General features: G+C 36.0%; 68 protein-coding genes and 1 other annotated feature (2 of these 69 cut by a window edge). Of the genes, 18 read left to right on the top strand and 50 right to left on the bottom strand.

Going from position 1 to position 57,671, the window contains the following annotated elements:
* The 21 genes from DN410_RS01215 to DN410_RS28700 all read right to left on the bottom strand — a co-directional run.
* Positions 1–640: the 5' portion of an NAD(P)-dependent oxidoreductase gene (locus DN410_RS01215; RefSeq protein ID WP_149174982.1), read on the bottom strand. The gene continues 332 nt to the left of window position 1, outside the view; the window shows 640 of its 972 coding nt (coding positions 1–640); its start codon is at positions 638–640; its stop codon lies off the left edge, out of view.
* 150 nt (positions 641–790) lie between these two features.
* Positions 791–955, bottom strand: a complete 165-nt coding sequence (locus DN410_RS01220; RefSeq protein ID WP_149174983.1) for a YozQ family protein — start codon at positions 953–955, stop codon at positions 791–793.
* A gap of 70 nt (positions 956–1,025) precedes the next feature.
* On the bottom strand, positions 1,026–2,045 hold the full coding sequence (locus DN410_RS01225; RefSeq protein ID WP_149174984.1) for a histidinol phosphate phosphatase domain-containing protein: 1,020 nt from the start codon (positions 2,043–2,045) through the stop codon (positions 1,026–1,028).
* Between the two features lie 12 nt (positions 2,046–2,057).
* Positions 2,058–2,381 (bottom strand): phosphoribosyl-ATP diphosphatase, encoded by a 324-nt coding sequence (gene hisE / locus DN410_RS01230; protein WP_149174985.1) that lies wholly within the window; start codon positions 2,379–2,381, stop codon positions 2,058–2,060.
* A gap of 10 nt (positions 2,382–2,391) precedes the next feature.
* Positions 2,392–2,697, bottom strand: a complete 306-nt coding sequence (gene hisI / locus DN410_RS01235) for a phosphoribosyl-AMP cyclohydrolase (protein ID WP_149174986.1) — start codon at positions 2,695–2,697, stop codon at positions 2,392–2,394.
* Positions 2,694–3,452 (bottom strand): imidazole glycerol phosphate synthase subunit HisF, encoded by a 759-nt coding sequence (gene hisF, locus DN410_RS01240; RefSeq protein WP_149174987.1) that lies wholly within the window; start codon positions 3,450–3,452, stop codon positions 2,694–2,696. Before hisF ends, hisI begins: the two co-directional genes overlap by 4 nt.
* A complete protein-coding gene (gene hisA / locus DN410_RS01245; protein WP_149174988.1) occupies positions 3,446–4,165 on the bottom strand; it encodes a 1-(5-phosphoribosyl)-5-[(5-phosphoribosylamino)methylideneamino]imidazole-4-carboxamide isomerase in 720 nt (239 codons plus the stop codon). The genes hisF and hisA overlap by 7 nt, the downstream gene beginning before the upstream one ends.
* On the bottom strand, positions 4,138–4,767 hold the full coding sequence (gene hisH, locus DN410_RS01250) for an imidazole glycerol phosphate synthase subunit HisH (protein WP_149174989.1): 630 nt from the start codon (positions 4,765–4,767) through the stop codon (positions 4,138–4,140). The genes hisA and hisH overlap by 28 nt, the downstream gene beginning before the upstream one ends.
* Entirely contained in the window at positions 4,768–5,352 is a 585-nt protein-coding gene (hisB, locus tag DN410_RS01255) for an imidazoleglycerol-phosphate dehydratase HisB (RefSeq protein WP_149174990.1), read from the bottom strand.
* Positions 5,352–6,641, bottom strand: coding sequence for a histidinol dehydrogenase (gene hisD, locus DN410_RS01260; protein WP_149174991.1), 1,290 nt, complete (start codon positions 6,639–6,641; stop codon positions 5,352–5,354). The genes hisB and hisD overlap by 1 nt, the downstream gene beginning before the upstream one ends.
* Positions 6,642–6,651: 10 nt before the next feature.
* The gene (gene hisG / locus DN410_RS01265; RefSeq protein ID WP_149174992.1) at positions 6,652–7,287 is read right to left on the bottom strand and encodes an ATP phosphoribosyltransferase; all 636 of its coding nucleotides are present in this window, start codon (positions 7,285–7,287) and stop codon (positions 6,652–6,654) included.
* Positions 7,263–8,525, bottom strand: coding sequence for an ATP phosphoribosyltransferase regulatory subunit (locus tag DN410_RS01270; protein ID WP_149174993.1), 1,263 nt, complete (start codon positions 8,523–8,525; stop codon positions 7,263–7,265). The genes hisG and DN410_RS01270 overlap by 25 nt, the downstream gene beginning before the upstream one ends.
* 308 nt (positions 8,526–8,833) lie before the next feature.
* Complete coding sequence (leuD, locus tag DN410_RS01275; RefSeq protein WP_149174994.1) at positions 8,834–9,415, bottom strand: 3-isopropylmalate dehydratase small subunit; 582 nt, start codon at positions 9,413–9,415, stop codon at positions 8,834–8,836.
* Positions 9,393–10,787 carry a 3-isopropylmalate dehydratase large subunit gene (gene leuC / locus DN410_RS01280; RefSeq protein ID WP_149174995.1) on the bottom strand — a complete coding sequence of 465 codons (1,395 nt, stop codon included), beginning with the start codon at positions 10,785–10,787 and terminating at the stop codon, positions 9,393–9,395. The genes leuD and leuC overlap by 23 nt, the downstream gene beginning before the upstream one ends.
* Entirely contained in the window at positions 10,787–11,851 is a 1,065-nt protein-coding gene (leuB, locus tag DN410_RS01285) for a 3-isopropylmalate dehydrogenase (protein ID WP_071709854.1), read from the bottom strand. Before leuB ends, leuC begins: the two co-directional genes overlap by 1 nt.
* Before the next feature lie 77 nt (positions 11,852–11,928).
* Positions 11,929–13,449, bottom strand: coding sequence for a 2-isopropylmalate synthase (leuA, locus tag DN410_RS01290; RefSeq protein ID WP_149174996.1), 1,521 nt, complete (start codon positions 13,447–13,449; stop codon positions 11,929–11,931).
* A 1-nt stretch (position 13,450) separates the two neighbouring features.
* Positions 13,451–14,461, bottom strand: coding sequence for a ketol-acid reductoisomerase (gene ilvC, locus DN410_RS01295; protein ID WP_149174997.1), 1,011 nt, complete (start codon positions 14,459–14,461; stop codon positions 13,451–13,453).
* A 26-nt stretch (positions 14,462–14,487) separates the two neighbouring features.
* On the bottom strand, positions 14,488–14,997 hold the full coding sequence (gene ilvN, locus DN410_RS01300; RefSeq protein ID WP_000822946.1) for an acetolactate synthase small subunit: 510 nt from the start codon (positions 14,995–14,997) through the stop codon (positions 14,488–14,490).
* Entirely contained in the window at positions 14,994–16,694 is a 1,701-nt protein-coding gene (gene ilvB / locus DN410_RS01305) for an acetolactate synthase large subunit (RefSeq protein ID WP_149174998.1), read from the bottom strand. The genes ilvN and ilvB overlap by 4 nt, the downstream gene beginning before the upstream one ends.
* Before the next feature lie 72 nt (positions 16,695–16,766).
* Positions 16,767–16,993, bottom strand: a binding site (T-box leader).
* Positions 16,994–17,009: 16 nt separating this feature from the next.
* Positions 17,010–17,906, bottom strand: a complete 897-nt coding sequence (ilvE, locus tag DN410_RS01310; RefSeq protein ID WP_001005502.1) for a branched-chain-amino-acid transaminase — start codon at positions 17,904–17,906, stop codon at positions 17,010–17,012.
* A 140-nt stretch (positions 17,907–18,046) separates the two neighbouring features.
* Positions 18,047–18,262 (bottom strand): hypothetical protein, encoded by a 216-nt coding sequence (locus tag DN410_RS28700; protein WP_149174999.1) that lies wholly within the window; start codon positions 18,260–18,262, stop codon positions 18,047–18,049.
* 59 nt (positions 18,263–18,321) lie between these two features.
* On the opposite strand from DN410_RS28700, the gene DN410_RS01320 reads away from it, so the two are divergent.
* The gene (locus DN410_RS01320) at positions 18,322–18,561 is read left to right on the top strand and encodes a DUF3911 family protein (protein ID WP_149175000.1); all 240 of its coding nucleotides are present in this window, start codon (positions 18,322–18,324) and stop codon (positions 18,559–18,561) included.
* Between the two features lie 86 nt (positions 18,562–18,647).
* Positions 18,648–18,887, top strand: a complete 240-nt coding sequence (locus tag DN410_RS01325; protein WP_149175001.1) for a YkuS family protein — start codon at positions 18,648–18,650, stop codon at positions 18,885–18,887.
* Between the two features lie 354 nt (positions 18,888–19,241).
* On the opposite strand, the gene DN410_RS01330 is transcribed toward DN410_RS01325, so the two are convergent.
* A complete protein-coding gene (locus DN410_RS01330) occupies positions 19,242–19,331 on the bottom strand; it encodes a hypothetical protein (protein WP_000608227.1) in 90 nt (29 codons plus the stop codon).
* 108 nt (positions 19,332–19,439) lie between these two features.
* The gene (gene ytfJ / locus DN410_RS01335) at positions 19,440–19,907 is read right to left on the bottom strand and encodes a GerW family sporulation protein (RefSeq protein ID WP_149175002.1); all 468 of its coding nucleotides are present in this window, start codon (positions 19,905–19,907) and stop codon (positions 19,440–19,442) included.
* Positions 19,908–20,037: 130 nt separating this feature from the next.
* Here ytfJ and DN410_RS01340 point away from each other — a divergent pair, with 130 nt between their 5' ends.
* The gene (locus DN410_RS01340; protein ID WP_149175003.1) at positions 20,038–20,406 is read left to right on the top strand and encodes an imidazole glycerol phosphate synthase; all 369 of its coding nucleotides are present in this window, start codon (positions 20,038–20,040) and stop codon (positions 20,404–20,406) included.
* Between the two features lie 34 nt (positions 20,407–20,440).
* Here DN410_RS01340 and DN410_RS01345 read toward each other — a convergent pair whose 3' ends face one another.
* Positions 20,441–21,784: a TrkH family potassium uptake protein gene (locus tag DN410_RS01345; RefSeq protein ID WP_149175004.1), complete on the bottom strand. Its 1,344-nt coding sequence runs from the start codon at positions 21,782–21,784 to the stop codon at positions 20,441–20,443.
* A 1,201-nt stretch (positions 21,785–22,985) separates the two neighbouring features.
* On the opposite strand from DN410_RS01345, the gene DN410_RS01350 reads away from it, so the two are divergent.
* On the top strand, positions 22,986–24,221 hold the full coding sequence (locus DN410_RS01350) for a dicarboxylate/amino acid:cation symporter (RefSeq protein WP_149175005.1): 1,236 nt from the start codon (positions 22,986–22,988) through the stop codon (positions 24,219–24,221).
* A 22-nt stretch (positions 24,222–24,243) separates the two neighbouring features.
* On the opposite strand, the gene DN410_RS01355 is transcribed toward DN410_RS01350, so the two are convergent.
* A complete protein-coding gene (locus DN410_RS01355) occupies positions 24,244–24,399 on the bottom strand; it encodes a hypothetical protein (RefSeq protein ID WP_000184928.1) in 156 nt (51 codons plus the stop codon).
* A gap of 136 nt (positions 24,400–24,535) precedes the next feature.
* The gene (locus tag DN410_RS01360) at positions 24,536–24,955 is read right to left on the bottom strand and encodes a MarR family winged helix-turn-helix transcriptional regulator (protein ID WP_000081430.1); all 420 of its coding nucleotides are present in this window, start codon (positions 24,953–24,955) and stop codon (positions 24,536–24,538) included.
* 162 nt (positions 24,956–25,117) lie between these two features.
* Between DN410_RS01360 and DN410_RS01365 the strand changes: the two genes are divergently transcribed.
* Positions 25,118–25,549: a YrvL family regulatory protein gene (locus tag DN410_RS01365; RefSeq protein WP_149175006.1), complete on the top strand. Its 432-nt coding sequence runs from the start codon at positions 25,118–25,120 to the stop codon at positions 25,547–25,549.
* A gap of 33 nt (positions 25,550–25,582) precedes the next feature.
* Positions 25,583–26,170, top strand: a complete 588-nt coding sequence (locus DN410_RS01370; RefSeq protein ID WP_149175007.1) for a thioredoxin family protein — start codon at positions 25,583–25,585, stop codon at positions 26,168–26,170.
* A gap of 29 nt (positions 26,171–26,199) precedes the next feature.
* On the opposite strand, the gene uppP is transcribed toward DN410_RS01370, so the two are convergent.
* Positions 26,200–26,991: a bacitracin resistance undecaprenyl-diphosphatase gene (gene uppP, locus DN410_RS01375; protein ID WP_149175008.1), complete on the bottom strand. Its 792-nt coding sequence runs from the start codon at positions 26,989–26,991 to the stop codon at positions 26,200–26,202.
* Between the two features lie 182 nt (positions 26,992–27,173).
* Here uppP and DN410_RS01380 point away from each other — a divergent pair, with 182 nt between their 5' ends.
* The 3 genes from DN410_RS01380 (at position 27,174) to DN410_RS27765 (ending at position 28,953) form a co-directional block, all read left to right on the top strand.
* Positions 27,174–28,532: an MATE family efflux transporter gene (locus DN410_RS01380; RefSeq protein WP_149175009.1), complete on the top strand. Its 1,359-nt coding sequence runs from the start codon at positions 27,174–27,176 to the stop codon at positions 28,530–28,532.
* A 76-nt stretch (positions 28,533–28,608) separates the two neighbouring features.
* Complete coding sequence (locus DN410_RS01385; RefSeq protein WP_000343545.1) at positions 28,609–28,782, top strand: hypothetical protein; 174 nt, start codon at positions 28,609–28,611, stop codon at positions 28,780–28,782.
* 21 nt (positions 28,783–28,803) lie between these two features.
* Positions 28,804–28,953 (top strand): hypothetical protein, encoded by a 150-nt coding sequence (locus DN410_RS27765; RefSeq protein ID WP_000743743.1) that lies wholly within the window; start codon positions 28,804–28,806, stop codon positions 28,951–28,953.
* Positions 28,954–28,980: 27 nt separating this feature from the next.
* Here the strand turns inward: DN410_RS27765 and DN410_RS01390 are convergent, their stop codons facing one another.
* Positions 28,981–29,490: a biotin transporter BioY gene (locus DN410_RS01390; protein ID WP_149175010.1), complete on the bottom strand. Its 510-nt coding sequence runs from the start codon at positions 29,488–29,490 to the stop codon at positions 28,981–28,983.
* 99 nt (positions 29,491–29,589) lie between these two features.
* Between DN410_RS01390 and DN410_RS01395 the strand changes: the two genes are divergently transcribed.
* On the top strand, positions 29,590–30,498 hold the full coding sequence (locus DN410_RS01395; protein WP_149175011.1) for an aminoglycoside phosphotransferase family protein: 909 nt from the start codon (positions 29,590–29,592) through the stop codon (positions 30,496–30,498).
* On the opposite strand, the gene DN410_RS27770 is transcribed toward DN410_RS01395, so the two are convergent.
* The 4 genes from DN410_RS27770 to DN410_RS01410 form a co-directional block, all read right to left on the bottom strand.
* On the bottom strand, positions 30,495–30,656 hold the full coding sequence (locus DN410_RS27770; protein WP_071709869.1) for a hypothetical protein: 162 nt from the start codon (positions 30,654–30,656) through the stop codon (positions 30,495–30,497). The two genes, DN410_RS01395 and DN410_RS27770, sit on opposite strands and share 4 nt — an antisense overlap.
* A 98-nt stretch (positions 30,657–30,754) precedes the next feature.
* Positions 30,755–31,528, bottom strand: coding sequence for a hypothetical protein (locus DN410_RS01400; protein WP_149175012.1), 774 nt, complete (start codon positions 31,526–31,528; stop codon positions 30,755–30,757).
* A gap of 24 nt (positions 31,529–31,552) precedes the next feature.
* A complete protein-coding gene (locus DN410_RS01405; RefSeq protein ID WP_149175013.1) occupies positions 31,553–31,999 on the bottom strand; it encodes a flavodoxin in 447 nt (148 codons plus the stop codon).
* 395 nt (positions 32,000–32,394) lie between these two features.
* Positions 32,395–33,564 carry an amidohydrolase gene (locus DN410_RS01410; RefSeq protein WP_149175014.1) on the bottom strand — a complete coding sequence of 390 codons (1,170 nt, stop codon included), beginning with the start codon at positions 33,562–33,564 and terminating at the stop codon, positions 32,395–32,397.
* Between the two features lie 336 nt (positions 33,565–33,900).
* On the opposite strand from DN410_RS01410, the gene DN410_RS01415 reads away from it, so the two are divergent.
* From DN410_RS01415 to dltD, 5 genes are all read left to right on the top strand, one after another.
* A complete protein-coding gene (locus DN410_RS01415) occupies positions 33,901–34,047 on the top strand; it encodes a teichoic acid D-Ala incorporation-associated protein DltX (protein ID WP_000440293.1) in 147 nt (48 codons plus the stop codon).
* A gap of 12 nt (positions 34,048–34,059) precedes the next feature.
* The gene (gene dltA, locus DN410_RS01420; RefSeq protein ID WP_149175015.1) at positions 34,060–35,574 is read left to right on the top strand and encodes a D-alanine--poly(phosphoribitol) ligase subunit DltA; all 1,515 of its coding nucleotides are present in this window, start codon (positions 34,060–34,062) and stop codon (positions 35,572–35,574) included.
* Positions 35,571–36,737 (top strand): D-alanyl-lipoteichoic acid biosynthesis protein DltB, encoded by a 1,167-nt coding sequence (gene dltB / locus DN410_RS01425; protein ID WP_149175016.1) that lies wholly within the window; start codon positions 35,571–35,573, stop codon positions 36,735–36,737. Before dltA ends, dltB begins: the two co-directional genes overlap by 4 nt.
* A 68-nt stretch (positions 36,738–36,805) precedes the next feature.
* A complete protein-coding gene (dltC, locus tag DN410_RS01430) occupies positions 36,806–37,045 on the top strand; it encodes a D-alanine--poly(phosphoribitol) ligase subunit DltC (protein ID WP_000807310.1) in 240 nt (79 codons plus the stop codon).
* Positions 37,042–38,217 (top strand): D-alanyl-lipoteichoic acid biosynthesis protein DltD, encoded by a 1,176-nt coding sequence (gene dltD / locus DN410_RS01435; protein ID WP_149175017.1) that lies wholly within the window; start codon positions 37,042–37,044, stop codon positions 38,215–38,217. Before dltC ends, dltD begins: the two co-directional genes overlap by 4 nt.
* A 17-nt stretch (positions 38,218–38,234) precedes the next feature.
* Here the strand turns inward: dltD and DN410_RS01440 are convergent, their stop codons facing one another.
* Positions 38,235–39,329: an NAD(P)H-dependent flavin oxidoreductase gene (locus DN410_RS01440; RefSeq protein WP_149175018.1), complete on the bottom strand. Its 1,095-nt coding sequence runs from the start codon at positions 39,327–39,329 to the stop codon at positions 38,235–38,237.
* Positions 39,330–39,444: 115 nt separating this feature from the next.
* Here DN410_RS01440 and DN410_RS01445 point away from each other — a divergent pair, with 115 nt between their 5' ends.
* A complete protein-coding gene (locus DN410_RS01445; RefSeq protein ID WP_149175019.1) occupies positions 39,445–40,365 on the top strand; it encodes a S66 peptidase family protein in 921 nt (306 codons plus the stop codon).
* Between the two features lie 28 nt (positions 40,366–40,393).
* Here DN410_RS01445 and DN410_RS01450 read toward each other — a convergent pair whose 3' ends face one another.
* The 3 genes from DN410_RS01450 to DN410_RS01460 form a co-directional block, all read right to left on the bottom strand.
* A complete protein-coding gene (locus tag DN410_RS01450; RefSeq protein ID WP_000809713.1) occupies positions 40,394–40,792 on the bottom strand; it encodes an SseB family protein in 399 nt (132 codons plus the stop codon).
* Positions 40,793–40,879: 87 nt separating this feature from the next.
* A complete protein-coding gene (locus DN410_RS01455; protein WP_149175020.1) occupies positions 40,880–41,434 on the bottom strand; it encodes a cysteine hydrolase family protein in 555 nt (184 codons plus the stop codon).
* 10 nt (positions 41,435–41,444) lie between these two features.
* The gene (locus DN410_RS01460; protein ID WP_255446631.1) at positions 41,445–41,855 is read right to left on the bottom strand and encodes a carboxymuconolactone decarboxylase family protein; all 411 of its coding nucleotides are present in this window, start codon (positions 41,853–41,855) and stop codon (positions 41,445–41,447) included.
* A 126-nt stretch (positions 41,856–41,981) separates the two neighbouring features.
* Between DN410_RS01460 and DN410_RS01465 the strand changes: the two genes are divergently transcribed.
* Both DN410_RS01465 and DN410_RS01470 read left to right on the top strand, forming a co-directional pair.
* The gene (locus DN410_RS01465) at positions 41,982–42,434 is read left to right on the top strand and encodes an Lrp/AsnC family transcriptional regulator (protein ID WP_001175488.1); all 453 of its coding nucleotides are present in this window, start codon (positions 41,982–41,984) and stop codon (positions 42,432–42,434) included.
* A 100-nt stretch (positions 42,435–42,534) separates the two neighbouring features.
* Positions 42,535–42,717 (top strand): DUF3913 family protein, encoded by a 183-nt coding sequence (locus tag DN410_RS01470; protein ID WP_000707110.1) that lies wholly within the window; start codon positions 42,535–42,537, stop codon positions 42,715–42,717.
* Positions 42,718–42,755: 38 nt separating this feature from the next.
* On the opposite strand, the gene DN410_RS01475 is transcribed toward DN410_RS01470, so the two are convergent.
* From DN410_RS01475 to nrdF, 14 genes are all read right to left on the bottom strand, one after another.
* A complete protein-coding gene (locus DN410_RS01475) occupies positions 42,756–43,769 on the bottom strand; it encodes a CPBP family intramembrane glutamic endopeptidase (RefSeq protein ID WP_149175022.1) in 1,014 nt (337 codons plus the stop codon).
* A gap of 256 nt (positions 43,770–44,025) precedes the next feature.
* A complete protein-coding gene (locus DN410_RS01480) occupies positions 44,026–44,802 on the bottom strand; it encodes an ABC transporter permease (protein WP_149175023.1) in 777 nt (258 codons plus the stop codon).
* Entirely contained in the window at positions 44,802–45,704 is a 903-nt protein-coding gene (locus DN410_RS01485) for an ABC transporter ATP-binding protein (RefSeq protein WP_149175024.1), read from the bottom strand. The genes DN410_RS01480 and DN410_RS01485 overlap by 1 nt, the downstream gene beginning before the upstream one ends.
* A 14-nt stretch (positions 45,705–45,718) precedes the next feature.
* Positions 45,719–46,501 (bottom strand): ABC transporter permease, encoded by a 783-nt coding sequence (locus DN410_RS01490; protein ID WP_149175025.1) that lies wholly within the window; start codon positions 46,499–46,501, stop codon positions 45,719–45,721.
* On the bottom strand, positions 46,498–47,196 hold the full coding sequence (locus tag DN410_RS01495; RefSeq protein WP_149175026.1) for an ABC transporter ATP-binding protein: 699 nt from the start codon (positions 47,194–47,196) through the stop codon (positions 46,498–46,500). The genes DN410_RS01490 and DN410_RS01495 overlap by 4 nt, the downstream gene beginning before the upstream one ends.
* Positions 47,193–47,573: a GntR family transcriptional regulator gene (locus tag DN410_RS01500; RefSeq protein ID WP_149175027.1), complete on the bottom strand. Its 381-nt coding sequence runs from the start codon at positions 47,571–47,573 to the stop codon at positions 47,193–47,195. The genes DN410_RS01495 and DN410_RS01500 overlap by 4 nt, the downstream gene beginning before the upstream one ends.
* Before the next feature lie 203 nt (positions 47,574–47,776).
* Positions 47,777–49,153, bottom strand: a complete 1,377-nt coding sequence (locus DN410_RS01505; protein WP_149175028.1) for a putrescine aminotransferase — start codon at positions 49,151–49,153, stop codon at positions 47,777–47,779.
* Positions 49,154–50,647 (bottom strand): aldehyde dehydrogenase family protein, encoded by a 1,494-nt coding sequence (locus DN410_RS01510; protein WP_149175029.1) that lies wholly within the window; start codon positions 50,645–50,647, stop codon positions 49,154–49,156.
* A 442-nt stretch (positions 50,648–51,089) separates the two neighbouring features.
* Positions 51,090–53,219: a sigma 54-interacting transcriptional regulator gene (locus DN410_RS01515; protein ID WP_149175030.1), complete on the bottom strand. Its 2,130-nt coding sequence runs from the start codon at positions 53,217–53,219 to the stop codon at positions 51,090–51,092.
* Between the two features lie 210 nt (positions 53,220–53,429).
* On the bottom strand, positions 53,430–53,678 hold the full coding sequence (locus tag DN410_RS01520) for a biotin/lipoyl attachment domain-containing protein (RefSeq protein ID WP_149175031.1): 249 nt from the start codon (positions 53,676–53,678) through the stop codon (positions 53,430–53,432).
* Between the two features lie 27 nt (positions 53,679–53,705).
* Positions 53,706–53,996 (bottom strand): SAV0927 family protein, encoded by a 291-nt coding sequence (locus DN410_RS01525; protein ID WP_149175032.1) that lies wholly within the window; start codon positions 53,994–53,996, stop codon positions 53,706–53,708.
* 25 nt (positions 53,997–54,021) lie between these two features.
* On the bottom strand, positions 54,022–55,302 hold the full coding sequence (locus DN410_RS01530; protein ID WP_149175033.1) for a Glu/Leu/Phe/Val family dehydrogenase: 1,281 nt from the start codon (positions 55,300–55,302) through the stop codon (positions 54,022–54,024).
* Between the two features lie 170 nt (positions 55,303–55,472).
* Positions 55,473–56,822, bottom strand: coding sequence for an APC family permease (locus tag DN410_RS01535; protein ID WP_149175034.1), 1,350 nt, complete (start codon positions 56,820–56,822; stop codon positions 55,473–55,475).
* 418 nt (positions 56,823–57,240) lie between these two features.
* Positions 57,241–57,671, bottom strand: partial view of a class 1b ribonucleoside-diphosphate reductase subunit beta gene (gene nrdF / locus DN410_RS01540; RefSeq protein WP_149175035.1) — the 3' end only. It continues 538 nt past the right edge of the window; the window shows 431 of its 969 coding nt (coding positions 539–969); the start codon falls outside the window, past its right edge — the gene reads right to left on this strand; it ends in the stop codon at positions 57,241–57,243.

Genomic DNA, 57,671 nt, shown 5'->3' on the forward strand with positions numbered 1-57,671 from the left:
GATGTAATTTCGGATTATAAGCACAATTAATTGTAATAAAGTCTGCTGTTTGTAATAATTCTTCCAACGTTACATACGTTGCTCCTAGTTCGTTCTCAGCTTCAGGCTTACGATTAGGTCCTGTATATAAAACATCCATCCCAAATGCTTTCGCTCGCTTTGCAACTGCCTTCCCGATTTCTCCAAGGCCGATAATTCCAATTGTTTTACCATGTACTTCTCGGCCTAAGAAAAATAACGGTGCCCATCCGTTAAATCCGATTGTACGACATAACGTATCCCCTTCAGGAATTCTGCGTGCCGCTGCTAAAAGAAGTGCGAATGTTAATTCTGCTGTCGCTTCCGTTGATACTTTCGGTGTATTCGATACTACAATTCCTTTTTCGCCCGCATACGTATAATCAATATTGTCATAACCAGCACCATAGTTTGCAACAATCTTTAAATGAGGTGCTGCATCAATAACTTCTTTCGGCACCTTTGTAGAAAGTAAACTTAACAACGCATCTTTATCTTGTACACGCTCTGTTAATTCATCTAAAGAAATTAACTCCTCTTTATCATACATTTCTACATCGTGATCTTTTAATAGTTCTAATCCGATTTCTGGAATTTTCCCTGCTACTAATATTTTTGCCACTATACTAACACCTCTTCTATACAAAATAGGATATCTCTTATCTTTCATTGTAAGAAATCCACATATAAAAACCAAGGAATTTGATTATAGTTTTGAAAATCGACACTTTTTTATCCATAAGAAAAGAGGAGATGTGACTCTCCCCTCTTTTTACGCTTTTTCTTGCGATTCTTTTCCAAGCTTTACATCAATTGTTCCTTCTGCAACTGTATCGCTAATTTGCTCCTCAATAACCGATTGAGATGTAGCATTCGTTTCAGAAGTATAAGCTTGCTGTGCACCCTGTACATTTTGTTTATTTTGTTGTTTCGCCATTTTTCTTACCCTCCTTTTTATTCTTTCTTATTTTGAACAAAAAGCAGGGTTTTCATCAAAATATTGCGTTTCATTTTGAAATCATTACTTCTTCTTCAATTAATCTCATTGCTCTGACTCGTTTCGTAAATGTTGCGATATGAGAGATACCATGTGTTCGTAATGTTTGCACATTTTCTTTTACATACTTCCCTAAATCATTCGGATAATGTGCATCCGAAGAAACCGTAATGGGAACTCCATATTTAGCTAACACTTGTAGATAGAGCGGACTTGGACACATTTCACGGACAGGATAGCGATAGTACAATCCTGCATTTATTTCTGTTGCAGTATTCGTGTCTACTAACGCACGAGCAATTTCCTTATAGTAAGAAAGCTGCTCATTCTCATCCAACCTGTAATTAAATACTTTTATATTATCTAGATGAGCTATAATATCAAATAGCTCAGAGCGAACCGCACACTCAACAGTTTTGAAAAACGTATCATATAATGCATGTAAATCGTGTTCCTCAAAATACTCCTTCGTATCTGGATTATCGAAACCCCACCCGTTTAGAAAATGAACAGAACCAATTACATAATCAAAGTCTCCTAGCGCTAATAAGTTTTTCAGCTCTTCTTCACAACCAATAAAATAATCCGCCTCAATTCCAAGTTTAAGTGTGACGCCTTTTTTACTCCAACGTTCTTTCGCTTCTTCAATCGCCTTTGTAAAATCGTATAGTGAAACGACTCTTACTTGGTCTAACCATTCCTTTTGTAAACGACCAAGCTTTGAATCACTAATATCTACATATTTTTCATAATATCCTTTCGCCTCATGAAAACGATATAAATGATCAACAATCCCAACTTCTTTTATACCTTTTCGCAACGCTTCTTCTAAATATAAATCAATCCATTTTGCTGTAAATGGTCCTTCCTTCACACGTCTTTGCAAACGCTCTTGTGTTTTCATAAGCCAATCGATAGAATGCCTTTTTTCTTGAAGCGGTTCATAATATTCCATTGCTTCATTTATTTTAGCAAGCCACCCTATTGAATAAGGTCCTTCTTCTAAATGAAGGTGGTAATCCACTTTCATATGTATTCCCCCTTATAATGTATCTATTTCTTTTCGATCCCCTACTCTCGAAAGCTTTCCATTTCGTTCTTTTATTTCTCGCATGACATCTTCCAATGCGATATTTTTTTCAGCTAATAGAACAAAACAGTGATACAACACATCAACCATTTCTTTTACGAGTTCATCTTTATCATTATTTTTAGATGCGATGATTACTTCCGCACACTCCTCTCCAATCTTCTTTAAAATTTTATCTTCTCCTTTTGAAAATAAATAATTTGTATATGATTCAGGTAATGGATTTCTCTTTCGCCCTTCAATTGTTTCAAATAATACTTTCAGATTATCTTCCATATGTATCCCCCTATATAATTTTATAGTGAAAACATGTTTTCTCTCCCGTGTGGCAGGCAGGTCCTACTTGCTTTACGACGATAACAATTGAATCTTGATCACAATCTAAATAAAGCGATTGTACATATTGGACATTTCCTGACGTTTCTCCTTTATTCCATAACGATTGTCTCGAGCGAGAATAAAACCACGTTTTTTTCGTTTTCAGCGTTTTTTCATATGCTTCTTCATTCATATAAGCTAGCATTAAAACTTCTTTTGTATGTTCCTCAATCACAACCGCTGGCAGTAATCCTTTTGAAAAGTTAGGTTTCATAGCCGCACCTCAACGTTAGCTTCTCTTAACTTTCTCTTTACACTCTGCATAGTTTCCTCACCGTAGTGAAAGATGGATGCCGCTAATGCTGCATCGACTGTTGTCTTTTGAAAGACTTCTATAATGTGATCAGCATGACCACATCCACCTGACGCAATGACTGGAACAGAAACACTTTTTGAAATTTCTTCTGTTAACTGAAGATCATATCCATTTTTCGTTCCATCCGCATCCATACTCGTTAACAAAATTTCACCTGTCCCTAGCTCGACAACGCGCTTCGCCCATTCTATCGCATCTATCCCTGTATCAACTCTGCCTCCGTTCACGTATACATTCCACCTATCTTCCGCTACTTTTCTAGCATCAATTGCTGTGACAATACATTGTGAGCCAAAATGTTCTGCTCCTTCCTGAATTATCCTTGGATTCCGTATAGCTGCTGAATTAATCGAAATTTTATCCGCACCAGATCTTAGTAAATTATATATATCTTGAACATTAGAAATCCCTCCGCCTACTGTAAGAGGAATAAATATTTTTGAGGCCGTTTTTTCTACAACATCCAGAATCGTTTTTCTTCCTTCGTGCGTCGCAGTAATATCCAAAAATACAATTTCATCGGCTCCCGCATCATTATATAAAGCAGCTATTTCGACAGGATCACCAACGTCTCGTAATCCTATAAAATTCACCCCTTTTACGACTCTTCCTTCTTTCACATCTAGACATGGAATAATTCGTTTCGCTAACATAACTTTGTTACCTGTAACACTTCTTCTAAATCAATCGTTTTCTCATAAAATGCCTTTCCAATTATGACGCCGTATATGTTCATAGCTTTTAATTTTCTTACATCTTGAATAGTTGCCACTCCTCCAGAAGCGATAAGACGAATATCAACACTATTTTGTAATGACGTTAATTGCTCAAAATTCGGTCCTGCAAGCGTCCCGTCTTTCGAAATATCCGTAAACACAAGTGTTTGAACACCCAATTTTTCCATCTGTTTCGCTAAATCAATATAAGAAATTTCAGACACATCAAGCCAACCCCTCGTTGCTACAAAACCATTTTTCGCATCAATTCCAACGATAATTTTCTCTTTATATAAACGAATCGCTTCTTCTAAAAATGACTTATCATAAAGGGCAGCTGTTCCTAAAATCACCTTATCTACACCGACTAATAATAACTTCTCCACTGCTGCAAGTGATCGAACCCCTCCTCCAACTTGCACGGGAATACGTATCGCTCTGCATACCCTTTCAATGACGGACAAATTTAATGACTCTCCAGCAATTGCACCATCTAAATCGACAATGTGTAGCCTTCTCGCTCCAAGTTTTTCAAATATAATTGCTTGTGCCACCGGATCTTCATTCATGACAGTTTCTTTACTAAACTCTCCTTGATAAAGTCTAACGCATCGCCCTTCCTTTAAATCGATAGCTGGGAAAATTTCCATTCTTCTACCACTCCTTTAAAATTCTTTAAAATACGTATTCCAATCTCTCCACTTTTTTCAGGATGAAACTGCGCACCAAATACATTTCCTTTCGCTACAAAACCAGGTACGCGCACTCCATATTCACTTGCCCCACATACAATTTCATCCGGACAATCCGCATAATAAGAATGAACATAGTATACGAAGGCACTGTCTTCTATCCCATTCCAAAGCGGAAACTCCCTTTCTTTCGTTAATTCATTCCACCCCATATGCGGGATTTTATAAGGAACTTTTAACTTTCGAATAACACCAGGCAATAAGTGTAATCCACTACATTCTTTTAATTCCTCACTTTTTTCAAATAAAAGCTGCATTCCTAAACATATACCAAGGAGCGGTTTCCCTATATCCCCAATTTCTTTAAGTACACACACTAAATCTTTTTCTTCTAATACGTCCATCGCTTTCGGAAATGCGCCTACTCCCGGTAAAATAACTCCATCACTTCCCAATATTTCTTCCTTATCACTCGTTACGACATACTCTGCTCCAACGTATTGTAATGCTTGTTCTACACTGCGAATATTCCCCATGCCATAATCTATAATGGAAATCAATTACAACATCCCCTTCGTTGAATTTACACCAGTAATATTGGCATTTTTATCGACTGCCTCTCTAAGCGCTCGACCAAATGCTTTAAATAAAGCTTCAATTTTGTGATGTGTATTACTTCCGTATAGAATGCGAGCATGTAATGTAATATTGGCAGCATGAGCAACTGCTCTAAAAAATTCTTCTGTTAGTTCTGTATCAAAATCCCCAAGCTTCGGATTAGTTAATTCCCCTTGAAATACAATATACGAGCGCCCACTTATATCAATAGCGACAAATCCTAAAGACTCATCCATCGGTACATAAGCCGATCCGTACCTATTAATCCCTTCTTTATTTTGCAATGCTTCTTTCAAACAATTTCCGAGTACAATTCCTACATCTTCAACTGTATGATGAGCGTCGACAAATACATCCCCTTCCGCTTCAACTTGCAAACCAAATCTTCCATGTCTTGCAAACAAAGTTAGCATATGATCGAAGAAACCCACTCCCGTCTGCACAGAAACATTCGTACTTTCATCGAGCTGCAAACTTAGTTTAATTTTTGTTTCTGTCGTTTCACGTACTTGACTGAACTCACGCATTATTTTTCCTCCTTGAATCTAATTTGGATTGCTCTCGCATGTGCATGCAAACCTTCTTTATTTGCTAGTTCAACAATATGATGTTGTACACTCTTTAGCGCTTCTTCTGTATAAGAAACGAAGCTTGACTTTTTTACAAAATCATCGACTGATAACGGAGAGAAGAATCTTGCCGTTCCACTCGTCGGTAACACGTGATTCGGTCCTGCCAAATAATCACCGAGCGGCTCAGGTGTATATGGTCCAAGGAAAATAGATCCTGCATGCTTCACATAAGCTAGAGCATTCATCGGTTCTTTTATATGTAACTCTAAATGTTCCGGAGCGATTTCATTTGATAATTGGAATGCCTTTTCTAATGAAGGAACAACACAAATTGCTCCATTTCTTTTTATAGCTTCACGAGCAATCTCACTTCTTGGTAATGTCCCTAACTGTCTTTCAATCTCTCTTTCTACTCCTTTTGCTAGCTCTATATTCGTTGTAATACAAATCGCTGTTGCTCTTTCGTCATGCTCTGCCTGTGACAATAAATCAGCAGCAATATAATTGGCATTCCCTGTTTCATCAGCAATAACTACAATTTCTGATGGACCAGCAATCATATCGATATTTACTATTCCATATACTTCTCGCTTCGCTAGAGCAACATACAAATTTCCCGGTCCAACTATTTTATCCACTTTCGGAATCGATTCCGTCCCATACGCTAAAGCAGCAATTGCTTGCGCACCACCGGCCATATAAATTTCATCTACCCCCGCAAGATTTGCGGCCGCTAATATATGTGGGTCAATTCCTTCTTCTCTCGGCGGTGTTGCCATTATAATTTTTTTCACACCTGCGATTTTGGCTGGTAATACATTCATTAATACGGATGAAGGGTAAGCAGCCGTACCGCCCGGCACATATACACCTACATTTTCTAACGGCTGAATGAGTTGCCCTCTAATTACCCCCTCACTCACGCAGTCAAACATCGATTGCCTCTTTTGCTTTTCGTGATAGGAGACAATGTTTCTCTTCGCTTCTTGCAACGCTTCTAAAAAAGAATGTTCCACTAACATACTCGCTTTTTTTATCTCTTCCTCACTTACACGAAAATTTGCAACCTCCACACCATCAAACTTTTTTGTGTACAAAGATAAAGCCTCATCTTTACTCTCTCTTACGTTTTGAACAATTTCTCTTACACTTCTTTGAACAGTTTCTTCTATTATATTAGCTTTTTCTCTTAGCACTTTTATTTTCGTTAATGCCTCTTTGAAATCTTCATAAATGATTTCCATTTTAATCCTCCTATTTCCCTGACAAAATTTCTTGCTCCATCATATTTATAATACTGAATATTTCGTCTTTTTTGGTTTTTAAAGCTGCCTTATTTACAATTACTCGAGCTGATATAGAATACATTTCCTCAAATACAATGAGTCCATTCTCTTGTAATGTTTTTCCCGTTTCAACAATATCAACAATTGCATCTGCTAATCCTAAAAGAGGAGCAATTTCTACAGAACCTTCTATTTTTATTATTTCTACATCTTCCCCCTTTTCGTGAAAATAATTGGAAGTGATATGCGGATATTTCGTAGCAATTCGTTTCTTCCGGTAACTCTTCGGATTATACGTAGGAATAGAAGCGACACAAAACTTGCACATCCCCACGCCTAAATCTACCATTTCATATACATCTTTCTCGTTTTCCATTAAAATATCTTTTCCAACAACACCGATGTCAGCCACGCCATGTTCTACATAAGTAGCAACATCTACCGCTTTCACTAAAATAAATGAAATATTTGTGTTCTTACTTTGAAAGACAAGCTTTCTCCCTTTATCTTTAAGCTCTGAACAATCAATTCCAATTTGCTCAAACAATGGAATCACATGCTTTTCTAGCCTTCCTTTCGTTAACGCAATTTGAATGTTACGCATGAAGTCTCCCCTTCTTTCTGAACGACCCATTTCTCTTTCCAAACATATTCCACTAATGATTCATTCTTTGCCTCAACGACCGTTACGATTTTATTTTTTCTCGCAAATTGAAAGGTGTCGTTTAAATTAGAGAATAGAGATAACCTAGCATTCTTTCCATCCTTTCGAAGTAAGGTTCGTAATCTTTCTGCTTCCGCTACTCTATTTAACTCATAATGAATCAGCATATCTATTGACTCTCGTTCATACGATACTTGCTGCTCTTGCAATGCCTTAACGATTTGATTTACTTGTACCGCGAGTCCAACCGCCGACACCATATCGCCAAAATTGCCAATTAACTCATCGTATCTTCCGCCACTAACAATCTCTTCTCCAATTTCATATATATAACCTTTGAAAATAACACCCGTATAATAATCCAAATGTTGAATCATCCCTAAATCAATAGATATGTAAGATCCATATCCGAGTTTTTCAATTGCTTCATATATTTCTTTCACTCTTGCAATGGCCATTTTCATTTCATTACTTGAAGCAAGTTTTTCCGCTTCCTCAATCACTTCTAAATTTCCAAATAACCTTGGCAATTTCTCAAGTAAGCTTACTGTTTCATTAGAGCGGTCTAATCTCCTTTCTTCGATAAAATTTGAGAGGGCAGCGTAATTCTTACTTTCTATATAAGTTCTAAGTACTTTCTCTTCTTCATCATGGATGGAGAGTTTTTTTACAATACATTTATATAACTGTACTTGCCCAATCTCAATTGTAAAAGATTTCACCTTCAACTTTTGAAGTGCTTGAATGACACTTATTACACATTCAATTTCAGCTCTTACATTATCGATCCCGATAATTTCAATACCACTTTGCACGATTTCATTATACTTTCCAGAATGGGACTCATTCGCTCGAAATACATTCCCGCTATACGTCACTTTAAGTGGCGTATCCCATCTCTGCGTTCCAATCACTCTCGCTAAAGGAATCGTCATATCAGGACGCAGTACAATAATCCGTCCCTTTTCATCAAAAAATTTATACATCTTCTCTTCATCTATCGGCCGATTTTGAAAAGCAAACACATCATAAAACTCAATTGTAGGTGTCCTTATTTCCTCATAGCCTCTCTCTAAAAATGTACGCCTTAAATTTTGTTCCACTTCCTCGATTAACGTACACTCTTCAAATAAATAATCTCTCGTTCCATTCGGATTTGCCCTTTTCCACTTTGTCATCTAAATTCTCACACCTTTCCCTTTCTAATGTATGCCCATTTCATTCACCTAAACCGAAAATAAAAAGAGCCTTGTAGACAAAATACCTACAAGGCTCTTTAGTAGAGTGTAGGTACAACGGGAATAACCCTTGTACCTACACGTTTTCACGCTAGGTTCAAGGGTTTCATGTATGATGATGTAGTTGTGTAAGCACTGTAATAGATTGTATTGTATTCATAATACTTACTCCCTTTCTCCTCTGATTTTCACATATTATATAACAGTTAATTCTGAATGTAAATACATTTTTAATATTCTGTTATCAATTAATATAAAACTACTTTTCTTTCATACTCTTTTATTTCTTGTTCATATTGCATTGTAATGCTAATTTCGTCTAAGCCATTTACTAATTTTTCTTTCCACATTTTTTCGATTGTGAAATGGAACCTGTGCGTATTCGTTGTAATTACTTCATTTTCTAAATCAACTTCAATTTGTTCTCGCGCATCCGTTTTAGCAAGTTGTTCACGCGTCTCTTTATCCATCACAATCGGTAACATACCATTCTTCATACAATTCATATAAAAAATATCTGCAAAACCACCCGCGATAATAACACGGAAACCATAATCAGCAAGTGCCCACGGAGCATGTTCTCTTGAAGAACCGCACCCAAAATTATCCCCAGTAATTAATATACTAGCTCCTTTTCTTTCTCGTGCATTCAGAGGAAAGTTAGGATTTTCATGACGGCCATTATCATATCGCCACTCATCAAATAAAAACTTTCCAAAACCGGTTCTTTCAATTCTCTTTAAATATTGCTTCGGAATAATTTGATCTGTATCAATGTTATCATTCATCAGTACTGCGGCAGTACCTTTATGAATACGAAATGGCTCCATCATAACTCTCCTTTCTAATATCAACAAAATGACCATATAACGCAGCCGCTGCCGCCATTGCCGGGCTAACTAAATGCGTTCGCGCCCCTTTTCCTTGTCTTCCTTCAAAATTTCGATTTGAAGTAGATGCACAATGTTCTCCTTCAGGTACTTGATCTGGATTCATTCCGAGACACATTGAACATCCGGGCTCTCTCCATTCAAATCCCGCTTCTTCAAATATGCGATGTAATCCTTTATGCATCGCAGCTTCTCTTACCCTTTGAGATCCAGGTACAACAAGTGCCCGCACACCTTCTTTTACCTTTTTACCTTTCACGACAGATGCGGCAATTTCTAAATCAGAAAGCCTGGAATTTGTACAAGATCCAATGAAAACATGTTGAACTGGAATGTCATACGTACTTTGACCAGGACTCAATCCCATATATGAAAATGCTCTTTCATCATTTGCATCATACTTTTCTGGCAATTTTTCATCAATGCGAACACCCATACTCGGATTTGTTCCCCACGTAACGTATGGTGCTAAACCTGAAACATCTATCGAAATATGTAAATCATAAATGGCATCTGAATCTGTATAAAGTTCTGACCATTTCTTCTTAATAGATTCATAGTCTTTCGGTGCATATTCACGCCCCTTTACGTAAGAAAATGTTTTTTCATCTGGCGCAATAATGCCAGCCTTTGCCCCCCCTTCAATTGCCATATTGCAAAGCGTCATCCTCTCTTCCATATCCATAGCATGAATTGTCTCTCCGTAAAACTCCATTACGTAACCTGTTCCAACTGCTACGCCGTACTTTGAAAGGAGATGCAAAATAATATCTTTAGCATAAACACCTTGCGGTAACTTTCCTTTTAACTCAATGCCCATTGCTTTCGGCTTTCGTTGCCACAGCGTTTGCGTTGCTAATACATGCTCCACTTCACTCGTACCAATACCAAATGCTAGCGCACCGAAAGCACCATGCGTTGCTGTATGACTATCACCACAGACAATCGTTTTCCCTGGTTGTGTAAGTCCAAGTTCTGGCCCAATAACATGAACGATCCCTTGTTCTTCATCACCAATATCCGCTAATGGCACCTGAAATTGTTTGCAATTTTCACGAAGTGTATCCAATTGCTGCTTCGCAATGCGATCAGTAATATTCCAAACATCTTTCGTTGGAATATTATGATCCATCGTTGCAAATGTTAAATCCGGTCTGCGGACTGTTCGATTTGCCAGCCGCAAGCCCTCAAAGGCTTGCGGTGACGTTACTTCATGAACGAGATGAAGATCAATATATAATAAGTCCAACCCATTTTCATTTGTCGCAACTACGTGTTTTTCCCAAAGCTTATCTAGCAACCTTTTCCCCATTATCTTCCTCTCCCTACTAGCGCTTGCTCTTCCATCTCTTGCATAACTGCCTTCGTAAATGAAGTTGTTGTCTCATCCCCTCCGATATCCGCTGTACATTTCCCTAATTTAAGCACTGCAGAAATTGCAGATTCAATTGCACATCCTTCTCTCGTTAATCCGAATGACTGCCCAAGCATCATTGCAACAGAACGCATCATTGCAATTGGATTCGCCTTATTTCTCCCCGCAATATCCGGTGCTGATCCGTGAATAGGCTCGTATAATGAAGGACCATTTTCAGCATGACTTGCTGATGGAAGCATCCCTAATGATCCAGCTAATACAGAAGCCTCATCACTTAAAATATCACCAAATAAATTTTCTGTTACAATAACATCGAAGCGTCCTGGATTCCGAATTAATTCCATAGCTGCCGCATCTACTAAAATGTGCTCTAATTCCACATTTGGATAGCGAAGTGCTACTTCCTCTGTTACAGTTCTCCATAGTTTACTAGACTCTAAAACATTTGCCTTATCAATTGATGTTACTTTTTTCTTCCTCTTACTCGCTAATTGAAAAGCATACGAAACGATACGTTCAATTTCATGGCGATGATACGTAAGTGTATCTGTCGCTACTTCTTCCGTTCGTTCTTTCGGATAAGAAAAATAGATTCCCCCTGTTAATTCCCGAACAACAACGAAATCAATTTCTTCAGCGTTTTTCAATGGGGATAAATGTGCAGTTTCACTTTCTACTGTTACAGGGCGAACATTCGCAAATACACCGAGTCCTTTTCTTAATGCTAATAATCCTTTCTCCGGCCTTTCTTTCGCACTATCCCAACGAGGTCCACCGACTGCTCCAAGTAAAACCGCATCGCTCGCTAAACAAGCGGCAAGTGTTCGCTGTGGTAATGGTTGCCCCGTTAAATCGATAGCAACACCACCAAAATGCTCATCTTGCAAATGAAAATGATGTCCATATAGCCTCTCTACCATATGCAATACTTCCTTCGCACTTTCCATAACTTCCGGGCCAACACCATCACCAGCTAAACAAACGATACGTTTTTCCAATTTCAACACTCCTTTTAACTGAATTTTCAGAACTTTAATGTGATAGATGAGGAAAGTTTCCCTCACCTATCAAACACTTACTTTACAAGTGATATATAAGATTTTAATTTCCCTGCTGCATGGACATAAGCTCTCGCCGATGCTTCCAATACGTCTTGCGCAACACCAAAACCTGATACTTGATGAGTTCCTTCTTTTAATTCAACATGAACATGAGCCAGTGCGTCTTGACCTTGTGTAATAGATTGTATGCGATAATCCGCCAATTCACATTCTAATCCTAAAATTCTTTGGATTGCATTATAAATTGCCTCAATACTTCCAGAACCAGTTGCTGCATCTTCGTATACATTTCCTTCCTCATCTTTCAGGACGACTGTCGCACATTGTGTGCTATTTGATACGAAATGTACTTGCAATTGTTTAATGTTATATTGCTGCGCCGCAAATGCTGCTTCACCAAGCATAAGCGCACGTAAATCTTCTTCGGTAATTTCCTTTTTACGATCTGCTAATTTTTTAAATGCTTCAAATACCGTATCACGCTCTTCATTGGTAAACTCATAACCAAGCTCTTTCATTTTTTCCGTAAACGCATGACGCCCAGAATGTTTACCAAGTACAAATAGGTTTTGAGATTCTCCTATAAGTGACGGTTCAATAATTTCATATGTCGTTACTTCCTTTAAAACACCATCTTGATGAATACCTGATTCGTGAGCAAAAGCATTTGCTCCAACGATTGCTTTATTTTTCGGTACAACCATACCTGTTAAACGACTTACTAACGTACTTGTCGATTTAATCTCTTTTAGCGTCATAGAAGACTCCACTTTATAGAAATCTTTTCTAATATGAAGCGCAACCGCAACTTCTTCTAAGGCCGCATTCCCTGCTCTTTCTCCAATTCCATTAATTGTTCCTTCCACTTGCAGCGCTCCACCTTCAACCGCAGCTAATGAATTTGCTACTGCCATCCCAAGATCATCGTGACAATGACAAGAAAATATTGCTTTTTCATAGGATGGAACGGATTCTTGTAAATATTTAAAAAGAGAATAATATTCTTCTGGATTCGTATATCCAACTGTATCTGGAATATTAATTACATTCGCTCCTGCACGAATCGCAACTTCTACTGCTTCAGCTAAAAAATCTCTCGATGTTCTTGTCGCATCTTCTGCAGAAAATTGTACTGTCGGAAATAACGATTTCCCGAGTGTAACCGAGCGATAAATGCTATCTAGCACATCTTCTTTCGACATACAAAGCTTATATTTCATATGAATGTCACTCGTAGCTAAAAATACATGTAAACGAGGAGATACAGCACCCTTCACAGCTTCATAGGCTCTTCGAATATCACTTTCTTTCGCCCTAGCTAGACTCATAACCGTAGCATTTTGAATTGTATTTGCAATACGTTTTACCGATTGGAAGTCACCTTCGGAAGCTGCTGCGAATCCAGCCTCCATGACATTAATGCCAAGTCGCTCAAGTTGTTTTGCAATTTGCAATTTCTCTTGTTCATTTAAATTAACTCCTGGTGATTGTTCGCCATCACGAAGCGTCGTATCCATGAACAAAACCTGCTTCATATTATTTAATCCCTACCTTTACTCGCGGCTGTACGAAAGGCATCATTTCACGTAATTTACGTCCAACTACTTCGATTTCATGTTCATTTTCTTTCTCATTTGTCGCATTGAATTGAGGTCTTCCTGCTTTATGCTCCGCAATCCAGCCCCTTGCAAATGTGCCATCTTGAATTTCCGCTAGTACTTCCCCCATCGCTTTCTTCGTATCTTCAGTCACAACACGTGGCCCGGATACGAAGTCTCCCCACTGTGCTGTATCTGAAACTGAATATCTCATATTTTCAAGCCCACCTTCATACATAAGGTCAACAATGAGTTTCAGTTCATGTAAACATTCAAAATATGCAAGTTCAGGTTGATAGCCCGCATCAACTAATGTTTCAAACCCTGCTTTTACAAGCGCAGTCACGCCTCCACAAAGTACTGCTTGCTCTCCAAATAAGTCTGTTTCTGTTTCTTCTTTAAACGTCGTTTCTAATACACCAGCTCTCGTCGCTCCAATTCCATCAGCATAAGAAAGTGCCTTTTCAGTCGCAACTCCTGTTGCATCTTGATATACTGCAAATAATGCTGGAACAGCCCCGCCCTCACTAAACGTACGGCGTACTAGATGTCCTGGACCTTTCGGCGCCACTAGAAATACATCTACATTCGCTGGTGGTTTCACTTGATCAAAGTGAACATTAAATCCATGTGCGAACACGAGAGAATTTCCTGCCTGTAAATTTGGTGCAATTTCTGCCTCATATACTTCCGGCTGCAGTTCATCTGGTAGTAAAATCATTACTACATCTGCCTGTTTTGCCGCTTCCCCTACTGTATATACAGAAAACCCATCTTCTTTGGCTTTATCCCAAGACTTACCTTTCCTTAATCCCACTACTACATCAAATCCGTTATCGCGTAAGTTTTGTGCATGAGCATGACCTTGTGAGCCATATCCGATAATCGCTACTTTCTTTTCCTTTAATACATTTACCGTTACATCTTTTTCATAATAAACTTTTGCCATTTTCTTTTCCCCCTATATTTAAATGATTATTGAATTAACATAACTTGCTTATCTTGCTTTTTCATACTACGTGTAAAGGCTGTTACACCCGTTCTAGCGATTTCTTTCAAACCGTATGGTCGAAGCAATTCAATTAACGCCTCTACTTTATCCTGTGTACCTGTTACTTGCACAACTATGGAATCCTTCCCAACATCTATTACAGCGGCTCGAAACGGTTCAATCAAACTATATAATTCCGCCCTCGCTACAGAAGTTGCTACTTTAATAAGAGCAAGCTCTCTAGCAATCATCGCTTCTTCTGTAATATCTGATACTTTCAGAACATCAATTTGCTTATGAAGCTGTTTAATTAACTGCTCCACTTGCTGTTCATTTTCAACATGCACAACTATCGTCATCCGCGAAATGTCCGATGATTCCGTATGACCTACTGAAATACTTTCAATATTAAAGTGCCTTCGTGTCATAACGCCTGTAATTCGGTTTAACACACCACTTTGATTACGAACTGTCGCTGTAACAATTCTCTTCACCTTTTTTCCACTCCCTCCATTTGGTGAACACCTTTCCCTGGTGCAACCATCGGCATAACCTTCTCAGATTGAAGTACACGGCAATCAATTACGACTGGTTCTTGTAATTCAATCGCTTGCTGTAATTGCTTCTTTGCAAGAAGTGGATCATCAATACGAACACCTTTTATGCCATACGCATTCGCAAGAGCGACGAAATCTGGTTGACATGGCAATAAAGAATGTGAATACCTTTGATTATAAAATTCATCTTGCCATTGCCTTACCATTCCTAAAGCTTCATTATTTAAAATAAACACTTTAACCGGCAAAGAATGTTCTTTTAATACACTTAATTCTTGCAATGTCATTTGAAACCCAGCATCACCTACAATTGCAATGACTAGTTCATCAGGCTTCGCGATTTGTGCACCAATTGCTGCTGGAAATCCAAATCCCATCGTTCCTAATCCTCCAGAAGTTACCCATTTATCTGGATCTTTCAACTGATAATATTGCGCTGCCCACATTTGATGTTGTCCAACGTCTGTTGTTACAATCGCTTCTCCTTTCGTAATTTCATATAACATATCAATCGCATATTGAGGTTTAATACTTTCAGAATTCCGTTTATAAGATAATGGATACTTTTCTTTTCTATCCTTTAATAAAGAAAGCCATTCATGATGATTTTCTTTCTCTCTTTCTGATTGAAGTATTACTTCCAGCGCCCGCTTAGCACTTGCAACAATAGGAATTTCAGTCGGAACATTTTTCCCTATTTCTGCTGGATCAATATCAATATGTGCGATAGTCGCCTCTTTAGCAAAATAAGCTAAATTTCCAGTAAGACGATCATCAAATCTTGCACCTATATTAATCAATAAGTCACATTCATATAACGCCATATTCGCTGTGTAAGAACCATGCATTCCTCCCATTCCTAAAAATAGTTCATCATCTGGTGGAAAACCACCAAGACCAAGTAATGTATGCACAACAGGAATTTCATATTTTCGAGCAAAACTTGTTAATTCTTTTGAGGCTTTCGCATGCAATACACCTGCTCCAGCTAAAATTAACGGCTTTTTCGCAACCCTAATTGCTTGTAATAATTTGTTTATTTGAAGTAAGTTCGGTTCATAATTTGGATTGTAACCTGGCAAATCCATTTGTACGTCATTACATCGTTCCCCTTGCTCTACTACCATATCTTTCGGAAGATCAATAACGACTGGGCCTGGTCGTCCTGTTCTAGCAATATGAAATGCTTCTTTAATAATTCGAGGTACGTCGGATGCTTTTCGTACTTGGTAATTATGTTTTGTCACCGGCATCGTAAGCCCCATAATATCCGCTTCTTGGAAAGCATCACTTCCAATTAACGTTGTTGCTACTTGACCTGTAAATACTACAAGTGGCAAGGAATCAATCATTGCGTCAGCTAAACCGGTAATAACATTTGTAGCGCCTGGCCCACTCGTCGCAATTACAACTCCTGGATTTCCAGTAATTCTGGCATATCCTTCAGCAGCGTGAATCGCACCTTGCTCATGCCTCGTTAAAATATGCGGAATTTCACAGTCATAAATTGCATCATATAAAGGTAAAACAGCACCTCCTGGATAACCGAAAATCACTTCTACTCCTTCCTTTTCAAGCGCTTCTAACAATAGCTGTGCACCAGTTGCTAGTTTCTCTTCCGTTTTTGAAGACATTTTTCTTATAAGCCCCCTTTTTCACACTTTTATACAATAAAAAAATCCTACGTCCACACTCCAGCTATGTGCTGAAGGGACGAAAGATTTCGCGGTACCACCCTTCTTTGCAAGAATACTCTTGCCTCAGTGACTCGGGATGAGTCTAGCTAATAACGGAGCTACCGTCTAAGCCTAGACAAACGCTTCAGCTTAGCACTCAAGGGCGATGTTCGTCGACGTGAACCATCGGTTTTCAGCAACCACCGACTCTCTGTGAGGCTTCACAATCAACTACTCCTCCCTATCAACGCTTTCTTATGTTATAAAGAGTTATTATCCAACTTTATTTTCTTCGTAAATCTTCTCTCCATCCGCTACGACTAGCTTTCGGAATTCTTCTAATAGACGATTCGTATGTGGACCCGTTTGCCCTAAACCAATCGTTCTACCATCTACTGTCGTAACAGCAATTACTTCAGCAGCCGTTCCTGTTAAAAAGACTTCATCAGCTACATATACATCGTGCCTTGTAAATAACTCTTCTCTAACGTCATATCCAAGTTTTTCACCTATTTCTAAAATCGCATTTCGAGTAATACCTTCTAACGCTCCAGCAGAACTTGGTGGTGTAATTAATTTATTTCCTTTTACAATAAATACGTTATCTCCTGATCCTTCCGCTACGTACCCTTGATCATTTAACATAAGTGCTTCTTGCACTCCAGCTAATTTCGCTTCGATGCGAACTAAAATATTATTTAAGTAATTTAAAGATTTGACTTGAGGTGATAAAACATCTGGACGATTTCGGCGTGTTGCAACTGTTACGACCGGAATCCCTTTTTCGTAATATTCTTGCGGAAATAAAGATAACTGTTCTGCGATTACTACTACATTCGGTTTCTTACAGGAATCAGGATCTAATCCAAGATTCCCAGATCCTCTTGATACAACGAGGCGGATATATCCATTAGATAGTTTATTTTGTCGAATCGTTTCAACAACGATTTTCGTTGTTTCTTCTAACGTGTACGGGATTTCTAACATGATGGATTTCGCTGATTCATATAACCGGACAAGATGTTCTCTCAAACGGAAAACATTACCGCTATATACCCTAATTCCTTCGAACACTCCATCGCCATATAAATAGCCATGATCATATACTGAAACTTTTGCTTCGTCTTTTGGAACAAATTCTCCATTTAAGAAAATCCATTGCTCGTTCACTGGAAAGCGCCCCCTATGTTCTATGAATTTTTTATTGTTTCCTAGTTTACTCTCCTTTCCAAATAAATCAAGAGAATTTTTAGAAAATTTTTAATTTTATTCGTACGTACATCTTTGTTTATATTGATTTAACAACATTGTTAACGTTTACAAAAAGTCAAAAAATTTTTTTCGCCAATTTCCACTAAAAAAAATATTTGTTTAAAAGAAGGATTTTCATCAATTGATACGAATCTATTGTATTCAATAAACGGACGTCCGTTTTTATAAATTCGGGAATATACAGCGCCTTTTGCTGAAAAAGGGGGAAAATAATAAAAACAAAGATGTCTAAAAATAACATTCATATTTTTCATTTCGGAATCATAATCCTATTTTTAAAAAACAATTTGTCAAAATGAAGGAGGAAATAAATATGGCGTGTGTACAAATTAAAGGAACGAGACAAGAGGTAGTAGAGATGCTACAACTATTTGATCTAATGGATACAAAAGGTTTTTGTAAATTCGATAATTATGTAGAGGTAGAACCAAATACGAAAGAACAAAATAACTTTATTGCTTCAATCGACATTCATTCAAATACTCCTTCTGCCCAAGATACATTAAACGATCAATTCGTTAGTCAAATGCTTACTGGCGTGTATAACGATTAAATAAACATATACTTCCTACCATCTTTCCATAAATATATGCGATGGACTTGCGCATACTAGCAACTAGATGGTAGGAGGTGAGAATTATGGCTAGAATTGGCGTTGAAAACTCATTAACAGATGTTCAACAAGCTCTTCAGCAACAGGGACATGAAGTCGTTACACTTAACTCAGAACATGATGCACAAGGATGCGATTGTTGTGTTGTAACTGGGCAAGATTCTAATATGATGGGTATTGCAGATGCATCAATAAAAGGATCAGTAATTACAGCCCATGGTTTAACAACTGATGAAATTTGTCAACAAGTTGAAAGTCGCACTTAAAAAAATGAAAGAGGACTCCTTTTAAAAAGGAGTCCTCTTTTTTATATTCACCTAACGGGAAAGTAACATATACTGGATGAAAGCCCTACCTCTCTCTCATCATTACGGTTCCACTGACCGCTCCTTGATTCACTAGTATACATATAAAGCTTACAAATACAATTTATAGGGTTTGTTCACAAAAGTTGTTGATAAAATTACCCGATCTTTCGCAAACTTTTCGTATTGTATTCATAAGAGATATTCACTTTACACTAGCTGTAACCGAGACACGAAATAAAATTTTAACACCAATACAATAATATGTCAACATTTTTTTGTAAATTAAAAACAGACATTAACGGTTTGTCTGTTTTAGAATGGAGCCTTTTCTTTTATTACATATACAACAAAACCGCTTACTAGCATAAATAAGCCAACTACCAAGTTTTTGATATTAATCATACATTCCTCTCCCTTATTTCACACATCATATATATTTACATTTCAATTATTCCGATCGTCCTAAAGCGCACTTTTTCTAATATATCATAATTCCTAAAAAATGCAAGTTCACTTTTGACGACCATTTACAAATTTATCTACGGTGCTCGGTACAGTATTTAAAGCTTTTTCAATCAAATGTGTACTACTATTGAGATGCAATACTTGTACACCATTAGAACCAACTACTAAAAAAGCAACTGGGCTAATGGATACCCCAGCACCACTTCCGCCCCCAAATGGATGCCCTTTCCTGTTCTCTTTCTGCTGTCCTTGTCCACTATTATGTTTTTCGGAAGTAAAATCCCCTTTAAAGTCACTTCCACCAGCACCAAAACCAAAAGCAACTTGAGATACTGTTAATACTACATTTCCGTCAGCTGTGGAAACCGGACTACCGACAATCGTATTTACATCTACCATCTCTTTTAAATTTGTCATTGCTGTTTTCATTAAATTTTCAATTGGATGTTCCATTATGTACTGCACCCTTTCCTCATTATTCTTTTTTATACTTTCCAAAATAGAGGAAGTCATACTAAGTTTTCCTATTTCAAAAAAACAATTTTCACCTTTTAAATGGATATTACTCCCTGTACACGTTCGGATAAAAAAGAAAAAGAGATACATACTACTACTGAACCTTGTTATGAAAGGAGTCATGACTTTGACTGAGAAATTTGATGATTATAAAAGAAGAGATAGAATAGATAGTGACTATAGTGACTATAAAGAAGAATATGCTGCTGAAGTTGCACCACAGCGTATTGATTACGATGATAAAGATACTAAAGATGATGTAAGGTCGTCAGCCGCTGGATCAACTGCTGGTTTTATCGCTCTTGCCTTATCTATATTATCACTCTTCACCTTCCCAACACTATTTGGTCTTGTTTCTGTGTTACTAGGAATTTACGCTTATAATCGTGGTGCTACTGTAACTGGTGGTATCGCTGCGATTGTCGGTGGTATTGCAGCCCTTATCGCGATTTTATTCCGCGTAGCGCTTATCGGTTTATTGTTCTCCCTTTTTTAAAAAGAAAAAGGTATCTCGCTTTATGCGGGATACCTTATCCTGTAAATACATCTTCTGATGGATATTTAATTTTTTGTTTTGCTGGTCGCGCCAAAGAAAACACAAGTGTTAACGGTCCAATTAATCCGCAAAACATAACAAACATAATGATGCATTTTCCGAACGCCGACAGCTTCGCAGTAATCCCCATTGTTAATCCCACTGTACCAAACGCTGAAATTGTCTCAAATAATAACTGAATAAAACTGAAATCTTCTGTAAGCATCAATACAAATACCGCTGTAAAAATGAGTATTTGGCTGGCGACAGCAATTGCTAACGCTCTCGTTACTGTCGACATTTTAATGGTACGCTGAAATAATACGATTTCCTCTTTCTTTCTAAAGAAAGAGAGGACAGATGTAACTAAAATAACAAACGTTGTTAATTTAATCCCTCCACCTGTCGATACACTTCCTGCACCAATAAACATTAAAACCATCGTAAATAATATAGATGATTCTTCCATCCCTCCGTAGTCAACTGTATTAAATCCAGCAGTACGAGGAGTAATACCTTGGAAGAAAGAAGCCCATAGCTTTTCATTTAAAGGTAAATTCCCTAACGTCTTCACATTATTATATTCCAATACAAAAATCACAATCATCGCTATCACATTTAGCGCTACTGTTCCAACAATCATGATTTTGGAATGAAGCGATAGTTTTCGAAAACTACGGCTATACCATATATCAATTAATACGGTAAATCCGAGACCACCTATTACGATTAAAGAGCAAATCCCAATATTAATAATAGGATCGCCTACATACCTTGTTAAATTATCCGGCCATAGAGCAAATCCAGCATTATTATAAGATGCAATCACATGAAAAATACTATAGTATACACCTTTTCCAAAGCCAAACTCTGGAATAAAACGAAATGATAAAAAGATGACTCCAATAAACTCAATACAAATCGAAAATATAAAGACACGTTTTACTAATTTTACGAGACCACCTATATTTGTCTGATTAAATGCCTCTCCAATTAATAAGCGATGACGTAATCCGATTTTTTTACCTAACACCCAAACAATTAAAATGGCAATTGTCATAAGACCTAGACCGCCTGTTTGAATTAAAAACATAATTACAATTTCGCCAAACATCGTAAACGTACTTGCAGTATCTACTACTCCCAATCCCGTTACAGTTGCTGCTGACGTTGCCGTAAAGAAAGCATCTACCCAACTAATATGTACTTTCGTTGCGAATGGTAACTTTAATAACAAACCGCCAACCACAATTAAGCAGAAAAAACCTAATGCTAATATTTGTGGTGGATTTAATCGTATAAAACGATTATACAGTCCTTGTCTTTTTGTTACTTCCATATTCACTAACTCCTTTTTCCCCTCATAACTAAAGGCTTATAAGAAACCTTAAATAGCGGGATAAACCTTATATTCTTATAATATAGTTGAGCATAGTCCTTTTTTTCATAGTTTTCAACTTTTATTTATACTCGAACTTCACTTCATTTTATGACAAAACACTTTCTATTATATTTATTCTTACTCTACAACTCTCGCAACAATCATTTTATATGTATCATTTCTCAAATCCTCATACCTTTCACTCTATGTTCACACGAGGGTCACATCTATCTTTTATAGTATATGTATCGAAGTTGTTCCTCCCTAATTTTCAAGACATTCCCCAGTGTCTTGAGCAACTTCCATCCCTAATTAAATTGACATAAATTGTCCCCTTCCTAGGCCATCATGTGATGGTCTTATTTTTTTGTTCGCTCTACCTTTTTATTTCAAACTCCCTCTCTCTTTCACCCTATGTTCACACGAGGGTCACATCTATCTTTTATAGTGTATGTATCGAAGTTGTTCCTCCCTAATTTTTAAGACATTCCCCAGTGTCTTGAACAACTTCCATCCCTAATTAAATTGACATAAATTGTCCCCTTCCTTAGGCCATCATATGATGGTCTTATTTTTTTGTTTACTCTATCCTCTATTTCAAACTCCCTCTCTCTTTCACTCTATGTTCACACGAGTGTCACACCTATCTTTTATAGTATATGTATCGAAGCTGTTCCTCCCTAATTTTTAAGACATTCCCCAGTGTCTTTGAATAGCTTCCATCCCTAATTAAATTGACATAAATTGTCCCCTTCCCTAGACCATCATATGATGGTCTTATTTTTTTGTTTACTCTATCCTCTATTTCAAACTCCCTCTCTCTTTCACCCTATGTTCACACGGAAGTCACATCTGCATTTTATAGTATACGTATCGAAGCTGTTCCTCCCTAATTTTTAAGACATTCCCCAGTGTCTTTGAATAGCTTCCATCCCTAATTAAATTGACATAAATTGTCCCCTTCCCTAGACCATCCTATGCGATGGTCTATTTTGTTTTCTAAGTCCATAATTTAATTTTCTCTGCTCATTTCAGTAAAATCCATCTATATTTAAATAGAATATTTTTATACTAAATTTTCAGAAAATATTGTCAAAATAGGTATTTTTTCGGTACAATTATTTTAGAAAGCGGTTTCACAAAAATAAGGGGGGATTTTATGAAGCAAACAAAAGCAATCTTAATTGCATTATTTCTCGGTCTAGCTGTCGGACTCACTTTAAATTTAGCCGCTCCATCCATTTTCGATCCATTAAATCAATATGTGTTCAATCCACTTGGTCAACTATTTATTCGTCTTATTAAAATGCTAGTTGTTCCTGTTGTATTCATTTCTATCGTACTTGGAGCTGCTGGGCTTGGAGATCCAAAACAACTTGGACGAATCGGTTTAAAATCCATTTCATTCTTCCTTGTAACAACAGCTGTTGCCATCTCTATCGCCGTTACCTTTGCACTTATTATAAAGCCAGGGGCTGGCGGTAACTTTAACACGGAAGGTCTTAAGTATGAGGGAGCAAGAACGGAAACATCTTTCGTCGACACATTGCTAAATATCGTACCAGATAACCCAGCAAAAGCGATGGCCGATGGAAACATGTTACAAATCATTGCCTTTGCCGCATTGATTGGACTCGGTTTAGCTGTTTTAGGAAAACGGGTTCAAGGTATCCATTCATTACTTGAACAGGGCAACGAATTAATGATGTATCTTGTTAATCTCGTTATGAAATTAGCTCCAATTGGGACATTCGGATTGCTCGCTTCATCCGTTGGTAAAATGGGTCTTGCAGGCGTCGCTGCGATGTTCAAGTATATGATTGTCGTTATGTTGGTACTCATCATTCACAGTGTCTTCGTATACGGCGGCTTACTAAAAGTATTAGCAAAAGAAAGTATTATTCGTTTCTTTAAACATTTCGGGCCGGTAATGGCAATTGGATTTAGTACATCTAGCTCTAATGCATCTCTTCCATTTGCAATGAAAACTGCACAAGAGAAACTGGGGGTTCCAAAAGCAATCAGCTCTTTTGTACAACCACTAGGTGCAACGATTAATATGGATGGAACTGCCATTATGCAAGGGGTAGCAACTGTATTTATCGCTCAAGTATACGGAGTTGATCTCACTTTATCTCAATTAGCTATGGTCGTATTAACTGCTGTACTAGCAAGTATCGGTACTGCTGGCGTACCAGGCGTTGGACTTGTAATGCTTACGATGGTATTAAATCAAGTAAATCTACCAGTAGAAGGTATCGCTTTAATTATCGGTATTGACCGCATTTTAGATATGTCTAGAACAGCTGTCAATATTTCCGGTGATGCAATTTGCGCAATGATTGTCGCAAAATCAGAAGAAAAATATAATACGAATCAATCTGCAGCATCTTAAATCAAAAAAGGAGTGAATCATTTCACTCCTTTTTTGATTTACTTCCTTTTTTTGAACGATATTCTTTCCCTTTATTATCGTTACCAGTTTCAAATTCAGTACTAAATTCTTGATTAAACTGGCCTGATTTTGGTGAACCTTGATTACCGCTCCCTTTACTACCATTACGATTTGTCATATTTCTACCTCCTTCCTTTACTAGTAGTATGATACATATTTTATTTTTTATAATCTTTCAAACAAGAAAGAAGACGTTCCACATATGAGGAACGTCTTCTTTGTCGTTACGTAAACGTTTTCTTGTTTATAATTACTTATATAAGTTTTTTAGAAATAGAAATCATTATATTCATTTCATCTTCTGAAAGCGCAGAAAATCTTTCTTGTAAGTATTGTTTTTTCGCGCCTTCCATTTTCGCAACTAAATCTTTTCCTTGTTCTGTAATCTCCAAATACACAACTCGGCGATCTGACGTAGAACGTGAACGAGTTACAAAACCTTTATTAATTAATTTTTCTGTAACAGCTGTAATATGACTATTCGACACATTTAACTCATTCGCTACACGTGATACCATTTCTTTATTCGCACGATTTAATATTCTAAGGACAATGAACTCATTCCACGGTATGTAACCACCAAATATTTTTCCGATATCATTACGCAACGTGCGAAACATAGCAAAAACATTTGTCGATAGTTCTTCCATTAATTGCTCTCGATTTTGAGACAACTTTGACAGCCCCTTTTATTTCATTTGGTTAAATAAAAACCTTATTAATAATTTTACATGAAATCTTACTTTTTGTCACCTTATTTTCCCATAATTCGTAGTTTTTCAGTATATATTTCATGATACAATAAAGTTGAATTTCCAAAAAAAGGAGTTGGAATAGTGAGTGAAGAGGACAAATTTTCTAATCTTAATCTAAAAGATAAGACTTTGATTATTGGTTTTGTTATTCTGTTTCTCATTATATTTTTTGCATTTATATTTTTTGTATATGTAGGAATCTTTCAAATTACAGGTATAGAATATTCATCAAAAACAGCTCTACTACTCTTTTTTTTACTTATTCTTTTATTAGATGGCATTACATATTTTATATTCATTTTCTTTAAAGGACTCCTACATCCAATGATGACAAGTATACCCAATTGGCTCTCAATCGCCCTGCTCTCCATCATTGAAATTACGCTAGATTGGTTTGTCATACATACCGCCGACGACTGGATAGAGAGCGTACAAATGTCCAACATAGCTGAATTATGTGTCGTACTCTTCCTTTTCTTATTAAATAAATTATTAAGTGATAAGAAAAAGTAAGAATACAAGCTTTTCTATATAAAAATTGGTACAATGAAAGCAAATCTTACTAAAGAGGTGTTATTTATGAACTTACAACAATGGGCTGATAAAGGTATGTCCTTTGATACATATGTGAATGAAATGAAAGTAAATCAATACGAGCTACTGCATATTTACAATAACTTTTTAATTCCAAATGAATTACTTCCTGTATTAGAAGAACGTCAAAATGATGGCTGGCGTGTTATCGTATTAACAGCTGATTGGTGCGGTGACGCTCTTTTATGCGTACCCGTTATGAAACGAATTTCTGAAGTTGCAAATATTGATATGTCATTATTAATTCGTGATGAAAACTTAGAATTAATGGATCAATATTTAACAAATGAAACAGCACGCGCGATTCCAATCTTTATTTTCATTGATAAAGATGGAAACGAACAAGCCGTTTGGGGACCACGTGCTCCAAAAGTACAAGAGTTAGTAACTTCAATGCGCGCTACATTGCCTGAAAAAGAAGACCCGACATTCGAAGAGAAACAAAAAGAAATGTACGCTAATTTCCGTGCTACGTTAGCTGATGATACTTCTCTTTGGGAACATGTAATGGAAAGTATGATGGAAAAAGTAGTAAAATAAAAAAACTGCCGAACTCGGCAGTTTTTTTATTACATAATGAAGAAATAGAATACCGCAGCTAAAATGAAACGGTAGTAAGCAAACGGTGTTAGTTTTACACGAGATAATAATTTTAAGAATGAAACAATTGCAAGCATCGCAACAACGAACGCTGTAATAAATCCTGTTGCAAATAACGGTATATCAGCCGCACTTAATATATCCCAGCTTTTAATTAAATCTAAGCCACTTGCAGCTATCATCATTGGTACTGCTAAAATGAATGTATATTCAGCTGCCGCTGTATGTGACACGCGAGCTAATAAACCACCACTTATTGTAGAACCAGAACGAGAAAATCCTGGCCAAAGCGCTAAACATTGGAACATTCCGATTGTAAATGCTTGCTTATATGTGATTTCATCTAATGTTCTTGCTGTACTTGGTTTCGAAAACTTCTCAGCAACAATCATTAAAATACCACCAGCCACTAAGCTAATGACAACTGGGCCTGGCCCAAATAAAACTTCTTTAATTGCACTATGGAACAATACGCCAAGTACGCCGGCAGGAATCATCCCGATAATAATATGTAATAAATTTAACGATGGTCCATCAGTTACTTTCCCTATTCCAACTAATGACCATAGACGCTTCCAAAATATAACAACAACTGCTAAAATCGATCCCAATTGAATAACAACTTCGAAAACTTTCGCTCTCTCATCGTCAAATCCAATTAAATGACCTGTTAAAATCATATGTCCTGTTGATGAAACTGGTAAAAATTCTGTTAAACCTTCAACAGCACCCATGATTATTCCAATTAACCAATCAGCCACAAGTAGTGCCTCCTTAATAACGAATATGTAATTTTTTCACACCTTATCATAATACCTTATCCCTTTTCAAAGTGCATCCTTTTTTTATCGATTCTATCTGTTGCATGCGCGTATTTCTTTTCTATTTTTTAATTAAATTGTATGATAGTAAGAGTTTGTTTTTTACGTTGAAAGGGGATTTTATGAAAGAAACTACTTCATTCTCACAAAAGTTAAAGCAATTTGTATTACTCTTTTTCCCGATTTTTGTAACGCAAATGTCATTATTTGCGATGAGCTTTTTTGATACGACAATGTCAGGGCATGCAAGTCCTACTGATTTAGCAGGTGTAGCTATCGGAACGAGTATATGGATTCCAGTTAGTACGGGATTAACAGGAATTTTAATGGCTACTACGCCAATTGTTGCACAACTCGTTGGATCAAAGAAAAAAGAAGACGTTCCCCACGTTGTCATACAGGCAGTATATTTAGCAATTTGTGCTAGCTTTGTTGTCATTCTTATCGGTTTTTTCGCTGTTTCACCTATTTTAAACGGCATGCGCTTAGAAGAACCTGTGGAACGTATTGCAGCACAATTTTTAATTATTATCGCGATTGGAATTATTCCCTTATTCACTTACACTGTCTTACGTGGATTTATTGATGCATTAGGAAAAACTCGAACAACAATGATTATTACCTTATTATCATTACCAATTAATGTAGTATTAAATTATGTATTAATTTTTGGTCATTTCGGGTTTCCAAAACTCGGTGGTGTTGGTGCCGCAATCGCTTCAGCAGCAACATATTGGTGCATATTAATTATTACCGTCATTATTATTCGTACGAAAGAACCCTTTGCATCTTTTAATATCTTTAAACAGCTATACCGCCCTTCTCTCACGAGTTGGAAAGCCTTCTTAAAACTGGGGGTACCTATCGGATTTGCTATCTTTTTTGAAACGAGTATTTTCGCTGCTGTAACACTTATGATGAGCAATTTTAGTACAACGACTATTGCAGCGCATCAAGCAGCTATGAATTTCGCTTCCTTGTTATATATGACTCCGCTCAGTTTAGCAATGGCAATGACTATCGCAGTTGGATTTGAAGTTGGAGCAAAACGATACGATAATGCAAAACAATATGGTTTTATCGGCATTGGCTTAGCTCTTGCATTCGCCCTTTTATATTCGATTCTTCTCTATTTCTTTGATGATGAAATTGCTTCTATTTATACGACAGATGTACAAGTTCATCATTTAGCAAAAGAATTTCTTATATTTGCGATTTTATTTCAAATTTCAGATGCAATTGCAACTCCTGTACAAGGGGCACTACGTGGTTATAAAGATGTAAATGTTGCCTTAATTATGACATTGATCGCCTATTGGGTAATCGGTCTACCTCTTGGCTACATATTAGCAACTTATACTGATTGGGCAGCGAAAGGTTATTGGATTGGTCTTATTATCGGCCTAGCATTTGGCGCTAGCTTCCTACTTATCCGTCTCTTTCAAGTGCAAAGAAAATATACAACACAAAACAGCCGCTAACGATAAAGCGGCTGTTTTCTTTATGCATATTTTTTCTTGTAACGTATAACATAATGAAAAAGAAAGGTGGATACATATGGACGAAAAAGACAAAAAGCAATCATTTGACGAAGAATTCGCCCCTGAAATTTCACCTGGATATCGGCAAGATGTACATAAGCCACCTAAATATAAAAACACTTCGTTTTTAATGGGCATTACCATTTTCGCTGCTGTATTACTCGTACTTATCATTTTCGTTTATTTTTGATAGAAGAAGGTGGTCTATTATATGAAGAAACAAGATTCCAATCGTTCAAAAAGAACTGTTAAAACACAAAAAGGTTATGCAGGTGATTCTGTTCTTACTCAGAAACAAGTCGAGCAAGGAAATTTATATATTGCTCAAAAAGAACTTGGGCAACAAAACGAAAACCTTTAAAGTCCCTCTACTCTTCGAGGGGCTTTTTTATTGTACATACTGTTTTTGCTCAAGTACCTTAAATACTTTATTACCCTTTACAATTTTCATCTCATAATTTAATTTCATTTCACTTCTCTTACCATATTCCGTACCAGAAACATACGCTACAGTATGATAAAGAAAACTATCATCCGTTTCTTCACGTATCTCCTCGCTTGTAAATTTAAACTCTAAATCCCGAAAACGATTTGGGTAATAATTTTGTATCAACTGTTCATATCCTCTACTGACAAATATCTCTTCACCTTTTTGCTTCACATCTTCTCTATCAGTAAACTCAAACACTGATAATTGTGCTGTCACAAAGTGCTCTCCTACCTTCTTCATTTCATTATGAGTTAAATTTTCTATACTTTTGTTCTTTAATTCCTTATTCAACTCGTACTGATCTATCGGTTTAAAGGTAGCAAAAACTGCCTCTTTATATGACCAAAACAAACCAAAGGCGATACATATAGAAATAATTACTATTCTTTTCTTCACAATACACCCAATCCCTATTCACAATGATAGTTAAATTTCAACATACAGACAGAAGATTCCGATATTATAAAATAGAAGAATCTAACTTTAACTTAGAAACGAGGAACGATTATGGACTCTTACAAACAATATATAAAAGAAGCTTTGCCTAATCTTTCTATACATTCATATAAGCAAAATGAAGAAGGATGGGATAATATAGCGGTTATCATAAATGACGAGATACTGTTTCGTTTCCCGCGGAAACTTCAATATGCACAGCGAATTCCTTTAGAAAAAGAACTCTGCACAATTCTCTCTCATTCACTACAAGAAATCGAGGTTCCACAATATCACCTATTCTATAAAAATGATTCTGATGAGGCTCCTCTTTGTAGTTACTATACTCTCATTCATGGTGAACCATTAAAAACAGAAACCGTTACCCAGTTGGGAGATAAAGAACTGAAAGTAATTATTACACAATTAGCTACTTTCCTTGCGGCACTACATAGTATTCCTTTAAAACAAGTTACATCGTTAGATTTCCCTATTGAAAAAACATTTACCTACTGGAAAGAACTACAAATAAAATTAAACCAATATCTCGCTATTACCCTTACTTCATTCCAGAAATCAGCATTAAATCGTCTATTCGAAAATTTCTTTACATGCATAGATACATCGACTTTTCAAAATACAATCATTCACGCTGACTTTACACATCATCACATTTTATTTAATAAGCAGCATAAAATCATTTCGGGTGTTATCGATTTTGGTGATGCTCAAATTGGCGATCCTGCTTTTGATTTTGCAGGGCTATATTATGATTTCGGACATGAATTTACTACATCTGTATATGAGCAATACCGTACGCTTATTTCTCATCATGACCCATTACTCATTTACCGCATCACGACCTTTTATCAATACAGCCCTTTACTACATACTATTATTTATAACTTTGAAACAAAGAATGAGCTTGAATTCATAGCTGGTACAAAACAGCTGAAACTGGTATTACAGGGACAAGATTAAATTCTTTCCCTGTACTCTTTCTCCTCATACATCATTAACTTTTTATCCATTTCAACAATAACTTTATACAGTTGAAATGCCTGTAAAATTTGCAGTTGAATTCCAAAAGGAGCATTCTGTTCTTTTAACCATTGAAATACTTTCATTTCGTCTTTCATTGATTATTCCTCCTCTTATTAAAATCTGCTACAAATACACCGTAAATGATGAAAAGCTTTTCATGTCAATAACAAAAAAGGATGCAAATTTGCATCCTTTAATGCACGATATTTTTCTTCTGCTTCGCTTCTTCCTTTACTTCTTCCCCTTGGCATTCACTACGAAAAGCACAACTTATACACTCAGAACGAAAATGACGCTCTGTGTAGTGCTCAGGTTGTTGCAACATTTCTTTCATTCTAGATAAATCAGCCATTCCAATTATAATATCTTCCTGTTTCGGAATGTACTCATACTTAGTTCCTTCTATTAAATTAATAACTTCAATTTTGCCTGGAAGAATACCGAAAGCTTTATAACTGAATACTGTCATTAACTTTTGACAAAGAGCAAGCATTTCCTCATCCGCATCAACAACATACTTTTTAATTACAAACGACTCAGTATGCCACTCACCAACTTCTAATGTCAATGACATGTGGACACCTAACTCTTCCATATATGTTTGAAATTTTTCATATAAAAATAACGGCGGCGTCTCGCTATCATCTCTTTCAACAAACTGTAATAAGTGATCCGTTAGCTTCGCTAACACAATATAGTACTCCGTCTTCGAAGCGAACATATTAATCCTTACTCTTTTCCAATACTTTTCTATTAATATTAAAAGTATAACTTTCGTTTGTTGGCCCGCAGGTAGTGTGTAATACTCGTTAATAATTTGATTCACAATCATTTGTGCTATTTGTTGCCATTCAAAAGAAGAAGGTTCTCTTCTTTTTATATGACGAAAATAAAATTTGTGCGGACAACGCATAAAATCATACAAATGGTAATCTGTCATCGTTTTGATTGCGATTTTCTCATGCACTTGCTCTTCATCTCCCTTCTGCCATTAAGAAAGGTGTTTTACAAATTCAGCTCCAAACTGTAAACATTTTTCTACATCTTCATCTTCTGGCGTTAATTCTACTTTTAGTCCTTCTAACACAACCGCTGCCCCACGTTCTTGTAGCTTTTCTATTAAAATGTCAACTGCCACGCCGTATTTCGGATAAGCCGAATCACATGACCCGAATACTGCTGCTTTTTTTCCAGCTAAATCAATAGAATCCATTGCGTCATAAAAATCTAAGAAGTCATCCGGAAGGTCTCCGTCTCCCCAAGTGTAAGCGCCTAAAATAATCCCGTCATATTGTTCTAATATAGAAGCTTCTGGTGAATCCATAATATCAATAACTTCAATTTCATTTTCTGTTTCACGAATTGCCTCTGCAATATGATCAGCCATTTCTTCTGTATTTCCACTCATACTTGCAAAAATCATTACTAACTTACTCAACTGTATCTCTCCCTTTACTTTGTATCTCTTTTTCTGTTTGGATTGTACTCTTCTCTTCTACATATTCCGAACGAATTACATTTCATTGCCATTCCATATGCTGATCAACATCTTTGTTTTTATCTTTTAATCCCCTCCGCAGAAGGTGATATTTTTTTCTCATTAACATGTCGCACCCATCTTATTGATAATAATTATCAATTTCAACTATACTTAGATTAATTGACATTGATTATCAATGTCAACAACTATTTTTTAAAAAATAGTTAAAATGTACAAGCTTGTCCGTTAGCTATTCATATACTATAAATGAGCATAGTTCTTTCTCAGCCCTCTCTGACGGAAAGAAATAAAAGCAACTGCAATAGAGTGCAGTTGCCTTTTTTTATGCTTTTCTATGATTTCAGCAATCTCATCGTTGTTTCTAAAAACAATTCCACTCCATAAATGAGGGCTGATTCATCTACATCAAATTTTGGATGATGATGTGGATAACAAGTATCTATTTTTTCATTCCCCGTCCCCAATTTAATGAAGCAACCTGGTGCTTTTCTTAAATATGCTGAGAAATCTTCTCCTCCCATAGAAGGTTCCAGCTTCACAACACGCTCATTCCCGAATAAATATATCGCACTTTCTTCTACTACTTTCGTAATAGATTCATCATTAATAACTGGATCATATCCATATCGATACGTATATGTATACTCCCCTCCATGTGCTTTTGTAATTCCTTTCACAACTTGCTCAATTCTCTCTTCTGCTTCTTTTCTTGATGTTTGATTAAAAGAGCGAACTGTTCCCATTAAAGTTGCTACACTAGGAATAATATTATCTGCCATGCCCCCATGAAACTGCGTAACTGAAATTACCCTTTGCATAAAAGCACTTGTATTTCTCGATACGATATGTTGTAAGTTTGTAATGATTTGTGCTCCGATAGCAATAGGATCTACCGTTTCTTCTGGCCGCGCCGCATGCCCCCCTTTGCCATGAATTTCAACTGTAAATACGTCTGGTGCTGCCATCATCGCTCCATACACAATCCCAATTTTCCCGCTTTCCAATCCAGACATAACATGTAAACCTATTACATAATCAACACCATTCATAACACCTGCCTGAACCATTTCTTGTCCGCCGCCAGGATATACTTCTTCTGCATGCTGAAAGAATAGACGAATCTCACCTGCAAACTCTTCCTTTATATTTGCTATCGTCTCTGCAACACTTAACAAAATAGCAGCATGCGCATCATGTCCACATGCATGCATCATTCCTTTCTTCGTAGACGCATAAGGTTTCCTTGTTTCCTCTTGAATTGGTAAAGCATCTATATCAGCTCGAATTGCAACTACCTTTCCTTGTTCCGTTCCTCTTTTAATTGCTAGTACACTATGCTTCGTTGGCCTCGTTACTTCCAAAGTAGCAAATGAGCGTAATGTATCATATATAAATTGCGAAGTTTCTTCTTCATGAAATGATAATTCCGGATATTTATGAAAATGCCGTCTCCATTTAATAATATTTTCTTCTGAAATAATATCCTTCCACATGCTCTTCATCAGAAATTCCTCCTTTTAAGAAACTTTAGCAATTTAGAAATTAACTATGAAAGATTCAAAAATACAAGTAAATATTGCATTTCCGAACATTCTTCCAGTCCACTTTCATACATTCACACAATCCACTTTCTATTTACATGTCAAAGCCATTACAAATTCATGCTGAATGTAATATAATTGCTAAGTTAGGGATTTTCTTTTTTAGTATTTAGTGCTAATATCAGAAAAGAGCCTTTTGACTTATTTTTACCTAAAATGTGGGATTTTGTTTTTTTCACAATAATGTAGGACATGATACCTACAAAGAGCTATTATTTCATTAAGAGAGGGAAAGACATGGAAAGATTAAAAGAGATATGGTCTCGACCACTCACACAATGGGTTGCAAAGACGGTTTATTACCTTGCAATTTTATTTGCATTACTTTGGTTGTATGGATTCCATGATACAAACACAAGTACATTTATTTACAACGAATTTTAGGGTGGGAACGTTATGAAGTTATTAGAACAAATTGAAAAGTGGGCTGCAGAAACGCCTAATCAAACCGCTTTTGTTTGGCGAGATGCGAAAATTACGTACAAACAATTAAAGGAAGATTCTGATGCGTTAGCACATTGGATTTCTTCTGAGTATCCAGATGATCGTTCACCAATTATGGTGTATGGCCATATGCAACCTGAAATGATTATTAACTTTTTAGGTTGTGTAAAAGCTGGACACGCTTATATTCCTGTAGATTTATCTATCCCAGCTGATCGTGTACAACGTATCGCTGAAAATTCTGGTGCGAAATTACTTTTATCGGCAGCTGAAGTAACTGTAACTGATTTACCAGTTCGCATTGTAAGTGAAAACAACTTAAAAGATATTTTCTTTACTCATAAAGGGAACACTCCAAATCCTGAACATGCGGTAAAAGGTGATGAGAATTTCTACATTATTTACACATCAGGAAGCACAGGTAATCCGAAAGGGGTTCAGATTACTTATAACTGCCTTGTTAGCTTTACAAAATGGGCTGTGGAAGATTTTAACTTACAAACTGGGCAAGTATTCTTAAACCAAGCACCTTTCTCATTCGATTTATCTGTAATGGATATTTACCCATCATTAGTAACAGGTGGTACACTTTGGGCAATCGATAAAGATATGATTGCACGTCCAAAAGACTTGTTTGCTTCTTTAGAGCAATCGGATATACAAGTATGGACTTCAACACCATCTTTCGCTGAAATGTGTTTAATGGAAGCATCTTTTTCTGAGAGTATGCTACCAAACATGAAAACATTCTTATTCTGCGGTGAAGTGTTACCAAATGAAGTAGCTAGAAAATTAATCGAGCGTTTCCCGAAAGCAACAATTATGAATACGTATGGTCCAACAGAAGCTACAGTTGCTGTAACAGGTATTCACGTTACAGAAGAAGTGCTGGATCAATATAAATCACTTCCAGTTGGCTACTGTAAATCAGACTGTCGCCTTCTTATTATGAAAGAAGATGGCACAATTGCACCTGATGGTGAAAAAGGTGAAATCGTAATTGTTGGTCCTAGCGTAAGCGTTGGGTATTTAGGCAGCCCTGAATTAACAGAAAAAGCATTTACTATAATTGACGGCGAGCGTGCCTATAAAACAGGCGATGCTGGCTATGTAGAAAATGGTCTTCTATTCTATAATGGTCGTCTTGATTTCCAAATTAAGCTTCATGGTTATCGAATGGAATTAGAAGAAATCGAACATCATCTTCGTGCGTGTTCTTACGTAGAAGGGGCAGTTATTGTTCCCATTAAAAAAGGTGAAAAATACGATTATTTATTAGCGGTTGTTGTTCCTGGAGAGCATTCGTTTGAAAAAGAATTCAAATTAACATCTGCAATCAAAAAAGAACTCAATGAGCGTTTACCAAACTACATGATTCCACGTAAATTCATGTATCAATCTTCTATTCCAATGACACCAAATGGAAAGGTAGATCGCAAAAAATTATTGAGTGAGGTTACAGCATGACCGCATATGGATCATTTTATTTTTTCGCTATAGTGGGCATTTTATTAATACCTACTATCATAGCTGGATTAAAAGGTAAAATGTTGCGTAAATATAATGCCGTTTTAACATTAGTCATGCTTGCTATTATCTTCTCTGATAAACCGAAGCAAGCAATTATGTTAGCCGCATTTATTATTTGGCAATATGTCCTTATTAAAGGCTATTTAATTTTAAGAAAACAAAATAATAGTACATTCACATTTTGTATAGCTGTTATTTTATCAATTTTGCCACTTATTTTGGCAAAAATCGCACCATTTGTACCGGAGCTAAAGTTTGTTGTATTTTTAGGAATGTCTTATGTAACATTTAGAGCAGTACAAATGGTATTTGAAGTTCGTGATGGCTTAATTAAAGAACTTTCCTTCTTCAATTTTTGGGAATTCGTTTTATTCTTCCCAGCTATCTCAACCGGACCTATCGATCGTTACCGAAGATTCCAAAAAGATATTCAAAAGCCACCTAGTGCAGAGGAATATCAAAACTTACTATATACAGGACTAAACCGTATTTTCCAAGGTTTCTTGTATAAATTTATTATCGCTTACTTAATAAAGCAATATTTTATGGATCCAGCATTCGCGCAACATGACACAATCCTTTCGAATATGATTTACATGTATAGCTATAGCTTATATTTATTCTTCGATTTTGCTGGTTATAGCTCATTTGTAATCGGTGTAAGTTATATGATGGGGATTAAAACGCCAGAAAACTTTAATAAACCATTCCTTAGTCGTAATATTAAAGACTTCTGGAACCGCTGGCACATGAGTTTATCATTCTGGTTCCGTGACTTTATTTACATGCGTTTTGTCTTTTTTGCAACGAAGAAAAAGTTAATTAAAAACCGATACACAATTTCGTATATCGGTGCATTTTTAAACTTCTTCATCATGGGAATATGGCATATTACTGGTGAGCATGTGTATCAATACATTATTTATGGTCTTTATCACGCTGCCTTGTTCATCCTATTCGATATTTTCGAACGAAAAAACAAGAAACATAAGTTTTGGCCAAATAATAAATTTACGCATGTCCTTTCGATTGTAATTACGTTCCACGTTGTATGTTTCGGTTTCCTAATTTTCTCTGGACACCTTAACAGATACTTTTAATGCACCCTTCTTATTTCATTAAGAAGTTGCACATATAATATATTTCGGATATAAAGGAGATTTTAAAAATGGCAGAATTCAAAGAGCAAGTATTAGATATTTTAGAAGAAGTATGTGAAAACGATATTGTAAAAGAAAACTTAGATGTTCAATTATTTGAAGAAGGTATTCTTGATTCTTTCGCTGTAGTATCTTTATTAGTTGAATTCCAAGAGCGTTTAGATATTGAAGTTTCTATTTCTGATTTTGACCGTGACGAGTGGGCTACACCAAACATGGTTATTAAGAAGTTGGAAGAAATCCGATGAACAAAGCAAAATTTGGTCCGATGCTTTTAGCATTGGCCCTTTTTGCTGTATTCTTACTTATTCCAACGCGCTTCCTACTCCCACTTTTAAGTGATGAAAAAGTAGAACAAGCTGCGACTTCTTTAAAAGAAGAAAAGATTCAAAGTATGATTTTACAGCAAAAGATGTTAGCAGACCCGAAATACCTTCCGATGTACGGTTCATCGGAATTCGCACGTATGGATGCTTTCCATCCATCGAATTATTTCAAAGTAAAGCCTGAAGGATTTACACCATTCCTACTTGGACGCGGCGGAACACAAGACCTTGTACATGTGTTAAACTTCGCATCTACAATGGATCAATTGAAAGATAAGAAAATGGTATTCGTTCTTTCTCCGCAATGGTTTGTACCACAAGGTATTGATGAAACGCACTTTGCACCTAACTTTTCAAAACAACAAGGTTATCACTTCATTTTCAACGATGATTTAAAACCTGAAATGAAAAAACAAATTGCAAAACGTTTATTAAACTTTGAGATTGTTAAAAAAGAAACTTTATTAAAAATTTCACTTGAAGGTATCGCTTATGATGATACGAAGCATAAAGTAAAGGCACTTGCTGCTAAACCTTTCGCTTATATTTATCGTAACATTTTAGATCGTAAAGACTTGTTTACAGCAATGTTCAATATTAAACCGCATAAAGAAAAACTTGACCCTTCATTAAAACAAATGAACTGGGAAGAGGCTCGTAAACATGCAGATCAAACTGGTGCAGTAGAATCAGGATCGAACGAATATGGTATCGAAGATGATTACTTCAACAGCAAAATCAAGAAGAAATTAAAGCAACGTGAAGGCTACTTAAGAAATGATGCTTATGATCAATCGCCAGAATATGAAGATTTACAAATTGTACTTGATTTATTAAAACAATCTGGTGCAAAACCACTCTTCATTTCTGTTCCTGTGAAAGGTCCTTGGTACGATTACGCTGGATTCCCGAAAGAGCGCCGCGAATTGTACTACAAGAAAGTTCATGAGCAAATTGAGAAAGCTGGTTATCCAATTGCCGACTTCTCAAATCATGAGTATGATAAATACTTCTTAAAAGATCATATGCACTTAGGTTGGAAAGGCTGGGTTTACATTGACGAGGCCATCCAACAATTTTATAAAGCAAACTAAGAAAAAGACCACTTGAATTATTCAAGTGGTCTTTTTCTATATACATTTTGTAATTGTTCAATTACGTTATCTGCTTCTGCCATGACACGCTCCACTACGTTCTGAGCTGATTCTATTCGCGCCAATGATGATGCTTGTCCCGCCCAAAGTGACATGTATTCACCTTTATTTTGCTTCGCTGCTTCTTGGCGTACTTTAGAAGTTAATACGTTTTGCACCGGATACATCGGAAGCCCATCTTCTTTTCCTTCATGTCTTTCTATGAATTCATTACGAATGCCCCGTGCATATTTCCCGGAAAACGCACGGGTTACTGTTGTGCTCGTATCGGTGCTTTGTAAGACAGCCTCTTTATATACATCATGTGTAATGCTTTCTTTACTCGTTAAAAAGGCTGATCCCATTTGAACAGCCTCTGCCCCTAACGTAAATGCAGCAACAAGTCCTTGTCCGTTCATTACACCACCCGCTGCGACAATCGGGATATGCGGGACTGCGGCTACTAATTGCGGGATTAACGCAAACGTACCAATCATAGCATCTTGTTCTTTCCCAATAAACGTTCCTCTATGCCCTCCTGCCTCGCTACCTTGTCCAGCGATAATATCTACCCCTAGCTCGGCAAGTGCTTTCGCTTCTGCTACATGAGTAGCTGTTCCGATAACTTTTATTCCTCTCCTTTTTAAGTCATCTATTTCTTCTTTTTCTAACGTTTGAAATGCAAAGCTAGCAACTGGTACCTTTTCTTCTAATAACACTTGCAATTGTTCTTTATAACTTTTCGGCAGCTTTAAAGTTTGCTCTTCCTCTATACCTAATTCTCTATTCACTCCAGTAAGTAATGCTTTTGCCTCGTCTACCTTCTCTTCTTCTATCTGTATCTCTTTCGTTAACAGTAAATTAACACCGAAAGGCTTATCTGTTAATTCTCTTATTTTATAAATCGCTTCACGTATTTGTTCTGGGCTCATATACCCTGCTCCAAGCGTACCTAACCCTCCGCTATTGCTTACAGCTGCAACAAGTTCTGGCGTCGTAATCGCACCTGCCATACCAGCTTGAATGATGGGATACTTAATTTGTAATATATCTATTACTCGACTTGTAAACATCATTTTCCCTCCTATCCCCCTTATATCTTCTTTATTTGACAAGCTTTCCCCTTCTTTTACAAGGGTTGAACTTCCTCTCCAGCGAATATATTGAAAGAGAAGGAGGCTGAGAATAATGATTTATCCAAATGCATTAAAACAAGGTGATACAGTAATGATTATTGCCCCGTCTGGCCCACCAACACTTGAGAATGTATTAAAAGGTGTAAATGTATTAAAAGAGATGGGATTATCCGTAATAATTGGGAAGAGTGTTTATGAGAAGTATGGATATTTAGCCGGAAGTGACCAAATTCGTCTTGATGATATACATGAAGCCTTTACAAACAATGAAGTAAAGGCAATTTTCTGTGCACGAGGTGGTTACGGAAGTGCCCGTCTCCTCCCTCACATTCAATATGAAATCATTAGGCAAAACCCAAAAATTTTTTGGGGATATAGTGATATTACAGCTTTACATACAGCTTTTTCACGTTATGCAAAGCTCGTTACTTTTCATGGTCCAATGGTTGAAGAATTAGGAAAAGGTATAGATTCTCTCTCTTTATCTTCTTTCAATCAACTATTTCATCCTTATTCCTCTATCTTATCTGCATCAGAATGTATCGTACCTACCTCTCCCTGTACAGTTACAGGCACATTAGTGGGAGGAAATTTAACTGTGTTAACGAGTATAATTGGTTCTCCCTATGAAACAAATACAGCCAATAAACTTTTATTACTTGAAGATATTGGAGAAAAACCGTATCGCATTGACCGTATGTTAAATCAACTACTTTTATCTGGACAGTTTAATGAGTGCAGCGGTGTTATTTTTACAAGTTGTCATGACTGTACTCCTTCTAAACCATCCCAGTCATTGCAAACAATATTATATGAATACTTCAAGCCATATCATATACCTGTACTATTCGGTTTACCAATTGGGCATATAAGTCCCAACATCGGTATTCCTCTTGGGGCTACAGCGACAATAGATACAAATAATAAAACACTCTCCATTTCTTCCGGCGTAGCCACTCCATGTTCAAACTAAAAAGGAAAAGCTATTAAGCTTTTCCTTTTTAGTTATAATAATTAAAAATTCGTCCAGATGCGATGTCCGCAATTTCTTCTGGAATAAATGTTTTACTTATATCCGTACCAACATTTAATACAGCTGTTGCATCTTTCTCGATACTACCAAATAATTCTTTTCCACGTATCGTAACAAGGGGCGTACCTTCTGGCAACACGTCTTTTACAAATTCCAATTGTGTAAAGAACGGCACGATCCATCTACCCTCTCCTTGGAAATGACGCAAACGAAGTGTTCCTTCTGTTGCGCCGTCCTCTGCTTCTAGTGAACCGGCAACATAAAACTCCGTTGATAGGAGCAATTCATAAAATTCTTTTTGCTTTTGTTTATTTTCCCCTGCTACAACAAGTACTTCTTCTATTTTCTTTACTGGAATTTGCTTCATATGATGCCACCCCTATTTTCAAAATGATTATACTTAGATTATACGAAATATTCTTATTTTTTTCTACATAATTCCGTAATTATTTTTTCAAAATAATTTTAATACTTCTTTTGTCGTCACAATCGTTGCAAATTCATCATGCAAATTTACAAGTGTCATATTATGAATAACCTCTGCACTATATGTTACACCATCTGGACCTTTTCGATTGAAAGTAGCAGTCGCATCGTTCACTACATACGTTGTAAATCCTAAATTACCTGCCATCCTTGCTGTAGTTTCCACACAATGATTTGTCGTTAATCCTACAATTACTACTGCATTGCATTTTTTCTCTCTTAATTGTTCTTCTAAATTTGTCCCAATGAACGCGCTATTAACGGATTTCCTGATAATTATTTCATTTGGCAGTGGTTGTACCTCTTCTTTAAAGTTTACCGTTTCCGCCCCTTCATAAAACATCGACTGAACATTTTCTTTATTTACATGTTGAATATGAAAAACTGGTCGCTTCCTCTTTCTCCATTCTTCTAATAAACTTTTCATATTTTCTTCGGCAAAAAGATTATTTCTCTCGCCCCAGTATGGTAATTGAAACGCTTTTTGTACATCAATTATGATCAGTGCTGTTTGATTTGTCATCATTCTCTCCTTAATTAGGCTGTAATTGAAATAGAAAACCAAGTTGCTGCGACGCAGTAATAAAACAAATATAAGCACAAAGCTCTACAATTTCTTTTTCCGTCCAATATTGTTTTAATGCACAAAACATGTTATCATCTATCGCCTTTTTATCATGGACAAATGTATGCGCAAAAGTAACAGCTACACTAATTTCTTCTACCTTTTGCATATCATCTGGTCTCCCCTTTGCCATGCAGTACGGACATTCATTCCCGTACGCTAATGTTCTTCTGACTTGTTCCTTCAACTCTGCCGAAAGAGTTCCTTTATTATACAGTGTATTTTCTAACGTACTCCACGAATGTAATATATCCCGATTATGCCCTAATAATTTTTGAAACTTTGTATCTCCTACATTTGATAATGAAATTCTCTCCATCATTTCCCCTCCTATTTTCTTCTATTTTATTGTAAAATAAATAAAGTTCTCTTTACATTTCATATGAATCTTAATTTATATTTTTCCTTTACAAAAATTATCATTTTACTGGAGGTATATTTACAAATGCAATTAGATCGTGTTGATCGTAAAATTTTAAATGAATTATATAATGATAGTCGCCTTTCGATGCGCGAATTGGCCAAACGAGTAAATTTATCCGCTCCATCTACTGCAGAACGTGTTCGTAAACTCGAAAATGAAGGAGTTATTCAAAAATACACAATCGACATTGATTATAAAAAAGCAGGACTTGTCTTAGATTGTATTTTAGAAATCACTTTAAAAAATGGTGACACAACACGTATGCAACAGTTTATTCAGTCTTATCCATCTGCAAGTTTTTGTTACCGAGTAACAGGAAGCTTATGCTACATCGTAAAGATTTCTGTCCCTTCACTCGTTGAACTTGAAGAATTTATCAATGATGTTTCTTCATATGCAACGACAGTTTCTCATATCGTATTATCAGAAGTATCTCTTACTCCGGACATTGAACATATATTCCCAGAAAATTAATTAATTTTTATTCAAAAAAAGATAAAAAACCCCTTACAATAAGAATAAAAATAATATATTATGTATTAAAATACATAAAGTTCGAGAAAGGGGATTTACATTGAAAATCTGGTTTTATGAAAAAACGGCACAATTAGACGACTTGCTTGGTATTTGGGACAATGTTCCGACTATCCCTCGAATTGGTGAAAAAGTGGAGCTTTTAAAAACAGTCCGCACTGTTACAGATATTAAATATGTAAAGAACGGTAATAATTTTCGTGTAGAAATTATTACGAATTAAAAACATCTCTCCTTTTGTATAGGAGAGATGTTTTTTAATTATCGATTATACGCTTTCTTTATAACAATTGTATCTTCTTCTACAGAGATTGTTACATAATCCTTTTCTTCTAACCGAAGCTTATTTACAGCCTCATCTGGTAGCTCTACAGCCATCAATCTATCTGTTACAATGACTTGACTATACACTTCATTCTCTTGTGATACATTCACTACTTTTTCTTCATTTATAAAGCGCATCGGTGGCACACCAACTTCTTTTACTGTACGCCATTGTTTCCATATGTAAGGAATTAACCAAAGTAATCCGACAATGGTAAGACCAATGCCGATCCATAAATTACTTTGTGCCTGCAATTCAGTAATTGAAATTGCATCACTTCCCTCTCCACCTACAAATTGCATACTTGTTGCAATTAAATTATTTAAAGCATGCACCGCAATATTCGTCCATATATTTTTCGTCTTTATGTATAAAAGGCACATAATAACACCAAACATGAATGCACCGATAACATCAAAATGTCCTAATCCAAAAATAAGCGAAGATACAATAACAGCTCGTTTAATACCCCATTTATAAGCCATTCGCTGTAAAAAGAAGCCCCTAAAAATAACCTCTTCCATAATAGGTGCTAATACACATGCTGAAATGAAAGTAAATATCGTCATATATACGTTACTCATATTAATGACATTTCCGCCTTCTAACATAGTAACTAAGAAATTAGGTAACGTATGCGCTAATATGTAAAATTGAATATGAGATATACCGACTGAAAAAATCATTCCCATTATCATTGCTAATACAATGAGTCCCCACGGTAAACGTCCTGGCTTATCAAAAAAACTTTGAAACACAACATTATTTTTATTTGCTTTTACGTACAACCAAAATAACGGAAATACAAAAAATACAGTTATTTGTGTAATAACCTCTAACGTGTTATCAGAAACATTGGATAGCTCTAATGGAATTATCGTAAGGAACAACCCTATAATCATCCATCCAAAAAAACTACGTAGCCTTATACGTGAAAATGCATATTGCAATGTTGAACACCTCCGAAGATAGTAAAAGTAAAACTTCACTCATCGTTTTATAGGAAACTCCTCGCCTAAAAATGGCAGGATAACTAAATAATACTATGAGCATAGTTGAAATTCTTCCTATTTTTCTCAAATGCTTTCTAACAACATAACTAGCAATCTTTTTATTTAAAATGCCATATCACTTTTCTTTCATCTGACATCTACTAGAAAGTTATGTAATAAAAATCCCCGTTTTTACAAGCGAGGATTTCTTTTATTATAATACGTCACGTTTTTGGAATAATGCACTTGATGCTACAAGTAATACAACAAAATATACAGCTACAAGTAATAATGAAGTTGTGAATGTGAATTCTGTGAATGTTGGTTCCATTCCGCCGCTTACTAATTTATTGCTGTCGTAAGCTCTTAAATCCAAATGGAAGAATACTACAAATTTCGCTACACCTTTTGCAAACATTATTAATACCATATTAATTACTCCTTGTAAGAAATATAAGAACAACGTAATAATTAATGGCAATACGGATTTTCTAAATACATTTGCTAAGAAAAAGGCAAGTGTTGCAAAGAAAAATGGTGATACAAGCTGATATAATACCGTTTTTAAAACAATTCCTAACGTTAAATCTGTTTTACTACCATCCATTACAATGCCACCAATAATCGTTGCGATTAACATACCGGCAAATACGATAAATAGCATCGCTAATAACACAGTAATATATTTAGAAAATAAAACTGTAAGTCGTTTTCTTGGACGAATTAACAATTGTTTAATTGTACCTTTTTGAAACTCATCAGTAAGAGTACGGGCTGCAAGTGTGATCCCAAAAATTGTTGCGAATAAAATAATTAAACCAATCTCTGAGTTTACATAATCTAAATAAGCCCCCTTAAACTCATTACCTTTTCCCCACTTCATCATTGCTAAAGTTCCTAAAATTTCGAGTGCCGCAATGACACCAATTAAAATGTACATACCTTTTTTCGCATGCAACTTTAAAAATTCATTTTGAATTAATTTAAACATTACGCTTTCACTCCCCCTGTAATCGCTAAGAACTCATCCTCTAACGTTTTATTTTGAACAGTAACTCCGTATACTAGCACATCGTCATTCACAAGCCTTTTTACAAGCTGCGGAATTTCTTCTTTCGTTACAGATACTACAATGACATTTCCTTGCGCCTTGCCTTTAATAATTTCATTTGCTTTCTGTACTTGATCTACTTCAAACGCTACAACTACTGTCTCATCATGTTTCACTTGTTCGTGTAAGTTGTACTCTTGTACAAACTCACCTTGCTTAATAATAACGACGCGATCACACATGAGTTCAATTTCACTTAATAAGTGACTTGATACGATTACGGCAATATTTTCTTCTTTCGCTAAACGTTGTAAATAATCACGAATTTGGCGTATACCAGCTGGATCTAATCCATTTGTCGGCTCATCTAAAATTAAGATTTTCGGCTGATGAAGCAATGCCTGTGCAATTCCTAAACGTTGTTTCATACCAAGGGAATATGTTTTCACTTTTTTATGAATCGCATGCTCTAATTCAACAAGCTTTACAATTTCAGCAATGCGCTCTTTACTAATTGGTGTAATTGCCATGTTCGCAAAATGCTTTAAGTTTTGCATTCCTGTCATATAATCATATAGCTCAGGATTTTCTACAATCGCTCCAATCTGCTCTAGCGCTTTTTCACGCTCCGTGCGAATACTATGTCCACAAATTGTAATATCGCCCTCTGTCATTGATATAAGACCTGTCATCATACGAATTGTCGTCGTTTTACCACTACCGTTCGGTCCAAGGAAACCGTACACTTCTCCCTCACGAACCTCAAATGATAAACCACGAATAATTTCTGTTCTACCAATCTTTTTTCGAACATTTTCTAATTTTACTACTACGTTTCCCAATGGTAATTCCTCCTTTAAACTTCTAGTTTTTTATCGATAATATAAGCAATTACATATACTATTAGAGCACTAACAATTACCATAAAACTTATATTAAAAATGTTTAATCCATTTTCTTGAAACATATCAATAAACAGGCCTTTACCTTCACTACGATATTCTACTCTTCGCAATCCCTGGAAAGCTGGAGCTAATTTTCCTAGCAATGTTGTCACTAAAGTAATCGCTATACTTACGATTAGAGAAATAATGACAATCAATATTTTTTGTATCTTTTTCTTCTTAGTAAGCAATTTAACGAGAGTAACTACTAAGAAAATTTGTAACACCGCAAATAAAAACTCAAACAAATCACTCATTGTATATATTAAATTCTTTATTATACCTGCTTGCATAATCTCTTGTGTATCTATATATACATACGTCGTAGGAAATGCTAATACATAACCTACATAGAAAAGAATTCCACATATGCCATACCATATGGCCATTACAATAAAAAAGTAGATAAGGATAGAAAAAACATACTGTTTCCCAGATATCGCTGTAACCCGTAACAATGGATTTGTTAGTAAACGTGAACACGACTTCATCGTTTGTAAAAACATATACAACACATAAAACATGAAAATAATAATAATAAATCCGAATATCGCGTCTTGTTTCACAACAGCTGTCTCACTCTTTTTTACAATCATTTGTGAAAATAAAATCGCTTCAATTAACACAAAAATTAAAAAAGTAACAATATATTTTTTCTTATTCACATTCCATAAATAAGAAAGTAACGACTTCACTTACTAAACACCTCCTTAAACAACTCATGAACTGCTTTTCCTCTCTGAAAACGGAGATCTTCTACATTCTCATATAGCACAATTTCTCCATCTTTTAAAAAGATCACTTCATCAAAAATATTTTCAATTTCATTTATTAGATGGGTTGAAATTAACATTGTACAATCTTCTCTATAAAACTGTAATATTAACTTTAATACATGTTCTCTAGAAACGAGATCAATCCCGCCAAGCGGCTCATCTAGTACGTATAATTTAGCTCTCCGAGAAAAAGTTAAAATGATTTGAAGCTTTTCAACCATACCTTTTGATAATGCTGTAATTCTCTCTTCCAGTGGTATTTTAAATTCCACTATCGTATCTACCGCTTTTTGAATATCAAAGTCCTTATAAAAATCACGATAGAAAAATAAAGAATCTTTTACAGTCATCCAGTCATCAAAGACTGGCTTATCAGCCATAAATGAAACGATTCCTTTCGTCTCTAATCCAACTTTTTTACCGTTAATTGCTATGCTACCTTCAGAAGGGTGCTGCAAGCCTGCAATCATTTTTAATAACGTCGTTTTCCCGCTTCCGTTATCTCCAACAAGCCCAACGATTTTTCCTTTTGTAATCTCTATGTTTAACTCACGAATCACTGCTTTTAATCCGTACCGCTTCCATAAGTTTTCTATTTTTAATAGCTCCGTCATTCGCTCTCCTCCTTCTTCTCATTTAATGAAGAACGAAGGATTGTAAGAATTTCGTCTTCTGAAAAACCTAAATTATCCATTCCATCTATAAAAGAGTGAAGTAATTCTTTCGCCATATCTTTGCGTAGCTCCATAATTTTCTCCCCTTCATTTGTTACATATCGTCCCATTCCTCTACGCGTTACAACAACACCGTCACGTTCTAGCTCTTGAAATGTGCGCTGTATCGTATTTGGATTTACTTGTAATTCGCTCGCTAATTCACGTACAGAGGGAATTTTATCGCCAGGTAATAAATGACCCGTTACGATTTCTTTTTTTATGTATTCCATTACCTGAATGTAAATTGGTGTATTTGGAGAAAACTCTATTTTCATTTCTTCCCTCCTTTTGTATCAGTGTACTAGTTAAATAGTACACTAGGACAGACTATATGTAAATACTTACAAATAAAAATGTAATAAAAAGGCAGTGTAACTCTCGTTACACTGCCTTCTTGGAATCAAAACTAGTAACCCAATTAAACGAAGCAACATGATGGCTTTACTAGTTTGAATTCATATATAATCTTATACAAAAATTATTTTACTTGCGCTAGCACAGATTTAAACGCATTAATGACTGTATCTACCTCTTCATAACTAATTGTAAGAGATGGCTCAATACGAATTGTTTTTGAATTAATCAATGTTCCCGCAACAAGAATGCCTTGATCAAACATTGCCTTTGACACTTCATAACCAATCTCGTCTTTATGGAATTCAATACCAATCATTAAACCTTGACCACGAATTTCAAATATTTTATCTTCATGTCCTTCTGCTGCTTGTTTCAATCCTTTTAAGAAATACTCCCCAACTTCTGCAGATCGTTCCGGTAATTTCTCTTCCAATAATACATGAATTGTTGCAATGGCAGCAGCACATGCAAGAGGATTTCCTCCAAACGTTGTCGTATGCATAAACGGATTTTCAAACCAACTTTGGAATACTTTCTCTTTCGCAACAATAGCTCCCGCTGGCATTACACCTCCACCAAACGCTTTCGCAAGACAAATAATATCCGGCACAACATCATATAAATCTGCTGCAAACATTTTTCCTGTACGCCCCATTCCAGTTTGTACTTCATCAAAAATAAGGAGCGATCCAAATTCATCACAAAGCTCTCGCACTTGTTTCAAATAATTCTCTGGAGGTAAAATTATTCCTCCTTCCCCTTGAATTGGCTCTAAAATAACTGCTGCAACATCTTCTCCCACTAATTCACATGTCTCAAATGTTTTTCTCATCATATCAATGTCGCCAAATGGAACATGACGGAAACCCGGAATTAATGGTAAAAATGGTTTACGGAACATTCCTTTTGCCGTTCCAGATAAAGAACCAAGACTCTTACCATGGAAAGCACGAGTTGTAGAAATGAAAGTTGTTCGTTCACTATACATTTTTGCTAGTTTTAATGCTGCCTCTACGCTTTCTGTTCCACTATTTGTAAAGAAGGAGTATTTCAAATCACCAGGTGTAATATCCGCTAAAATCTTTGCAAGAATTGCTCGAAGTGGATCTAGTAAATCCTGGCTATGCAATGCTTGACGCTTTAATTGATCTGTCACAGCTTTTACTACTTTTGGATTACGGTGACCGACATTGTAAATTCCGAATCCACCTAAACAGTCAATGTATTTTTTACCATTAATATCCATAAAACAAGATCCTTCATCTGACCATTCTACTGCTGCAAATTGTCCATCTTTTGTTACTGTCTTTCTATAAGCAAGAAAACCTGGGTTCACATGCTCTCTAAATCCATCTACTGTTTCTTTTTGAATCCAGTTCGCCTCTTCTTCAGAAACCTTTTCTTTTTCAATTAACTGTAGTACTTTCGTAATATACTCATTTACACTTGAATCTTTTACATCTTTCTCATTCAATTTATTTTTCACATTCGTTTCCATCTATTTCACTCCTACATTCTTTTTATTTGCAAACCAACCAATAGGTTCTACTTCTAGATTTATATTAATCTGCTTAATTTCTTGAAATTCCTCTAAACCAAACGTTCCTAGGCTACGACCTATACCACTTTGTTTATATCCACCCCAAGGTGCCTCATTGTATGTTGGATGATAGCTATTAATCCACGTAATTCCTGCACGAAGCTTGCGAATCACACGCATTGCTTTTGCACCATCAACCGTAAATACCCCTCCAGCTAAGCCATAATCTGTGCCATTTGCTAACTCAATTGCTTCCTGTTCATTTTTAAACTTTTGAATTACTACAACGGGACCGAAAATTTCTTCCTGTACAATGCGCATATCGGGTTTTACATTGACAAAGACCGTTGGTTCAATAAAGAAACCGTCGCCTTTTCCATCTGTCAGTATCCGCTTACCCCCACAAGCAATTTCTGCCCCTTCGTCTTTTCCAATTTCAATGTAGCGTAATACTTTTTCCATATGTTCTTGACTTACAAGTGGTCCCATTTCTGATTCTGGATTATCACCCGGCCCAACGTTAATTTGCTTTGCTCGCTCTACAAAACTATTAACAAATTTATCGTAAACGCTTTCTTCTACAAGGATTCTAGATCCTGCTGAACATACTTGTCCGCTACCTGCATAAATACCAAATAAAGCGTAGTCAACGGCTGTTTCAAAATCCGCATCTGCAAAAATAATATTTGGAGATTTCCCTCCAAGTTCGAGCGAAATCTTTTTCATGTTATCTGCTGCCGTTCTCATAATGTGCTTACCTGTTTTTGTTCCACCTGTAAAGGAAATCATATCCACTTTATTACTTGCTGCAATTTCATTCCCTACTGTTGGTCCTGCCCCCATCACCATATTAGCAACACCTTTTGGTAACTCTACTTTGTCAAGGATTTCGAATAACTTTGTTGCAGTGATTGGCGTCACTTCAGAAGGTTTAAACACAATTGTGTTTCCAGCTGCTAAAGCAGGTGCAATTTTCCATACACTCATCAGTAACGGATAATTCCATGGAACAATTAATCCACAAACACCAACTGGTTCTCTTACAACCATTGCTTGCATCGGATCAGCTACATGATATGTTTGTCCATCTGGCTTTGTAATCATCCCAGCGTAATAGCGAAAACAAGCCGCTGCATCTCCAATATCTCCTTCTGCTTCACGGTGCGTTTTTCCATTATCCATTGTTTCAAGACGCACTAGTTCTTCTATATTTTTATCAATCTCATCTGCTATTTTAAATAAATAAGACGCCCTTTCAGCAGCCGATGTTTCTGACCAAATTCCGCTATCAAAAGTCGCTCTTGCCACTTCTATCGCGTGTTTTACATCCTCAATTGTTCCCTCTGGTGCATATGCTATACCCTTGCCATTCGCAGGGTTAATAATCGTTCTTTTCTCTAGATTACTAGACTCTTTCCATTCACCGTTTACATACATTTTTAAATCTAGCACTATATTGAATCCCCCTTTATCAATCGTTTATATATTTATAAGCAATTTTCATGCCAATATTTCAAATACAAAGGAATCATATAAAGTGAAACTTTATTCAGTGAGGGTTTTGTTCATCCCCACTGTTTATAAGCCCACACCAATCGGGCTTTTACGGGCAGCAGGGCTTCCACCTAACTTCTTTGCCTCAGCCGAATTTTAAGGTGGGAGTTTTACTGCCCGGCAAATAGCGGAATAAAAACTAACTATATTCTTACATGTAACAAAAAAGAGTTATGCATTTTTGCATACACTATTCCATTTTGCATAAAACAGAACATCCGTCAGCGCCACTATCATCTTTTATTTCATTGAATTTTTAGATGATAGCACATAATACCCACAAACAGCGGAAAACTCAGTAAACGAGCAAAAAGGAGAAGTCTATGCGACCTTCTCCTTTTTAGGAATATGAGATGATATCAGCCTCTATCCCTTTTTCGCTAACAATTTTTTGATATTTTCGACTCACTGAAGATTGGCTGATTCCAAGAGCTTTTGCAGCCTTAGTCGTTGTTTTATGCTGCTTCATTGCAAGCAAAATCAGTTGTTCTTCTACAGAATTTAGTGCTTCTTGTAACGGTAATACTCTTGTAATAACTGGTTTTGATTTTTTAAAATCATAGCCTGGTGTCAAAAACTTACTAACAAACTCAGCTTCAATTACTAGATCGTCTGCTGATACTACTAAGCGTTCAATCATATTTTGTAATTCACGTACATTTCCTGGCCATGAATAAAACTCTAGTAAGTTAAGTGCATCCGGAGTTAAATGATAATTTTTATTATATTTTTCATTTAACTGTTGTAAGAAATGAAAGGCAAGTACTGGAACATCTTCCATTCGTTCTCTTAGAGGAGGAACTTGCAATGGAATTACATTTAAGCGATAAAATAAATCTTCGCGGAATGTTCCAGCTTCTACCATCTTTTCAAGACTTTTATTTGTAGCAGCAATAATTTGTACATTTATTTTCGTAGGTATTGTACTTCCAATAGGAATTACTTCTTGTTCTTGCAAGACTCTAAGCAATTTCACTTGCAAATGTAAGGGCATTTCTCCAATTTCATCTAAAAATAAAATACCTTGATCAGCTCGCTTAAAATATCCTTCTTTTCCGTTTTTATCCGCCCCTGTAAATGCCCCTTTCGTATAACCAAATAGTTCACTTTCTAACAATGTTTCTGGAATTGCCCCGCAGTTTAATTTTAAAAATGGCCTTGAAGACCGATTTCCAAGTTGATGAATTGCCTGGGCAATTACTTCCTTTCCAACTCCCGATTCTCCAGAAATAAGAACGTTGGAAGAAAAATCTGCTATTTTTTTAGCTTGGTTAATAATCTGCTCCATTTTTGGACTACAGTAAATAAGCTTCTTAAGAAAGCGATCTTTATTTTTAAAGTCATCTAATTCCTTCTTATATTGCTCTGATATCTTCTTTATTTCATGTAATTCCGTCTTCAATCTCGTTGCTTCTGTAATATCTCTCGAGGCAATAATAATGCGATGAAGCTCTCCACTCTCACTAAATACTGGATTTCCAACCGCTAAGATTTTCCTTCCATTTTTTGTTTCTTGTACAACGGATACCTTTTTTTGTTGTTCCAGTACTAGTCGCGTGACAGATGGACTAAATAATCCTTTCTTTTCTAAGTCTAAAAGATTTTTTCCTAACAGATCCTTCAAATTACTTCCCCAAAAATCATTGATAATGGTTTCACTATAACGAATCAATTCCCCTTTAGGATTAACAACTAATATTTCATCATATATACTAGACAATATTGCATGTAAATCTTTATTTAAATCCTTTATATATTCAATTTCCATCGCCATGTCCTCGACCATTGGCAAATCTTGTACAATAATAACCATTCCTTCAATACTTTGATCAAAGTTTGGAATAGGACTATAGTCAACTAATACACCCATCTCATTTGTGAGTTGTAATTGATTCAAAATCGTTTTTCCTGTTGCAAATACGTTATTAATATGTTCTTCATTAAAAATCTGTTCTGCTGGTACATTCATAACTTTTTCAGGAGTTGATTTAATCATCTTCAAGCCAGATTCATTGCAATTTACAATTTTCTTTTCACGGTCCACTACAAAAATCCCCATTGGAATAGACGTTAAAATAATTTTCAGTATATCAACACTCTGATTTTCTTGTTTAAATAGTTCTGCAAAAACATCCTCTCTTCTTATATATCCTGTTAACTCATCCATTTCATTTTTTACTATAGCAATTGGCGCTCCAATAATTTGAAAAAGAGCTGTTAAAGAAATATCTTTACTAAGATGACATATTGTATCTAGCGAAACAGCATTTGAAAGTAATAGCTGGGAAGTTAATCCATCACTGTTTGACAGCAGATCTTTAACATGAACGTATGCAAATAATTTTTCTCCTCTTTTTAAAAACAGAAAAGATTCTTTTATATTTTCAACATCTATATTCCATTCCTTTTCAAATTGATCAATAGATAGAGAAACAATAGGTCTAATTTTTTTATGAGCAATGGAAAACATTCTGCTATTCCTCCTTTGAACGACTTAATTTGTATTGTATCATTAAATACAGATTTTTTTAATTAATCTGAAAATAAAACATTTCTTCCTTTGTTTAATAAAGTGAAACTTTAATCAGTGGTGGTTTTGTACATCCCACCGATTATTATCCCGTAAATAGTGGGATAAAAAAAGAAGATGAACACCTCCATCTTCCTCATTGTTCTATCATTAATCACTACCACTAACGAAAAGGTCTTCTTGAATATACGCTAATACCATACCTGGAATTACTTTATCTCCTGCCTCTACTTCTAAAGATTGAACTTCTCCGCTACATCCTATTTTAATTACTTCTAGTTTACCATTCATATCTTTAATAGAAAATAATGGCTCCCATTCATAAACTCGAGAATCCTTATTAATAGACACTTTTTCAATTGTTCCATAGCATGGACTCGTAATAATATCATAGTACATAATCAATCATCCCTTTCTTTTATTCTATTAATATTGTTCTTCTAACCTTTGTGACTGAAGAATCATATGGAAAAAGCTTTGAAACTCTTCTATATCTTCTCTCTCAATTCCTAGCCTTGGTGCCCAATATTGTTCTTCTCCAATATCTTCTTGACTTAATAAAATCATTCTCCCATTTTGAATAGAAGTAACCATTGCTTTTCCAAGAAACTGTTGTGAATACGTAACAGCTATATCATAACGATGACTATTCGACAAAATGCAATAATAACCGATTGGTTGCCTCTCCACTTCTTCTAGTAAAATATCTAGTTTCATTTAAGCCCCCCCTTTATCCTTTAGGTTAAAAATGCAACCAACCTCTTAGGCGTGACGCTTCTACAATCTTGCTAACTCCTTCAATATACGCAGCAATTTTCATATTTACTCCAAAGCGTTTAGAAGTGTCAAGTACGTTAGCAAAACTAGTAGTAATTTTCTCCTTTAAACATTGATCAACATATTGCTCTGTCCAGTAATATCCTTGGTTGTTTTGACACCATTCAAAATAAGAAACAATAACACCACCAGAGTTTGCTAAAATATCTGGAACAACCAAAATTCCCTTTTCTTCTAACATAGTTATCGCTTCTTTTGTTGTTGGACCATTTGCAGCTTCAATGATAATCTTACATCCAAGATTTCCTGCATTATGCTTCGTAATCACTCCCCCAATTGCCGCTGGAACGAGTACATCACATTCTTTTTCTAACAACTCCTGATTAGAAATTGTTTTACTAAAGAGATTCGATACTACACCAAAAGAATCTCTGTTTTCTAGTAAATAAGGAACATCTAGACCATCTGGATTATAAATCGCTCCTATAGCATCTGATACCCCCACTACTTTCACACCAATATCATATAGATATTTCGCCAAATACCCTCCAACATTCCCAAATCCTTGAATAATAACTCGCATATTTTGCAGAGGAATTTGTTTTAACTCACTTACTAACTGAAGTGTATACAATACCCCTTTAGAAGTTGCTGTTTCCCGGCCCTGTGATCCCCCTAGCATTAACGGTTTCCCGGTAATAAAGCCTGGAGAGTCAAACTCCCTAATATGATCATATTCATCTAGCATCCAAGCCATAATTTGTGCATTTGTGTACATATCAGGAGCTGGAATATCTTTCGTCGGTCCTACAATTTGACTTACTGCTCTTACATACCCACGACTTAGTAACTCTAGTTCTCTAAAACTCATCTCCTGTGGATTACAAATAATCCCGCCCTTTGCGCCTCCATATGGCAGTCCTGTCACTCCACATTTCAAGCTCATCCAGCCAGCAAGTGCTTTTACTTCTTCTGCCGTAACATCTGGATGGAATCTAATACCACCTTTCGTTGGCCCTGCTGCGTCATTATGCTGAGCGCGATACCCTTGAAATACCTTTGTCGTTCCATCATCCATACGAACAGGAATGCTTACTTCCAAAAAACGCATTGGTTTTTTCAGAAATTCGAATACTTCGTCTGGATAATGTAAAAAATGAAGCGCCTCTTTTAATATTGCTTGAAATTCCTCTAAAGAATTCTCAAGCTCAACTGTATTAGCATGTTTTTCTGATTGAATTGGCACGATAACACCCCGCTTTTATTTTTACTAATTGTATAAAGCAATAATCGTGCCAATTGAAAATACTAAAGTAATCATGTCGTGTCATCGCCTTACTTATGAACCTTTGAATGACTTATGCAATACTGCATGATTAACAAATGTAAAAAGCATCGGAATGTATCCGATGCTTTTTATATTTCCTGCGCTTCTTCAAAGTGCATTTGCGGAGGAGCTGAACGAAACATATTTGTAACATATAGAAGGTATCCAATTCCAATAACAGCCCAGCAAAGCCCCAAAATAAGTGAATGAATATTGAGATTAAACCATAATACTGCTACAGTACCACCACCTAAAATAGGCATCACTAAGAAATTTAAGCAGTCCTTTATCGTTTTATACCTTTTTTTCTTAATTACATAGTAGGAAATTACAGATAAATTAACAGATGTAAATGCAATAAGCGCTCCAAAGTTAATAAGGGATGTTGCTGTTTCTAAATCAAAGAATATAGCGCAAAGCGAAATAACTCCGACGAAAATAATATTATATACTGGCGTTCTCCAACGAGGATGAATGTATCCGAATATCTTCTTCGGAATTACATTATCTCGCCCCATTACATATAATAATCTGGATACACTTGTATGAGAAGCTAAACCAGACGCAAGTGTCCCCATAAGTGTTCCTACTAAAAAGAAGGCTTGAAATAGTTTTCCACCAACATATAGCGCAATTTCTGGAGATGCTGATTCTTTATCTTTAAATACAGATGTATCTGGGAAAAACGACTGTGTAAAATACGTAGTAGTAATGAATAAAACGCCACCGATTAAAGCAGTAAGAAAAATCGCTCGAGGAATTGTTTTCTTCGCGTTTGGTGTCTCTTCTGCAAATGTAGTTACTGCATCAAAACCTAAAAATGAAAAACAAAGAATTGTCGCCCCTGCAACTAATGGTGATATTTGTATATCTGATTGAAAAAACGGCTGAATGGAAAAAATTTCTCCTGTTCCCTCTCCCGCTAATAAACCTTTTATCACTAGAAAAACAAACAAAACCATTACTAGCACTTGAAATATTACTAAAAACGTATTGAAGTTAGCAGTAACATTTACGCTAATAATATTTATAAGTGTAATCAGTAGTACAAAGCCAACGACCCATATCCAATTAGGAACACTCGGAAAAAATGCTGACAAATAAATTCTCGTTAATAGTGCGTTCACCATCGGTAGAAACAAATAGTCCAATAATGCTGACCATCCAACAAGAAATCCAAGCCGTGCACTAATTGTCTTCTGTGTGTACGTATAAGCTGATCCTGCGGTAGGAAAAACCTTTACCATTTTGCCGTAGCTTGCAGCGGTAAACAACATCCCTGCTAATGCAATCAGATAAGCTCCTGGAACATGCCCACCCGTTTTTTCAGAAACGATTCCAAATGTATCAAACCCAACCATCGGTGTCATATATCCGACCCCTAGCATAACAATTGACCAAAGTCCTAATGATCGTTTTAAACCAACTGTTTTTCCCACCTATCATTCCCCCTACTTTCTCTATCTAATTTTCAATTAAAAATTGATACCAAAAGGAAACGCTTTCAAATGACTTTATATACCACACCAAGTATTACAATCTCCTTTTGTTTTTAAATATCAATGCAATTTTCGAGCCAAAATTTCTGTAATTAAAAAATTCAAGTCGAAAAAGAGCATATAGGTGGAATTGGGAATTAATTCTTCTCATTTTTTATTCATTTTGACATAAGTTATTCAATCTCTCATACTGCTACATATAAAACATTAAACTTTATTCCGTGTTTTTTATTTTCACCGCCTCACAAATTTTGCTTTTACAAGATAGAAATATTTTCACAAAATAATATCATTATGTAAACTATACATAGCAAAAAAGCTGTCTTTTCTATAAAGACAGCTTTTTTATAGCACTATATTAAAAATCAAATACGAAGTCATTGTCAGATAACTTTTCAACATTTGTTGCTTTTACGTAACCATTTCCTTTTACAGAGAAGAAATCATGGTTTTTCGTATCTGTACGTAAACCATTTAAAACGATTGGGTTAATTTCTTCTTCTTCAAACTTCGGCTCAAGTCCTAAGTTCATAAGTCCTTTATTCGCATTGTAACGAACGAAACGATTTACATCCTCTACAAGACCGATAGAAGTGTAAATTTCTTCTGTGTATGCCATTTCAATTTCATATAGTTCCATTAATAACTCTTGCGTTTCTTTTTGCACTTCTTGTTGATCTTCTGCAGAAAGTTCCGCAAAGATTTGTTGTGCTAAAATACCGACGAATACGCCGTGAATTGACTCATCACGAATTATTAAGTTAATAATTTCACCACTTGCAGTCAGCT

Source organism: Bacillus sp. SH5-2 (assembly GCF_008368905.1).
GTDB lineage: Bacteria > Bacillota > Bacilli > Bacillales > Bacillaceae_G > Bacillus_A > Bacillus_A luti.

Coding starts and splice junctions, on each gene's coding strand:
- DN410_RS01220 (WP_149174983.1), bottom strand. CDS start 955: ATGGCGAAACAACAAAATAAACAAAATGTACAGGGTGCACAGCAAGCT.
- DN410_RS01225 (WP_149174984.1), bottom strand. CDS start 2,045: ATGAAAGTGGATTACCACCTTCATTTAGAAGAAGGACCTTATTCAATA.
- hisE (WP_149174985.1), bottom strand. CDS start 2,381: ATGGAAGATAATCTGAAAGTATTATTTGAAACAATTGAAGGGCGAAAG.
- hisI (WP_149174986.1), bottom strand. CDS start 2,697: ATGAAACCTAACTTTTCAAAAGGATTACTGCCAGCGGTTGTGATTGAG.
- hisF (WP_149174987.1), bottom strand. CDS start 3,452: ATGTTAGCGAAACGAATTATTCCATGTCTAGATGTGAAAGAAGGAAGA.
- hisA (WP_149174988.1), bottom strand. CDS start 4,165: ATGGAAATTTTCCCAGCTATCGATTTAAAGGAAGGGCGATGCGTTAGA.
- hisB (WP_149174990.1), bottom strand. CDS start 5,352: ATGCGTGAGTTCAGTCAAGTACGTGAAACGACAGAAACAAAAATTAAA.
- hisD (WP_149174991.1), bottom strand. CDS start 6,641: ATGGAAATCATTTATGAAGATTTCAAAGAGGCATTAACGAAAATAAAA.
- hisG (WP_149174992.1), bottom strand. CDS start 7,287: ATGCGTAACATTCAAATTGCGTTAACGAAAGGAAGGCTAGAAAAGCAT.
- DN410_RS01270 (WP_149174993.1), bottom strand. CDS start 8,525: ATGACAAAGTGGAAAAGGGCAAATCCGAATGGAACGAGAGATTATTTA.
- leuD (WP_149174994.1), bottom strand. CDS start 9,415: ATGGAGCCATTTCGTATTCATAAAGGTACTGCCGCAGTACTGATGAAT.
- leuC (WP_149174995.1), bottom strand. CDS start 10,787: ATGGGGAAAAGGTTGCTAGATAAGCTTTGGGAAAAACACGTAGTTGCG.
- leuA (WP_149174996.1), bottom strand. CDS start 13,449: ATGAAGCAGGTTTTGTTCATGGATACGACGCTTCGTGATGGCGAACAA.
- ilvC (WP_149174997.1), bottom strand. CDS start 14,461: ATGGCAAAAGTTTATTATGAAAAAGATGTAACGGTAAATGTATTAAAG.
- ilvB (WP_149174998.1), bottom strand. CDS start 16,694: ATGTCTTCAAAAACGGAAGAGAAACTAGCAACTGGTGCACAGCTATTG.
- DN410_RS28700 (WP_149174999.1), bottom strand. CDS start 18,262: ATGAAAAATATGAATGTTATTTTTAGACATCTTTGTTTTTATTATTTT.
- DN410_RS01320 (WP_149175000.1), top strand. CDS start 18,322: ATGGCGTGTGTACAAATTAAAGGAACGAGACAAGAGGTAGTAGAGATG.
- DN410_RS01325 (WP_149175001.1), top strand. CDS start 18,648: ATGGCTAGAATTGGCGTTGAAAACTCATTAACAGATGTTCAACAAGCT.
- DN410_RS01330 (WP_000608227.1), bottom strand. CDS start 19,331: ATGATTAATATCAAAAACTTGGTAGTTGGCTTATTTATGCTAGTAAGC.
- ytfJ (WP_149175002.1), bottom strand. CDS start 19,907: ATGACTTCCTCTATTTTGGAAAGTATAAAAAAGAATAATGAGGAAAGG.
- DN410_RS01345 (WP_149175004.1), bottom strand. CDS start 21,784: ATGGAAGTAACAAAAAGACAAGGACTGTATAATCGTTTTATACGATTA.
- DN410_RS01350 (WP_149175005.1), top strand. CDS start 22,986: ATGAAGCAAACAAAAGCAATCTTAATTGCATTATTTCTCGGTCTAGCT.
- DN410_RS01355 (WP_000184928.1), bottom strand. CDS start 24,399: ATGACAAATCGTAATGGTAGTAAAGGGAGCGGTAATCAAGGTTCACCA.
- DN410_RS01370 (WP_149175007.1), top strand. CDS start 25,583: ATGAAAGCAAATCTTACTAAAGAGGTGTTATTTATGAACTTACAACAA.
- DN410_RS01380 (WP_149175009.1), top strand. CDS start 27,174: ATGAAAGAAACTACTTCATTCTCACAAAAGTTAAAGCAATTTGTATTA.
- DN410_RS01385 (WP_000343545.1), top strand. CDS start 28,609: ATGGACGAAAAAGACAAAAAGCAATCATTTGACGAAGAATTCGCCCCT.
- DN410_RS27765 (WP_000743743.1), top strand. CDS start 28,804: ATGAAGAAACAAGATTCCAATCGTTCAAAAAGAACTGTTAAAACACAA.
- DN410_RS01395 (WP_149175011.1), top strand. CDS start 29,590: ATGGACTCTTACAAACAATATATAAAAGAAGCTTTGCCTAATCTTTCT.
- DN410_RS27770 (WP_071709869.1), bottom strand. CDS start 30,656: ATGAAAGACGAAATGAAAGTATTTCAATGGTTAAAAGAACAGAATGCT.
- DN410_RS01410 (WP_149175014.1), bottom strand. CDS start 33,564: ATGAAGAGCATGTGGAAGGATATTATTTCAGAAGAAAATATTATTAAA.
- DN410_RS01415 (WP_000440293.1), top strand. CDS start 33,901: ATGGAAAGATTAAAAGAGATATGGTCTCGACCACTCACACAATGGGTT.
- dltA (WP_149175015.1), top strand. CDS start 34,060: ATGAAGTTATTAGAACAAATTGAAAAGTGGGCTGCAGAAACGCCTAAT.
- dltB (WP_149175016.1), top strand. CDS start 35,571: ATGACCGCATATGGATCATTTTATTTTTTCGCTATAGTGGGCATTTTA.
- dltC (WP_000807310.1), top strand. CDS start 36,806: ATGGCAGAATTCAAAGAGCAAGTATTAGATATTTTAGAAGAAGTATGT.
- dltD (WP_149175017.1), top strand. CDS start 37,042: ATGAACAAAGCAAAATTTGGTCCGATGCTTTTAGCATTGGCCCTTTTT.
- DN410_RS01440 (WP_149175018.1), bottom strand. CDS start 39,329: ATGTTTACAAGTCGAGTAATAGATATATTACAAATTAAGTATCCCATC.
- DN410_RS01445 (WP_149175019.1), top strand. CDS start 39,445: ATGATTTATCCAAATGCATTAAAACAAGGTGATACAGTAATGATTATT.
- DN410_RS01450 (WP_000809713.1), bottom strand. CDS start 40,792: ATGAAGCAAATTCCAGTAAAGAAAATAGAAGAAGTACTTGTTGTAGCA.
- DN410_RS01455 (WP_149175020.1), bottom strand. CDS start 41,434: ATGACAAATCAAACAGCACTGATCATAATTGATGTACAAAAAGCGTTT.
- DN410_RS01460 (WP_255446631.1), bottom strand. CDS start 41,855: ATGGAGAGAATTTCATTATCAAATGTAGGAGATACAAAGTTTCAAAAA.
- DN410_RS01465 (WP_001175488.1), top strand. CDS start 41,982: ATGCAATTAGATCGTGTTGATCGTAAAATTTTAAATGAATTATATAAT.
- DN410_RS01480 (WP_149175023.1), bottom strand. CDS start 44,802: ATGTTTAAATTAATTCAAAATGAATTTTTAAAGTTGCATGCGAAAAAA.
- DN410_RS01495 (WP_149175026.1), bottom strand. CDS start 47,196: ATGACGGAGCTATTAAAAATAGAAAACTTATGGAAGCGGTACGGATTA.
- DN410_RS01500 (WP_149175027.1), bottom strand. CDS start 47,573: ATGAAAATAGAGTTTTCTCCAAATACACCAATTTACATTCAGGTAATG.
- DN410_RS01505 (WP_149175028.1), bottom strand. CDS start 49,153: ATGGAAACGAATGTGAAAAATAAATTGAATGAGAAAGATGTAAAAGAT.
- DN410_RS01515 (WP_149175030.1), bottom strand. CDS start 53,219: ATGTTTTCCATTGCTCATAAAAAAATTAGACCTATTGTTTCTCTATCT.
- DN410_RS01520 (WP_149175031.1), bottom strand. CDS start 53,678: ATGTACTATGATATTATTACGAGTCCATGCTATGGAACAATTGAAAAA.
- DN410_RS01525 (WP_149175032.1), bottom strand. CDS start 53,996: ATGAAACTAGATATTTTACTAGAAGAAGTGGAGAGGCAACCAATCGGT.